Consider the following 55,698-nt stretch of genomic DNA (forward strand, 5'->3'; position numbering starts at 1 on the left):
CACCGCGACCACCGCGATGTCGGCCTCGGACTCCAGGACCTCCTTGAGGACGTCGCGGATCATCACGTCGTCGTCGGAGATCAGCACGCGCAGCTCGGTCACGGTTCCAGCTCCGTCACGTCGGGCAGCAGGGGCAGCCAGAACTCGACGACGGTGCCTTCGCCGGGCCTGCTGTCCACCGAGAGCCAGCCGTGTGCCGCTTCGGCGCGTTCGTGCATCTCGACCAGCCCGAAGTGGCCCGTGCCGGCGTCGCCCCCGGCCGTGCCGATGCCGTCGTCGGTGATCCGCACGAGGGTCCCGTTGTCCACTGTGGACAGCATGACGCCGACCCGGGTGGCGCGCGCGTGCTTGTGGACGTTGCTGAGCGCCTCCTGGCAGATCCGGTACACGGTGATCGCCGCTTCGGGGGACGGCTCGGCGGTGAGCTCGTCCCGCACCTCGTGCGCCAGCCCCCAGCGGCGCGCGACGTCGTCGGTGTAGGCGGAGACGGCCTCCACCAGGCCGTGCCGGTCGAGCTCCGGCGGCCGCAGCCGCGACACCAGGCCACGCAACCGGGCGATCGCGGCGGCGACCGACTCGTCGAGGCCGCCGACCGTGCTCGCGTGCGGTTCCGGCAGCCGCCCGGCCAGCAGCTGCAGGCGCATGCCGACGGCCACCATGGACTGGATCGACTCGTCGTGGACGTCCCAGGCGATCCGGCGCCGCTCCACCTCCTGCGCCTCGACGAGGTGCCCGACCAGCCGGCGGCGTTCGCGCAGCGCCTGCTCGACGTTGCGGCGTTCGGTCATGTCGCGGGTGACCTTCCCGAACCCGTGCAACCGGCCGTGCTCGTCGTACAGCGCGGTGATCACCACGTTCGCCCAGAACCGGGTGCCGTCCTTGCGGACCCGCCACCCCTCGTCCTCCAGCCGCCCTTCGGCGACCGCGACCTCCAGCTCCCAGGCCGGTTTGCCCGCCGCGACGTCGTCGGCCGGGTAGAAGACCGAGAAGTGCTGCCCGATGATGTCCTCCGCCGCGTACCCCTTGATCCGCTCGGCGCCGGCGTTCCAGCTCGAAATCCGCCCCTCGGTGTCCAGCATGAAGATCCCGTAGTCCTGGACGCTCTGGACGAGCAGGCGGAACCGCTCTTCGCTCTCCCTCAGCGCCAGCTCGGCCGCGCGGCGTTCGGTCACGTCGCGGGTGACCTTCCCGAACCCGCGCAACCGCCCCTGCTCGTCGTACAGCGCCGTGATCACCACGTTCGCCCAGAACCGGGTGCCGTCCTTGCGGAGCCGCCAGCCGTCGTCCTCCAGCCGCCCCTGGTCGAGCGCGATCTCCAGCTCGCGGGCGGGCTTTCCCGCGGCCACGTCGTCAGGCGGGTAGAAGACCGAGAAGTGCTGCCCGACGATCTCCTCCGCCGCGTACCCCTTGATCCGCTCCGCCCCGGCGTTCCAGGTCGAAATCCGCCCCTCGGTGTCCAGCATGAAGATCCCGTAGTCCAGCACTCCCTGCACCAGCAGGCGGAACCGGTCGTCGTCCATGCGGCAACTCTGCCGGATCGCCGCCCACCCGGCACGGCCGCGAACCCGTGCTCAGCCCGCGAACTCGGCAGACGATGCGGGCAGGACACACCAGACCACCTTCCCCCGGCCGTGACGGGCGGTCCCGCGCACGGCCGACAGGCGGTCGACGAGGGCGAGGCCCCAACCGCCGTCGGCCCCCGCCGGGCGCCGCACCGGAAGTGCCGGGTTGTCGTCGAAGACCTCGATGCGGACGTCCGCATCGTGCACGCTCAGCCGCAGGACCGGATCACCGCCGCCGTGGCGCAGTGCGTTCGTCGCGAGTTCGGTGACGACCAGCAGCGCGTCGTCGACCGCGGCGCCATCGGTCCAGGCCAGCAGAACGAGCCTGGTGAACCGGCGGGCGGCGGCGAGGCCGCCCGGCGAGCCGGTCAGCACGCACTCCGCGGTGAGCGGGGCAGGGATGTTCACGACACCAGCCTGCTCGACGCGCACCCGGCGGCGCGAGATGCAAAAGCCTCCACCCCGGCTGGTGCAGGTGCATCAGCCGATGAGGCCCTCCCGGCGGGCCACCGCGACGGCTTCGAGCTTCGACCGCGCGCCGAGCTTCTCGAGCACCCGCTGGACGTGGTTGCGCGTGGTGTTGCGGGACACGCCCAGCCGGCGGCCGATCTCGTCGGTGGTCGCGCCCTCGGCGAGCAGGTCGAGGGTTTCGCGTTCCCTGGCGGTCAGCGCCGCGCCGTTGCCGGGACCCCGGCCGGTGAGCCGGTCGAAGACACCCGGCAGCAGCTCCGCGTCGAAGACCACGCCACCGGCGGCCACGTCCCGCACGGCGGATTCCAGGACGCCGAGCTGAGAGGATTTCAACAGCAACCCGGCGCCGCCCGCCTTGGCGACCTGGACGGCGACCGCGGGCGTCGCGTCGCCGGTCAGCACCAGCACCCGCGCGCCACCCGTGCCGAGCTGGGCGATGACGTCGAGGGCGTCGCCGTCGGCGAGCCGCCGGTCCAGCACCACGACGTCCGGGGCGTGCTCGAGCGTGTCGGCGATCGCTTCCGCCCGGGACCGGGCCCGGCCGACCACGGTGATCCCGTCGGCGCGGTCGAGGGCCTGCTGCAGCGCTTCGGCGACCATGTCGTGGTCCTCCACGAGCAGGACACGGACGGATCGGGGCTCATCGGCGCTGCTCACGGTGTTCCCTCACTCCGGCGGTGACTGCCTGTCCATCCTAGGCGCCCACGCGGGACCGCTGCCGGTCACCAGGCCGGGGAACTCGGCCGCAGCAGTCCTTCGGGACCGGAGACGGGCAGCCAGTCGACGAGGTCCTCGTGGTGGCCCGCGGCCCGGAACACCGGCGGCCGGAAGGAGCCGGCGGGCGGTCCGGCGACTCGCAGCAGCTCGACGAACCGGGCGACCGCGCGCGGCGCGGGCAGCACTTCCGGGCCCCCGAGGTAGGCGAGCAGCTTCGCCGCGCCCCCGCCCGCGGGCTCGACGACCGCCGACCAGCCGTGTACCTCGTCCCAGATCAGGGCCAGGTCGTGCCCCGGCAGGTCCGGGAGCGTGCGGTCGAGGGCGACGTACCCCGAGGCGGGCACGTCGAGGTCGAGCGAACACGACTCGAAGCCGACGCCGGCGGCCGCCGCGACCCGGGCGAGGTAGGCACGCAACCCCCGGGCGAAGTGGTATTCGATGTCTCTGCCGAAGCCGATGAGCGTGTCCATGGTTCCACCTCCCGCACCCGCCGCAGGCCCGGAATACCCGATTTGGGCGATGGTCACACTTTCGTGGTCATTCTTCGATCGCCCCACCCACGGCCCGCAGGTGCGCGCGGAAGGTCAAGGACGGATTCGTTTCGCGCGCCGCAAGGAATTCACCGAAACGCACCTGCTGCCGCAACGGTTCGCCGCCCCGGATCCGGTCGGCCTGGCGGCGTTCGGTGTCGCGGATTCCTTCGGCGAGGGTGAACAATTCGCCCGCACGGGCGAGCGGGACGAACAGGACGCCGTCGTCGTCACCCAGCACCAGGTCCGCCGGGCCGATCCGCCAGGTCCCGACGATCGCTTCGGCCAGCCCGCCGTCCACGCGCGGCCCGAGGCCGAGCGGGCCGGTGGGCAGGGAGCCGAGGCTGAACACCGGCAGGCCGATGGCGCGGATGTCGGCGGTGTCGCGGTGCAGGCCCCAGATCACCACCCCGGACAGCCCGGCGGCACGCGCTTCGAGGACCACGAGGTCGCCGACGCAGCTTTCGTCGAGCCGGCCGCCGTTGTCGACCACCAGCACACCGCCGCCGGGAGCGCCCTCGAACGCTTCGAGGAAGACGTCGACGCTGCCGACGTGCCGGGCCGGGACCGCCGGGCCGAACAGCCTGCTGCCCGGCACCACCGCCCGCGTCGGCGCCGGCGCGCACCGCACGGGGAGCCCGGCGCGGATGCACGCGTCGGCGAGGTGGGCCGTGGTCAGCGTCGCGAAGCGCTGTCTGAGTCCTTCGTGCTCCATGCGCCGAACCTAGCCAGCGTCCCGGGTCTGTCCGGTCAGCCACGCCAGGTAGTCCGCGCTGCCGCCGACGATCGGGGTGGCGATCACCTCCGGCAGGTCGTAGCCGTGCAGCTGCCGCAGGCGTTCGGTGAGCGCCGGCACCCGGTCGGCGGTCGTCTTGATCTCCACCCGCCACTCCTGATCGGTCTGCACGGCGCCTTCCCACCGGTAGACGCTGGTGATCGGGCCGACAACCTGGGCGCAGGCACCGAGCCGGGCTTCGACCGCCTGCGCGGCGAGCTCCCGCGCCGCGGTTTCCGAGTCCGTCGTGGACGTCACGATCACGTGTTCTGCCGCCATGCGGCGAGGCTACCGGGACCATCGGCGCAGGCGGTGCAGCGCGCGCTGTTCTACGCGCACCCGCGACCCAGCCGGTATTCCTCACCGCGGCCCGGCAGGCGGGCCACCGCACCCCCTGCCGTGCTGAACCGCCACCAGGACACCCGACTCGACCCCAACGGCACCCAGGCCCCCCGCAACCCCGATCCGAAGCCAGCACACGGACGGCAGCGCCGGGTCAAGGCACGCTTTCCCGCCTTGACGCGGTGCTGCCGTCCGTAGTCACCATCGGGCTTCGGGGTGGCGGGAGAAACGCCGGGTCACCCGCCACCTCCCGGCCTACACCTCCCGGCCTACACCTCGGGGTCGTAGGCCAGGTTCGGCCGCAGCCACTGCTCGACCTCGGCGATCTCGACGCCCTTGCGGCGGGCGTAGTCCTCGACCTGGTCGCGGCCGAGCCGTCCGACGGTGAAGTACTTCGAATCCGGGTGGGCGAAGATCAGCCCGGACACGCTCGCCGCCGGCGTCATCGCGAACGACTCGGTCAGGTCCATGCCCAGTTCGCCGGCTTCCAGCAGCTGGAACAGCTCACGCTTCTGGCTGTGGTCGGGGCTGGCCGGGTAGCCGAGCGCCGGGCGGATGCCGCGGAACCGCTCCGCGTGCAGGTCTTCGAGCTTCGGCTGCGCGTCCGGCTCGAACCAGTCGCGGCGGGCGCGCAGGTGGATGTGCTCGGCGAACGCCTCGGCGAGCCGGTCGGCCAGTGCCTTGACCATGATCGCGCGGTAGTCGTCCTGCTCGGCTTCGTACCGCTTGGCCAGTGCTTCGGCGCCGTGGATGGCCACCGCGAAGCCGCCGAGGTGGTCGCCGACCGGCGCGATGTAGTCGGCCAGGCAGCGGTTCGCGCGGTCCGCGGGCTTGGCCGTCTGCTGCCGCAGCATCGGGAACTTGACGTGCGCGAACTCGTCTTCGAGCAGGATGTCGTCGCCTTCGCTGTGCGCCGGCCAGAACGCGTACGCGCCCTTCGCGGTGAAGCTGCCTTCGGCGATGATCTGGTCGAGCAGGGTGTTCGCGTCGTCGAACAGCTCGCGGGCGACCGGCTGCTCCAGGATGGCCGGGTACTTGCCCTTGAGCTCCCAGGCCAGGAACAGGAACTGCCAGTCGACCATCTCGCGCAGTTCGGCGATGCCCGGCTCGATGACGCGGACGCCGGTGAACGCCGGGGTCGGCAGGCCGTCGAAGGCCACCTTCTCGGGGTTCGCGCGGGCCTGCTCGACGGTGAGCATCGGACGGCGCTGCTTGTTCGCGTGCTGCTCGCGCAGCACCTCCTGGTCGGCCCGGTTCTTCTCCGCCAGCACGATCGAGCGGTCCGGGTCGAGCAGGTCGGACACCACGCCGACCACGCGCGACGCGTCGAGCACGTGCACCGTCGCGTTGTCGTAGACCGGGGCGATCTTGACCGCCGTGTGCTGGCGGGACGTCGTCGCGCCGCCGATGAGCAGCGGCAGCTTCAGGCCGCGCCGCTGCATTTCGGTGGCGACGTTGACCATCTCGTCGAGCGACGGCGTGATCAGCCCGGACAGCCCGATCGCGTCGGCGCCCTCGGTGACCGCGGTGTCGAGGATCTTCGCCGCCGGCACCATCACGCCGAGGTCGATCACCTCGTAGTTGTTGCAGCCCAGCACCACGCCGACGATGTTCTTGCCGATGTCGTGGACGTCGCCCTTGACCGTGGCGAGCACGACCTTGCCCTGGCCGTTCGACACGGCGGCCCGGCCCGCGAGCCGGGCCTCCTCCTTCTCGGCCTCCATGAACGGCTCGAGGTAGGCGACCGACCGCTTCATCACGCGCGCGCTCTTGACCACCTGCGGCAGGAACATCTTGCCCGAGCCGAACAGGTCGCCGACGATCTTCATGCCGTCCATCAGCGGGCCTTCGATGACCTCGAGGGGCCGTGCCATCGTCCGGCGCGCCTCTTCGGTGTCTTCCTCGATGTAGTCGACGATGCCGTGCACCAGCGCGTGGGACAGGCGTTCGCCGACCGTGCCTTCGCGCCACGAGAGGTCCACGACGCGCTTGGTGCCGCTGCCCTTGACGTTCTCGGCGAAGCTCACCAGCCGGTCGGTGGCGTCTTCGCGGCGGTCGAAGAGGACGTCCTCGACCAGTTCGAGGAGGTCCTTCGGGATGTCTTCGTAGACGGCGAGCTGGCCGGCGTTGACGATGCCCATGTCCAGCCCGGCCTGCACGGCGTAGAACAGGAACGCCGAGTGCATCGCCTCGCGCACCACGTCGTTGCCGCGGAAGGAGAAGGACAGGTTCGAGATGCCGCCGCTGGTCCGCGCGCCCGGGCAGCGCTCCTTGATCCGGGGCAGCGCCTCGATGAACGCCTTCGCGTAGCCGTTGTGCTCGGAGATTCCGGTCGCGACGGCGAGCACGTTCGGGTCGAAGATGATGTCCTCGCCCGCGAAGCCCGCCTTCTGCGTCAGCAGGTCGTAGGCGCGGCCGCAGATCTCCACCTTGCGGTCGGCGGTGTCGGCCTGGCCCTGCTCGTCGAACGCCATCACGACGACGCCGGCGCCGTAGTCCCGGATCGTGCGGGCCTGGGCGAGGAAGGGTTCCTCGCCCTCCTTGAGGCTGATCGAGTTGACCACACCCTTGCCCTGCAGGCAGCGCAGGCCGGCTTCGAGCACGGTCCACTTCGAGCTGTCGACCATCACCGGGATCCGGGCGACCTCGGGCTCGGTGGCGATCAGGTTGAGGAAGGTCGTCATCGCCTGCTCGGATTCGAGCAGGTCGGCGTCCATGTTGACGTCGAGCAGGTTGGCCCCGCCGCGGACCTGCTCCAGCGCGACGTCGACGGCGCCCTGGTGGTCGCCCGACTCGATCAGCCGGCGGAACCGCTTCGAGCCGGTGACGTTGGTGCGCTCGCCGATCATCACGAAGCCGGTGTCGGCGCCGATGCCGAACGGCTCGAGCCCGCTGAACCGGGTGTGGCTGCGCGGCGCGGGCACCTCGCGCGGAGTGACACCCTTCGCCGCGGCGGCGATCTTCGCGATGTGGGCCGGGGTGGTGCCGCAACAGCCGCCGACGAGGTTGACCAGGCCGTCCCGGACGAACCCGCCGACCAGGTCGGCCGTCTCTTCGGGCGTTTCGTCGTAGCCGCCGAAGGCGTTCGGCAACCCGGCGTTCGGGTGACTGGCGACGTAGGCGTCGGCGATCCGCGAGAGCTCCTCGACGTGCGGGCGCATCTCTTGGGCGCCGAGCGAGCAGTTCACGCCGACGACCAGCGGTTTCGCGTGCTCGATCGAGCTCCAGAACGCCTCGACGGTCTGCCCCGACAGCGTCCGGCCGCTCAGGTCGACGATCGTCACCGAGATCCACAGCGGCAGGTGCGGGGCGACCTCGCGCGCGGCGGCGATCGCGGCCTTGCAGTTCAGCGTGTCGAAGATCGTCTCGACCAGCAGCAGGTCGACGCCGCCCTCGGCGAGGCCGGCGATCTGCTCGGCGTAGGAGGCCTTGACCTGCTCGAACGTGACCGCCCGGTACGCCGGGTCGTCGACCTTGGGCGACAGGCTGAGGGTGACGTTGAGCGGGCCGATCGACCCGGCGACGAAGCGCCCACCGGCTTCGTCGGCGGCCTGGCGGGCCAGCTGCGCGCCGCGGACGTTCATCTCGTGGACGAGCGACTGCAGCCCGTAGTCGGCCTGGCCGATGCTGGTGGCCGTGAAGGTGTTCGTCGTGGTGATGTCCGCGCCCGCGGCCAGGTACTGGCGGTGCACGTCGAGGATGACGTCCGGGCGGGTGAGGTTCAGCAGGTCGGGGTCGCCGGTGACGTCGTGGGTGTGCTCGCCGAAGCGGTCGCCGCGGTAGTCGGCGGGGGTCAGCCCGGCCCCCTGCAACATGGTTCCCCAGGCGCCGTCGAGCACGGCCACCCGCTGGTCGAGCAGCTCACGCAGGCGCGCTGTTGAATCGAACGGGGTGTTCACCGGCAGCCTCCCTCGATCGGGAGGCGCCCTTGGTTGGTCATTCCCGGCCGAGCGTGGCGGACCCGGTGGTCCGTTGCAGCGCCTCTCGGCCTGTGGTCCACGGTATCGGAACCGGGCCCGTGGACGCCATCCCGCCCCGCCGACGTGTCCACTGAGTGGGACGCTGTCCGTCCACAATGGATCTTCCGGGTCACCCTGCACCTCCGTCGACCGACCAGCCCGCAGCTGCCGGCCTCCGAGTGTGGCAGCCGGGGATCGAGCCCCTCTCAAGACCACCGGAAGCGCCTGGTCAACCACGCAAGGTCACCGCGAAGCCGCTTGAAAACTGAAACACGTTCTAATACGCTCCGCGGGTGGACTACGGAATCGTGCTGTTCACCAGCGACCGGGGGATCACCCCGGCGGCCGCGGCGCGGGCCGCGGAGGCCGCGGGGTTCTCGACCTTCTACGTTCCCGAGCACACCCACATCCCGGTGAAGCGCACCTCACCGCACCCGCGCACCGGGGACGCGTCGCTGCCCGACGACCGCTACAGCCGGACGCTCGACCCGTGGGTCGCGCTGGCGACGGCGGCCGCGGTCACCGAGCGGATCCGGCTCGCCACCGCCGTGGCGCTGCCGGTCGAGAGCGACCCGATCACCCTCGCGAAGACGATCGCCAGCCTCGACCACCTTTCCGGCGGCCGCGTCACCCTCGGCGCCGGCTTCGGCTGGAACGTCGACGAACTGACCGACCACGGCGTGCCCGGGAACCGCCGCCGCACCGCGCTGCGCGAGTACCTCGAGGCGATGAGTGCACTGTGGACACAGGAGGAAGCCGCCTACGCCGGGGAGTTCGTCTCCTTCGGACCGAGCTGGGCGTGGCCGAAGCCGGTGCAGCGGCACATCCCGGTCCTGCTCGGCGCGGGCCCGACCGAGAAGACGTTCCGCTGGATCGCCCGCCACGCGGACGGCTGGCTCACCACGCCGGCCGACACCGACCTGGACGGGCACGTGGCGCTGCTGAAGGAAATCTGGGGCGCCGAGGGCCGCGAAGGGGCGCCGCGGATCTGCGCGCTCGGCGAGCGGCCGGACCCGGAACGCCTTGCGCACCTGGATGCGCTGGGCGTGACCGAGACGATCTTCGGCCTCCCCGACCGCTCGCCCGAAGAGGTCGAGGCGTGGATCGGGCGGCTGGCCGGGAAGCTGACCCTCGTCCCCGCCGGAACGTCCTGAAAAGTCCTTCACGACCCCCGGGGTCAGCTCTTGGCCGCCACGCCCTGGCGCGCCCGCAGGTCGAGTTCGATCTGCTCCAGCGTGCGGCCCTTGGTTTCCGGGACCAGCCACTGGGTGAGCACGAACAGCACCACGTTCACCCCGGCGAACAGGAACATCGAGCCGCCGATGCCGAGGGATCCCGGATCGGAGATGATCGGGAACACCGCGCTCACGATGCCCGTCGCCGCCCAGAGCACCACGCTGCTGATGCCCATGCCGGTGGCCCGGTACTTCAGCGGGAAGACCTCGGCCAGCATCACCCAGACGACCGCGCCCCAGCCGAGTTCGTACCCGACCAGGTAGAGCACCATCATCACCAGCATCAGCAGGCCGCGCGTGCCGGTGTCGTGGACGTTCAGCACGACCAGGCCGGCGGCCACCAGCGTCAGCACCATGACGACGTTGCCGACGAGCAGCAGCGGCTTGCGGCCCCAGCGGTCCACCACGAACACGACCCACGCGGTGAACAGGAACTTCGTCACGCCCAGCAGCACGCCGGACAGCAGCGCGGCCTGGGTGGCGAAGCCGAGGCCGATGAGCATCGTCGGGAAGTAGGCGTTGATGGCGTTGACGCCGCTGAACTGCTGGCCGATCGCGAGCAGCAGGGCCACGACGAGCATCGGCCGCACGAACCCGGAGAACAGGTCGCGGATGCGCGGCTTCTCCTCGGTGCCGAGCCGGATGACCTCGTGGATGGTCGCGATCTCCTCGTCGAGGTTCACGGTGGTGCCGTGCGCCCCGGCCAGCACCCGCCGCGCCTGCTCCTCCTGGCCGTTCTTGACCAGCCACCGCGGTGTCTCCGGCAGGAACACCAGCCCGGCGAGCAGCACCACCGCGGGCACGATCGCGCCGGCGAACATCCAGCGCCACGCGGAAACCGGCCCGAGCCAGTAGCTGACCAGGAACGCGATCAGGATGCCCAGCACGATGAAGATCTGGTTGAGCGCCCCCATCGCGCCCCGCCACTTCGCCGGCGCCAGTTCGGACAGGTACGTCGGGACGGTCGACGACGAAAGGCCGATCCCCAGGCCGATGACCAGGCGTGAAAGCACCAGCAGCGCGAACGTCGGCGAGAAGCTCGCCGCCAGCGTGCCGACGACGACGATGCCCGCCGCGATCATGATCGTGCGGCGACGGCCGAGGGCTTCGTTGGTGCGGCCGGAGAACAGCGCGCCGGCGATGGCACCGACCGACAGGCTGGCGGTGATCACCCCCTTGTCCCAGCCGGTCAGTGCCCACAGTTCCCCGATGAACGGGAGCACCCCGGAAATCACGCCGAGGTCGTAACCGAAGAGGATGCCGCCGAGTGCGCCGAAGAAGTACAGCGTGGTCCGGCTGATGTGCCGAGCCGGGGCCGCCTGTGTCGTTGACCGATCGGTCATTGCCGGGTCGCCTCTTCCTTGGGTCCAGTCCAGCCAGCGGCCACCACACTCACACGCCGGAAAATGGCGGGCAAGGAGACCCCTGATAACGATTCAGGAACCTGATCGACGTTCACGTATGTGACGTGAAGATCCGGCACACCTTGGACACGAGACCGCGCGCCCACCGGTTCGAATCCACTGTAGACAGTGCGCTCCGCCGAAATCGTCGAACGCTTTACAACGCTCCGAACGCTGGTTTACCGTCCCTCTGGAAGCGCTCCCAGAATGTGGAGGCAGAGGTGCACAACGTCGTGCGAAAAACTCATTCCCCGTCCAGGTCCCGTTCGGTGAGACGGCTGCTCGCCACCGCGCTCGCCGTGCTCCTGCCCGCCGCCGTCGCGGTCACCGTCGGCGCGCCGGCCTCCCCGGCCGCACCCGCGGCCACCACCTGGCGCAACGCGGAAATCGCCGGCGGCGGCTTCGTCCCCGGGATCGTGTTCAACCAGACCGAACCCGGGCTGGTCTACGCCCGCACCGACATCGGCGGGGCGTACCGGTGGAACACCGCCACCGGCCGCTGGATCCCGCTGCTGGACTCGGTCGGCTGGACCGACTGGGGTCACAACGGCGTCGCCAGCCTGGCCACCGACCCGGTCGATCCGAACCGCGTCTACGTCGCGGCGGGGATGTACACCAACAGCTGGGACCCGAACAACGGCGCGATCCTCCGGTCGGCCGACCGGGGCGCCACCTGGCAGACGGCCGCGTTGCCGTTCAAGCTCGGCGGGAACATGCCCGGCCGCGGCATGGGCGAGCGGCTCGCGATCGACCCGAACCGCAACAGCGTCCTCTACCTCGGCGCGCCGAGCGGCAACGGGCTCTGGCGCAGCACCGACTCCGGCGTCACCTGGGCGAAGGTGACCAGCTTCCCCAACCCCGGCAACTACGCGCCCGACCCGAGCGACCCGTCGGGCTACTCCAGCGAACTCGAAGGCGTCACCTGGGTGACGTTCGACCCGACGACCGGTACCCGCGGCAGCACCACGCAGACGATCTACGTCGGCGTCGCGGACAAGGAGAACACCGTCTACCGCAGCACCGACGGCGGCACGACGTGGGCCCGCCTGGCCGGCCAGCCCACCGGGTACCTGGCGCACAAGGGCGTCCTCGACCCGGTCGGCGGCTACCTCTACCTGGCGACCAGCGACACCGGCGGTCCCTACGACGGCGCGAAGGGCGACGTCTGGAAGTACGCGACGAAGACCGGCGCCTGGACGCGGATCAGCCCGATCCCCTCGGACAGCAGCGACGACTACTTCGGCTACAGCGGGCTGACGATCGACCGGCAGCACCCGAACACGCTGATGGTCGCGACGCAGGTGTCGTGGTGGCCCGACGTGATCTTCTTCCGCAGCACCGACGGCGGCGCGACCTGGACGCGGATCTGGGACTTCTCGAACTACCCCGAGCGAAGCCTGCGCTACACCCAGGACATCTCGTCGGTGCCGTGGCTGAACTTCGGCCTCCAGCCCGCTCCCCCGGTGCCGTCGCCGAAGCTCGGCTGGATGACCGAGTCGGTGGAGATCGATCCCTTCGACTCGAACCACCTGCTCTACGGCACCGGCGCGACCATCTACGGCACGTCCGACCTCACGAAGTGGGACACCGGCGGGAAGATCACGATCAAACCGGTCGTCGGCGGCCTCGAAGAGACCGCGGTGCTCGACCTGATCAGCCCGCCGTCGGGCGCACCCCTGCTGTCCGGGCTCGGTGACATCGGCGGGTTCCGGCACGACAGCCTCGACGCGGTCCCGGCCACCATGTACACGCAGCCGGCGTTCACCACGACCACCAGCCTCGACTACGCCGAGCTGTCACCGGCGACGATCGTGCGCACCGGCACGCTCGACCGGTCCGCCCGGCCGAACGACAACCGGATCGCCTTCTCCACGGACGGCGGGAAGAACTGGTTCCAGGGCGCCGAGCCGGGCGGGAACGCCGCCGGCGGCACGGTGGCCGCGGCCGCCGACGGCAGCCGGTTCGTCTGGAGCCCGGAAGGCACCGGGGTCAGCTACTCCGCAGGCTTCGGCTCGTCGTGGACGGCGTCCGCCGGCATCCCGGCCGGCGCGGTGGTCGAGGCCGACCGGGTCGACCCGAAGCGGTTCTACGGGTTCGCGGCGGGCAAGTTCCACGTCAGCACGGACGGCGGCGCGACGTTCACCGCGACCGCGGCGATCGGACTGCCCACCGGTTCCGCGCACTTCAAGGCGATGCCGGGCGTGGCCGGGGACATCTGGCTGGCCGGCGGTTCTGGCACGACGTACGGCCTGTGGCACTCGACCGACTCCGGAGCGTCTTTCACGAAGCTGGCGAACGTTGCCGAAGCCGACAACATCGGGTTCGGCAAGGCCGCTCCCGGCCGGACGTATGCGACGTTATACACGATCGCCAAGATCGGCGGGGTGCGCGGGATCTTCCGCTCGGACGACGCGGGGGCTTCGTGGACGCGGATCAACGACGACCGGCACCAGTACGGCAACATCGGGGCGGCGCTGACCGGTGATCCGCGGGTGTACGGCCGGGTGTACGTGGGCACGAACGGCCGCGGCGTGATCGTGGGCGAGTCCGGGGGCAGCGAGCCGCTGCCGACGAGCACCACGCCGACCACGCCCACGACGCCGACCACCACCACCACCACACCGACGACCACCACCACTCCGGTGCCGTCGGGGTCCTGCACCGCGGCCTACACGGTCACCAACCAGTGGCAGGGCGGGTTCCAGGCCTCGGTGAAGGTGGGCAACACCGGCACCGCCGCGGTGACCGGGTGGACGGTGACGTGGACCTACGCCGACGGCCAGCGGGTGACGCAGGCGTGGAACGCGCAGGTCACCCAGAGCGGCGCGGCGGTGACGGCGCTGAACGTGGACTGGAACCGGACCATTTCCGCGGGCGGGAGCGCGGAGTTCGGGTTCACCGGGTCGTCGGGGACGGCGAACCGCAAGCCGGCGGCGATCTCGCTCAACGGGCGGGCCTGCACGACGTCCTGAGCCGGTCTGCTGCAGCCAGTCGTGAGTGGTGAGGCGGGTCAGAGCACCGCCTCACCCCTCACGACCAGCTGCGGGGAGGGGGTTTCAACCCACCCCCAGGCGGTTGAAACCCCCTCCCCGCACCCCCAGTCCGGCGCCCCCGCCCGAACAGTCCGCAGGCTGCTCGGGCGAAGTCCCCGGTGAGGTCCACTCTTCCGGTTGCCGACGGCAGCCGCCATTCCTGCCCGCAGGAGACTTTTTCGCCCGATCACACCCGCGCTGAGCTGCGGAAACACGCTCGCAGGGTGCGTAAAATACCCAGCCGGGCCGGCAAAAGTTACCCGGCGGACAGCGCGGCAGGCCGTCCGCGCTCAGTCGCTCTCCAGCACGACCTTCCCGATGTGGGTCCGCGACTCCAGGTGCTTGAGCGCCTCGGCCACCTCGTCGAAGGCGAACCGGCGGTCGATCACCGGCTTCAGGCCGGTCCGCTCGATCGCCCGGTTCATCGCCTGGAACGTCTCGCGGGAGGCGTTGGTCAGGCCGCGCAGGGTCAGCTGCTTGACCAGCACCAGGATCGGGTCGGCGGCACCTTCGTGGGTGAGCACGCCGGCGACGCTGACGTGCCCGCCGTACCGCGCGGCGATCATCGACTGGCCGATCGTGCCGCCGCCGCCCACGTCGACGACGTGGTCGACGCCGCCGCCGGTCAGGCCGGCCACGGCGGCACCCCACTCCGGGGTGGTCGCGTGGTTGAGCGTCTCGGCGGCCCCGAGCTCCCGCAGCCGTTCGAGCTTCTCGTCCGAGCTCGACGTCGAGACGACGTGGGCGCCGCCGAGCGCGGCGAACTGCAGCGCGAACGTGGACAGGCCGCCGCTGCCGAGGGTGAGCACGGTCTGCCCCGGCGTCAGCCTGCCTTCTTCGACGACCGCCCGCCACGCCGTCACGCCGGCGCTGGGCAGCGTGGCGGCTTCGGCGTAGCCGAGGTGCGCGGGCACCGCGACCAGGGCGTCCTCGGCGAAGACGGCGTACTCCGCGAGCACGCCGTCGAGCGTGCCGGCCAGGTCGTCGGCGGTCTTCTCCGGCGTGCCGGGCCCGGCCAGCCAGTTCGGGAAGTACGTCGCCGCCACCCGGTCACCCGCGGCCCAGGCGCGCACCCCGGCCCCGACCTCGACGACCTCGCCGGCGCCGTCGGACAGCGGGATCACGTCCGGCTTCACCGGCTTCGGGTAGAAGCCCTTGACGATCATCAGGTCGCGGGCGTTGACCGCCCACCCGCGCAACCGGACCAGGACCTGCCCGGGACCGGGTTCGGGAACGTCACGCTCGCCGAGCAGCAGCTCGGCGCCGGGGCGGGGCAGGGAAAAGTACTTCACAGTGGCTCCAAGGGATTCGGGGGCTCCAGAGGGATCGGTGGCTCCTCAACGAGGCCAGTGTGTCGAAACCGCGAGCTCGCCGTCGACGGTCGCCAGGAGTTCCGGGGTCAGTTCGGCGAGCGAAGTGGCGAAGTGGCGCACGCCGGCGGAGGCCATGAAGTCCCGCTGCCGCGCGTGCGCGGGGCTCGCCGGGAACCCGATGAACCCGGCACCGTGCGCGCGGGCGTCCACGGCCACCCGGCTGACGTCGTCGACGAAGACGATCTCGTCGAAGGCGACGCCGAGCACGGTCCGGGCGATGTGGTCGACCCCCGGCCGGTGCTCGTTGATGCTCACGTAGGGCACCTCGGGATCGAGGAGGTCGACGAAGCCGCCGAGGTGGTGGTCGAAGGTGTGCTCGCGGGTCCGGCCGCCGTAGCAGACCAGCCGCACCGGGAGCTTCGCCAGTGCCTCCAGGCAGTCCCGCGCGCCCTCGGCCACCCGGATCGGGTGCTCGGCCAGGTAGTCCTGCCGCGCGGCCCACAGCTGCTTCAGCGTCTCCTCGGCCGGCTGGTCCAGGCCGCAGAGCCGGGTGATCTTTTCGGCGACGACGACGTCGCGCAGCCCGATCACGTCCCGCTCGGCCGCGGCGTCGTAGTTCCCGCCGTGTTCGGTGACGAACCGGGCGATCATCGCCAGGTAGGTGTCGTCGATGAGCACGCCGTCGCAGTCGAGCGCGACCACGCGCAGTTTGCCGAAGCCGCTCACCGCTGCGCGAACACTTCCCGCGCCGCCGCGATGGCGTTGAGCGCGGCCGGGAAGCCGCAGTAGAACGCCAGGTGCAGCACGGTCTCCACGACCTCCTGCTCGGTGCCGCCGACGTTGAGCAGCCCGTGGATGTGCACCTTCAGCTGCGGCAGCGCGGTGCCCAGCGCGACGCACGCCGCGATCGTGACGATCTCGCGGTGGCGCAGGCTCAGGTGCGGCCGGCTGTAGATCTCGCCGAAGGTGAACTCGATGATGTAGGTGGCCAGGTCGGGCGCGATGTCCTGCAGTGCCGCGGCGACCTTCTCCCCCGCCTCGCCGTCGACGGCCTTCATCGCCGCCAGGCCGCGCTCGTAGCGGTCCTCGATGCCCGCCCACGGCACTTCGCCCGCCTCGTCGGCCGGTGACGGCTCCTCGGCCGGCAGGTCGTCGAAGGCCGCCTTGAGTGCCGTCAAGGCGTTGAGCGTGGCCGGGAACCCGGCGAAGGAGCTGACGTGGATCACGGCCTCGGTCAGCTGGCGCCGGGTGCAGCCGACGTTGAGCGCGGCCTTGGCGTGGAACTGCAGCTGCGAACCCGCGTAGCCGAGGGCGGTGAGCGCGGCGACCGTCGCCAGCTGCCGCTCCGGCAGCGGCAGGCCGGGCCGGTGGTAGACGTCGCCGTAGATGAACCCGACGCACTGCTCGCCGAACTCCGCCTCCCCGATGCTGGCGAACAGGTCCAGCACGGCCGGCCGGTCGGCCCCGCCGAGCTGCTGGATGAGTTTCAGGCCCTGGGCGAAGGACGCGGAGCGGTCCTGCTGCTGCAGGTCGGACATCGTGACGTGGTTTCCCTTCCGGAGTGGGTTCCCGAGCTCACCCGAGGTAAGCCTGGGTGGCCTGGTCGGCCTTGCGGCGTTCCAGGGTGTCGATGCGTCCCTGCGCGATCATCGCGTACTCGATGCCGGCGGTGGCCACGGTGCGGCCCAGCTGGCGCACCGCCGTCGTGGCGCGGAACTTGAGGTGGGTTTCCCGGTCGAGATCGGACTCGACGATCAGCGACTCCACGGTGGCCGGCAGCGGGAACAGGAAGTCCTCGAAGGACAGGTCGATCCGCTTCCACACCCCGGCGTGGCTCGCCGGGGTAAGGCCGGGCCGGATCGCGGTCTCGAACTGCGCGATGCAGATCTGCCGCATCGCCTCGATGATCACGATGCCCTGCACGTGCTCGCCGGTGTGGTGGTCGAGGACGAGTTCGTTGTTCCGGTGGATTCGCAGCTCGGCCCGGCAGTGCGCGGGGGCCGGGCTGTGCACGCCCGCGAGCAGGACGTTCTCCGGCCGGTTCTTGTGGACGACCGCGGGCGGGGCGAACGGCAGCCGGAACGCGTCCGGGTCCGCCAGGCACACGGCCCCTTCGCTCTTCTCGCAGGCGGCTTCGAGCAGATCGCCGTCGGTCGCGTCGATGCCCTGGCCGAAGTGGACGATCCACTGGCAGCCCGGCGCCACGAGATCGCCCGAGCCGAGCCGGGCCAGCAGGCCCGACAGCGTGAACACCCGCTCTTCGCGGGCGAACCGCGCGAAGCGGTCGGCGACCACGACGACGTCCCGCCGCGTGTCCCCTTCCCACGCCCACGTCTCGTCGCGCGGGGTTTGCGGGCACGAGACATCGTGCGGTGCCACCTCGGGCACCTCCGTCCGGGTCGGGTCTGGGGTCACGGATGCGTCGACGCGTGGGCGTCCAGGAGGGCTTCGGCGAGGTTGCGGGCCGTCGTGGCCGTGCGCCAGCGCGGCCCGGACAGCTCGGTGGCCAGCAGCTTCAGCGTGGCGCGCACCATGTCCGGCTGCTTGCCCACGCCCGCGTCCAGCAGTGGTTCGACCTGCGCCGCGGCGCCCTCGAGATCGTCGAGCCGCAGGTGCGCGCGGCCCGTGTCGATCCGGATCATCGGATCCATGGCCTCCCAGCGGTTCTCCAGCGACAGCTTTTCGAAGGCCTCGCGGGCGGTGGTGAACTCGCGCAGCGCGGCCGAGGCCTGCCCGACAGACAGTAGCGAGTTGCCCGCCATGTAGTGCCGCCGGTCCTTCGTGATGTTGAAGAAGCTGTCCTCGCCACCGGCCCCGAGGTCCGGGTCTTCGATGGCCGTCCAGCGCGCGATCGCGTCCAGCACCTGCCGTTCGGCCTGCACCGACGACCAGCCGCGCGCCTCGGCGAGGATGAGCGGGGCATCGGTGAGACGCCCGCCCGCGTGGTAGTTGAGCCCGTCGGCGGCGAGCTTCGCGGACTCGATGCCGTTGCCGGCCCAGAACGCCACGCGCGCCTGGGACGTGCGCACCCAGCGCCGGGCGAGGAAGTCGTCGGCGTACTGGGTGTAGAGCCAGGCGGCGGAGTTGAGTTCGCGTGAGCGCCGGTACCGGCCGAGGTCGCCCGCGATCCAGGCCATCATCGCGCTGGACTTCGCCCCGATGAGCAGCAGGTCCTGCGTCTGCTTCGGCCGCTGACGGCCCTTCAGCAGGGACGCGGTCCGGTCCGCGATCACGGCGAGCTGGCCGAGGATCGAGTCGGGTGCGGTGCGGGTGTAGGCGCCGCCCAGGAAGTCGAGGTCCGCCCACAGGTCGTCGAGCTGGACATCGTCCACGTTGGTCTTCGTGAGCAGGATGGCGTCGTCGAGGGCGCCGGCGCCGATCTCCTCGTCCACCCGGGCCTCGACGCGCGCCCCGACGGGGGCAGTGGCGCGGGCAGCGGTGCGGGCCGGCGGCACCGCCGCCTCGGGCACGGCGACGGCCGCGGGCTCGGCCTCGGCGTGGTACTCGGCCAGGTCCTTGGCCGGCAGCTGCTCGAGATCACGCAGGCCCAGCAGGCACTTCCAGCTCGTGCCGTAGACCTGGGCCAGCACCCGCAGCGCCGCGACGGTCGGCCGGACGCCGCGTTCGGGCCACTGTTCGTACTCCCAGATCCGCGTGCCGCGCATCCCCGCGCGGGGATCTCCGGTGACGGCGTTGTACTGGTGCGCCGCGACGTCGAGCGAGAGCTCGGACGCCAGCCGCCACGCCGTGCGCGGCGGGATCCGGCATTCGACGATCAGGTTCCTCGCCACCTGGGCCGGCATCGCCGCCTCAGGGAAGCCCAAGGCGGCGAGCCGCTCCCGCAGCTGGGCGCGGTAGGGCTTGCTCCCTGGTTTGGCCTGTCGACTCATCGTTCATCCAACGATCTCCGGAGGACGGGGCACGCCGACGACACTACCGCAGCGTGACCGGGCGGGCCGAGTTCGTCACCGGACCCCGTCGTGCACTCGCCGAGAAGTTGAATGCGCAACAAGAGTTCCGGCCGAAGGCTGTTCCGGCCGGAACTCTTCCGGTCGGACACCGCCGCCTGAGAGCGCTCCCAATCGCGGCCCGGCCGCGGCTGTTAGTGATCTTGGGACGGATTTCCGGAATCCACCCCAACGGAGGTGTCCCGCCCCGGCTCGCGGTGGCGCAGCGCCACATCGAGATGTCCTGCGCCCCAACGGGTTCGGCCGTTCAGGAGTGTTCAGTGGCCAGGCCGGACGCCTCGGCTGCGGAAAACGGACCACCGGATCGGCCCGCGTCCGGGTCGCTCTTTACAAGCACGACACGCCGGGGTTACCTTTCCCGACGGCTGGAAGCGCTCCCATGCCAGGTCGCCTCGCCAGAACGCGGCCACCAACCAGGGGCGTCGTGGTGCAAGCCACGGCGCCCCTGTCCGCGTCCCCCCGAGGAGTCACCCCCGAGGAGCCCACCCCATGAACAACAGGTTCGCCGGTGCACTGGCCGCGCTCTGCCTCGCCGCGGCGGGCACCACCGCGGTCGTCGTGGCCGGGCCGGCCGCCGCCGCGCCCGCGTGCTCGGTCGACTACCGCGTCAACCAGTGGCAGACCGGCTACACCGCGGACATCACGGTGACCAACGGCGCCACCGCGGCCTCCTCCTGGACGCTCAGCTGGCACTACGCCGGGAACCAGTCCGTCACGTCCGCGTGGAACGCCACCGTCCGCCAGACCGGGACCGCGGTCACCGCGCAAAGCCTGCCCTACAACGGCGCGCTGCCCGCCGGCGGCTCGGTCTCGTTCGGCCTCCAGGGCACCTACACCGGGACGAACGCCGCGCCGGCGGACTTCGCGCTCAACGGCGTTTCGTGCGGCGACTCCGCTCCCCCGACGTCGACCACGCCCACCACGACCACCACCACGCCGACCACGACGACGTCCGGGCCGCCGCCCGCCGGCTGCGCGGACGCCGCGCTCTGCGACGACTTCGAACAGCAGACCGGCAGCACCCCGGGTGGCCGGTGGACCGTCGGCGCGGCCAACTGCCAGGGCACCGGCACGGTCACCGTCGACGGATCGATCGCGCACTCGGGCACCCGTTCGGTCAAGGTCACCGGCCAGGGCGGCTACTGCAACCACGCCTTCCTCGGCACGAGCGTGACCGGTTCCGGCGTGCTGTACGGGCGGTTCTGGGTCCGGCACACCACCGCGCTGCCCACCGGGCACGTCACCTTCCTGGCGATGCGCGACAGCACCGACGGCCGCGACCTGCGGGCCGGTGGGCAGAACCGGGCCCTGCAGTGGAACCGCGAATCCGACGACGCCACCCTGCCCGCCCAGAGCCCGGCCGGCGTCGCCCAGAGCGTCCCGCTGCCGACCGGCACCTGGTCCTGCTTCGAGTTCCGGCTCGACGGCGCGGCCGGCCAGCTCCGGACGTGGCTGGGCGGCACCGAGGTGCCCGGGCTGGTCGTGGACGGCGTCCCGACCCCCGACATCGACCAGCAGTGGCTCGCCCGGACGTGGCGCCCATCGGTGACCGACCTGCGGCTCGGTTGGGAAAGCTACGCCGGCGACGCCGACACGCTCTGGTTCGACGACGTGGCCGTGGGCTCCTCGCGGATCGGCTGCTGAGCTACCGGCCCAGCACCCGCTCGATCTCGGCCAGCTCGTCGTCGGTGAACTCGAGGTTCGCGGTGGCCGCGACCGTGTTCTCCAGCTGGGCGACGCTGCTCGCGCCGATCAGCGCGGAGGTCACGCGGCCGCGGCGCAGCACCCAGGCGATGGCCAGCTGCGCCAGCGTCTGCCCCCGCCCCTTGGCGACGTCGTTCAGCGCGCGGACGGTCGCGAGGGTGTCCTCGGTCAGCCGGTCGCTGGTGAGGAACGGGCTGGCGCCGGCCGCGCGGGAGCCGGCCGGGATGCCGTCCAGGTAGCGGTCGGTCAGCAGGCCCTGGCTCAGCGGCGAGTACGCGATCGAGCCGACGCCGTGCTCGTCCAGGGTGTCCAGCAGGCCGTCTTCGACCCAGCGGTCCAGCATCGAGTACCGCGGCTGGTGGATCAGCAGCGGCGTCCCGAGTTCCGTCAACGCGGCGAGCGCGGCTTCGGTCTGCTCGGGCGAGTAGTTGGAGATGCCCGCGTACAGCGCCTTGCCCGAGCGGACGGCGGTGTCGAGCGCGCCCATCGTCTCCTCGATCGGCGTTTCCGGGTCCGGGCGGTGGGAGTAGAAGATGTCGAAGTGGTCCAGCCCGGTGCGGGCCAGGCTCTGGTCGAGGCTGGCCAGGAGGTGCTTGCGGGAGCCCCACTCGCCGTACGGGCCGTCCCCCATCAGGTAGCCCGCCTTGGACGACACCAGGATCTCGTCGCGGTACGGGCGGAAGTCGGCGGCGAAGTGCCGCCCGAAGTTCGCCTCGGCCGAGCCGGGCGGCGGGCCGTAGTTGTTGGCCAGGTCGAAGTGCGTCACCCCGAGGTCGAACGCCCGGCGCAGCACGGCCCGCTGCACGTCGAGGGGCTTGTCGTCCCCGAAGTTGTGCCACAGGCCGAGCGACACCGCGGGCAGCTTCAGCCCGCTGCGCCCGGCCCGCCGGTACGGCATGTCCGCGTACCGGTCTTCGGCCGCGACGAAAGGCGACATGGTTCTCCTTGTCGAAGGGGGACGTCGGAAGGAACGGCGAGCGCAGTTTATCCGCGCGCGAGCAGGGCGCCTGCGAACGACGCCGCGGGCGGCAGGCCGGGCAGCAGGGTCGCCTGGTAGGCGTGGTAGACGTCCGGTTTGCCCGCCCACACGGTCGCGGCGGGCCGGTTGCCGGGGTCGAGTTCGTGGTGCCACGAACCGAGTTCGCGGTCGACGAAGCAGGCTTCGGCGTGCGCGCACCACTCCTCGAAGCGGGCGAGGTACGCCGGGTCGCCGGTTTCCTGGTGCAGGGTCCACGCCGCGGCCATCGCCTCGGTCACCACCCAGTGCAGCCGGGTGTGCACCACCGGCGTCCCGGCGAAATCGGTCGTGTAGACGAAGCCGGGCCGTCCGTCGACGGCCCAGCCGTACCGGACGGCGGCCTCGAACAACGCGGCCGCGTCGGGTATCAGCCACGGCGGCGCCGCGGTCCCGAGCGCCCGTCCGAGGTGGACGGCCAGCCGCGCCCATTCGAAGAGGTGCCCGATGGTCGCCCCGTACGGGCGGAACGGGTGGGCGGGTTCGCCGCGGTTGAACTCCAGCCGGACCTGCCAGTCCGGGTCGTAGTGCTCCGGGAGCAGCCAGCCGTGCGCGCGGGCCTCGCCGTGGACCAGACGCTCCACAATAGACAGCGCACGCTCCGCCCACACCACGTCGCCGGTGACGTCGGCGGCGGCCAGGAAGGCCTCCACCATGTGCATGTTGGCGTTGGCGCCGCGGTAGTCCTCCAGGCGGGTCCACCCGCGGTCCCAGACGTCGGCGACGAGCCCGGCCCCCGGCTCCCAGAACCGGCGTTCGACGACTTCGAGGGCCTCGGCCAGCAGCGGTTGCGCGCCTTCGGCACCGGCCGCGGCCGCGCTCGCGGCCGCCAGCACGACGAACGCGTGCTCGTAGGCGCGCTTTTCGGGCAGGGCCGTCGAGGCGTACCAGCCGCCGTGCCCGGTGTCCCGCAGCGGACCGGTCAGCGCCGCGACGCCGTGCGCGACCTGTCCGCCCACGTCCGCTCCCCGCAGCGAGGCGAGCGCGAAGACGTGCGTCATCCGGCAGGTGATCCAGGTTTCGACGGGCCGGTCGAGCACCGGCCGGCCGGCGTCGTCGAGCCAGGCGAACCCGCCGCCGGGGTGCGCCGCGCCGCCGGCGAACCCGAGCAGCCGGGCGGGTTCGGCGCGCACCCAGGCGGGAACCGAAGACGGACTGTCCACTCGCTGCCTTTCTCCACGGGGCCTTTCTTCACGGGCCCGCCCGGTCGGACGGCCCCCGCCAACGTAGGCCAAGGCACCTGCCCCGGCCATCGCGGGCTGTTCCGGAAGTGACCGTCGCCGCGTATCCTGACCTTGGAAGCGCTCCCAGTCTTCGACGCACGCAACCCAATGAAGGGACTGACGTGACCAGGAGACGAAGTACCATCCTCGCCGCCGTCACCGTGCTGCTGGCCAGCCTGACCACCGTCCTGCTGAGCACCGGTACGGCCGAGGCGCACGGCGCCATGATGAAACCGGGTAGCCGGACCTTCCTGTGCTGGCAGGACGGGCTCAGTTCGACCGGCGAGATCAAGCCGCAGAACCCGGCCTGCGCGGCCGCGGTGGGCGTCAGCGGTGCCAACTCGCTGTACAACTGGTTCAGCGTGCTGCGCTCCGACGGCGCCGGGCGCACGCGCGGGTTCATTCCCGACGGGAAGCTGTGCTCCGGCGGGAACCCGGGCTTCGCGGGCTACGACGGGGTCGGCGCGTGGCCGCTGACCCACCTCACGGCCGGCGCGCGGTTCGACTTCTCGTACAACGCCTGGGCCGCCCACCCGGGCTGGTTCTACACGTACGTGACCAAGGACGGGTGGAACCCGAACCAGCCGCTCACCTGGGACTCCCTGGAGGACCAGCCGTTCCTCACGGTGGACCACCCGTCGGTGACCGGCTCGGTGGGCACGGTGGAGGGCCAGTACAAGTGGAGCGGTGCGCTGCCGACGAACAAGTCGGGCCGGCACATCATCTACTCGGTGTGGAAGCGCTCGGACAGCGCCGAGACGTTCTACGGCTGCTCGGACGTCACCTTCGACGGCGGGAACGGCGAGGTCACCGGCGTGAAGGACCCGGGCACCAACCCGACCACCACGCCCACGACCCCGACGACCCCGACCACGCCGACGACCCCCACCACGCCGACGACCCCGACCACGCCGAACCACCCGACGGACTCGTGCATGGCGATGGTCGAGATCACCAACACCTGGGGCGGCGGCTACCAGGCCACGGTGACGGTGATGAACCACGGCACCACGCCGTACCGGAGCTGGCAGGTGGGCTGGACGCTGCCCGCGGGCCAGACCATCGGCAGCGTGTGGAACGGCACGCTGAACCAGTCCGGATCGGCGGTGACGGTCCGCAACGCCAACTGGAACGGCAACGTCGCCGCCGACGGTACGACCACCTTCGGCATGGTCGTCAACACGACGGGAGGCGCCGTCCCACCCTCGCCGACGTGCCAGGGTAGCTGAAATGTCCTGAGTGGACAGACCGCGAAGGCCGCTTCGGGGAACGCGCAGTTCCCCGAAGCGGCCTTCACGCATTCGTGGGGCCGGTGCTCCCGCGGGTGATCAGCTTCGGCCGGGAGGTGTGGACGTCGCCGACCCGCTCCCCCGCCAGCACGTCGTGCAGAACGGACGCCGCCAGCGCACCGAGCTCGGCCAGCGGACGCCGGATCGCCGTCAGCGCCGGGCGGACCAGCCGGCACAGCGGCGTGTCGTCCCAGGACACCACCGAGAGGTCCTTCGGCACCGAGAGCCCGAGTTCGCGTGCGGCGGCGAGGGCGGCCACCGCGAGATCGTCGGTGTCGCAGAGCAACGCGGTGGGCCGGGGACGCGTGGCCAGTACCCGCCGCACCGCGTCGGCCGACGGTTCGGGGTGGACGGTGCCCGGGTGCGGGAGGCCGGTCGCCGCCGTGGTGAACGCGCGGCGCCGCGCCGCGGGATCGGCGAACGCCGCCGCGCCCGCGATGCGGACCACGTGCCGGTGTCCCAGCGCGGCGAGGTAGGCCAGCGCCTCGGCGGCGCCGGTGACGTCGTCCACGAGCACCGAGGGAACACCCGCCACCCCGCCCGGCCCGCCGAGCACCACCGCCGGCAGGCCGATCCGGATCAGCTCGGCCGCACAGCCCGGCTCGGTCAGCAGCACGCCGTCGACCTTCCGTTCGGCCCGCCAGCGGCGGTAGACCGCCAGCGCGGCGTCGCGACCGGGGGCGGCCTGCAGCAGCAGTTCACCCTCGAACCCGTCGAGCAGGGCCGGGACGAACACCTCCAGCCGCCGGTCGAGCACCAGGCCGATCGCCCCGGTCCGGCCACCGGACAACGCCCGCGCGGTGCTGCTGGGCGCCCAGCCGAGCTCCCGGGCGATCTCGGTGATCCGCCGCCGGGTGGCCTCCGAGACGCCGGGGCGGCCGTTGAGGGCGTAGGAGACCGCGCCCTTGGAGACGCCGGCCTCCTTCGCGATGTCGGTGATCGTCGGACGCTTCATCGCACCCCTCCTTCACACCACGAGTCCGGGCACCGCCCGGGCACACCACGAGTCCGGGCACCGCCCGGGCACACCACGAGTCCGGGCACCGCCCGGGCACACCACGAGTCCGGGCACCGCCCGGGCACACCACGAGTCCGGGCACCGGCCGGGCCGGAGCCCGCGGACCGTGTCCGCACGGACACCCGCCGTCGCGCACCTTGACACCCGCCGCACCGGGAACCGACACTCGCCCCGGGAGCGCTCCCAGCCAACGGGGGCCGGGAGCGTGCCGCGAGTGGGGAGTGCGCGCGCATGAGGCAGATCCGAAGACCGGCGGCCTTGGCCGCCGCCGCCGTCCTGCTTTGCCTGGTCGGGGGGTGCGGACCGGGCACGCCGGAGCGGATCACGCTCACGGTGGCGACGTTCGGCGAGTTCGGCTACGACGACCTCATCCCCGGCTACCAGTTCACCCACCCCGGGCTCACCATCCGCCAGGTGCGGACCGAGCAGGGCGGACCGTACCACCAGGACCTGCTGACCAAGCTGCAGAACGGCCAGCCGCTCGCCGACGTCCTGGCCGTCGAGGAAGGCCACCTCTCCGACGTGCTCGCCCACGCGGACAAGTTCGCCGACCTGGCCGAGATCGGGCCGCCCGAGGTGAAGCCCGGCCGGTGGCTGGAGTGGAAGTACGAGGCGGGCCGCAGCCAGGACGGCAAGCTGGTCGGCTACGGCACGGACATCGGGCCGCTGGCCATGTGCTACCGCAAGGACCTGCTCGAGGCGGCCGGGCTGCCGACCGACCCGGGCTCGGTGAAGACGATGTTCGCCACCTGGGACAGCTACTTCAAGGCCGGCGAGAAGTACGTCAAGCGCTCGAAGGGCAAGCCGTGGTTCGACTCCTCGGCGCAGATCTTCAACGCCAAGGTCAACCAGCTCCCGGTCGGCTACCTCGACCGCGAAAACCACTCGACGCTGGAGACGAACACCGCGCTCAAGGACGCCTGGGACCAGGTCACCACCGCGGTGAAGCAGGGCCAGTCGGCCGGGCTCACCGCCTTCGAAGACGACGGCAACAACGGCCTGCGCACCGGCGCCTTCGCCACGAAGGTCTGCCCGTCGTGGATGCTCGGGGTCATCGAACAGCAGGCCGGGGTCGGCAACGCGGGCAAGTGGGCGCTCACCGACGCCTTCCCGGACGGCGGCGGCAACTGGGGTGGGTCCTTCCTCACCGTGCCGTCCTCGAGCCCGCACCAGAAGGAGGCCGCCGCGCTCGCCGCCTGGCTGACCGCGCCGGAGCAGCAGCTGCACGCTTTCCGGGTGAGCGGGAACTTCCCCAGCCAGGTCGACGCCTTCACCTCCGCGGACCTGCTCAGCGAGATGAACGGCTACTTCGGCGGGACGATGAGCGGCCAGGTCTTCGTCGCACAGGCCCGCAAGGTCGGCAAACCGCAGTACAAGGGGCCGGGTGACGGCAAGATCCAGGAGCAGGTGATCGCACCCTCGCTCAAGGCGGTCGAGAAGGGCGCCGATCCCGCCGCCGTCTGGCAGCAGGTGCTGATCGGGGTGCGCCGGCTCGTGCCCTGACCGGAAGTCCGCTCGCGTCGGCGGGCGCTGCCGCTCCGGCACTGCGCCGGGGCCAAGCCCGCCGAACGCCGCCGCGGGCTGGGCGCGGCGCCGCACGAGCGCGCCGCGCACGGACGCTCGGTGGTACGGGCGATCACGTCGCCGGAGAACAAGGGTTCGCACGCGTTCCACACCCGGATGGGGTTCGTCACCGAACCAGGGCCGAAGGGGTTCCGGTCCGGACGCGGCCACGACGGGCCGGGTCCGGACCGGCTGAGCTTCCGCAAGGACCCGGCTGACACGCCGGAGGTGCGTGCCGCGGGATCCGGCCCGAGGTCGACTGTGACGTCGGGCCGGATCCCGCTGTCCCGCCCGTACGCCTGAGGCGTCCGGGCGGGACCGCGGCGAGCGGCCTGGCGGGACAGGCCGCTGCCGCCGGGTGGAGGCCGAGCCGGGCGGCGGCTGCGCGGCACCGCCCGGCCCGGGGTCTGTTACTGCACCGGCGGGTAGGCGTTCTGGACCAGCTGCTCGAACTGGGGCCCGAACCACTTGCCGGCCAGCGGCGCGTCCGGCAGGGCGCCGGTCAGGTTGCCGCCGTTGGCCTGCTCGCTACCGCGGAAGGTCGGGTCGCACATCGGGTCCGCGCCCTTGCCTTCGTCGTTCGGGATCGGCTTGCTCGCACCGTCGGACTCACCCGGCGGCTTGATCCAGACGTAGGCGTCGAAGTGCGCCGCGGGAGCCACCGTGGGCCGCACGCCCAGCCCCGCACCGCTCTGGTTGCACCAGTTGCCCCGGTGCAGCCGCCGGTCGACCCGGCCCGAGTTGACGTACGCGTCCACAGTGGCGCCCGAAGCACCGCTCGGCCGGGCCGCGCCGCCCCAGCCGTTGCGGGAGGTGTCGACCAGCATGCCGATGCCGCTGGGCAGACCGGCCGCCACGAACGCGTTGTACATCGCCGTGGCGAAGGGCACCTCGGCGAAGTACGGGTTCCACTGGTAGAACGTCGCCGACCGCAGCTGCTGCCCGCCGACGTTCAGGTTCGGGTCGGGCAGGTTCGGCTCGGTCAGCGGCGTGTAGTTGGCCGTAGAGCTGATGAAGCCGTCAATGCTGTTCACGCCGGCCGTGGTGCCCTGGAGCATCTGCTTGACCGCGTTGACGAACGGGCCGAAGTTGCTGTCCCAGCCCAGCCACGCCGAGTGCGCGATGTCCAGGTAGTTGTAGACGTTGGAGATCGCGTGGAGCTTGTTCAGCGCGTACTGGATGCCCTGGACGTACGCCCCGCTCGACTGCGCCTCGGCGCACTTGGCCGTCGAGAGGTTCGTGATCAGGTTCGGCAGCGAGTCCGGCTCGACGACCGTCACGATCCGCAACGGCGCGTACTTCGCGTCGGAGAGGATCGACGCGATCGGGTCGATGTACTCGCTCTTGTACCGGGCCAGCCCGTTCTCGGAGACCTTCAGCTCACCGTTGGAGGCCAGCGCCGCGCAGTCGCGGTTCGGCAGGTCGTAGACGACGATCTGGATGGTCACCGGCGTGCTGCCGGTCTGCTGCGCCAGCGCCGCGTCGAGGTGGCCGCGCAGGCCGCGGGCGCTCGACGTGCCGTTGATCGCCGCGATCCGGTCGAGCCAGACCGCGGTCGAGGTGCCGGCCACCTTGGCCATCTGGGCGCCGAGCGTGCCGCCCTTGGCCGCGGCCGCCGCGCTCACCTGGGCCGACCAGTCCGGGTTCACGTACCCCTTCGATCCGACGTACGGGTTCTCCACGTGGACGCCGGGCTGCGGCGTCGTGGTGACCGTCGTCGGGGTGGTGGGCGTGGTCGGCGTGGTGGGCGTGGTCGGCGTCGTGGTGACCGTGGTCGGGGTCGTCGGCGTCGTGGTGGTGGGCGTCCCGTCGCAGTGGGCCCCGTTGAGCGAGAACGACGTCGGGATGTCGTTCGTCCCCGAGTACGCCCCGTTGAAGCCGAAACTGGCCGTGGCGTTCGCGCCCAGCGTCCCGCCCCACGACGGGTTCTTCGCGCTCACGTGCTTGCCGCTCTGGCTGAACGTGGCGCTCCAGCCCTGCTGCACCTGCTGGTTGCCGCCGAAGTCCCATTCGACGTTCCAGGACGAAAGGGCGTCGCCCAGGTTGGTCACGGCGACGTTCGCGGTGAAGCCGGTGTCCCACTGGTTGACCGTGTAGGTGACCTTGCAGCCGGTGGCGGCGCCCGCCGGACTGCCCCCGGCCACCAGTAATCCGGCGGTCATCGCCGCCGCCGTCACCGAGGACGCCACGGCGAACCGTGATTTCCTCTTCGCGGACCAGAATTCACTCCTCATCGAGTGCGCTCCTTTGTGTTCTTCGGTGGGTGGGTCAGGTGGTGCAGGCGGTCGCGCCGACGGCGAAGCCGCCCGGCGTGCCGGTCGAGGAGCCGGTGGCCTGGATGCCGATCGACACCGAGGCGCCGCCGGCCAGGTCGGGTGCCCAGGCGGGGGCCTTGGCGCTCGCCTGCTGCCCGGTCTGCGTGACGGTCGCGTTCCAGCCGCCGGTGAGCTGCGTCCCGGACGGCACGGCCCAGCCGAGCGCCCAGTTCTTCAGCGCCGAACTGCCCGTGTTCTTCAACGTCACCGTGGCGACGAAGCCGCCTTGCCAGGTGTCGTCGACGCGGTAGGTCACCGCGCAGCTCGCCGGGGGTGGCGGGTCGGTCGTGCCGCCGCCCGAACCCACCGGCGGGATCAGGTGCGGCTGCAGGATGGCCTGCTTGGTCTGGTTGACCGTGGTCCAGTCGTCGTTGAGGACGCCGCCGGTGTCCCCCGAGTTCGGGTTCCACGACCAGTACGTGAAGCTCATGCCGGACGTCCCGGTGCCCGTGTACTTCATCAGCTCCTGCAGCCAGACCTTGTCGCGCGGGTCGGCGAGGGTGGAGCCGAACTCGCCGAGCAGCACCGGCGCGATGTTCTGCTTGTGCAGGTAACCGAAGAAGTGGTCCCACAGCGCCGGCAGGTTCGCCGGGAAAGCCGGGTCGGAGAACCACTTCTGGGCGAACACCGACGTCGCGTACTCGTGCGCCGAGTACACCAGCTTGTCCGGTTTGGACAAGCGAACCGGGAACTGCTTCGCCCCGGAGAGGTTGCCGCCCCACCAGCCGCACTGCGGATCGCCGGTGCCGCTGACGCAGTCGACGCCTTCCACGACGATCAGCCAGTCCGGGTTCACCGCGAGCACGGCGTTCCCGGCCCGCTCGGCGGCGAGCCGCCAGTCGGTCGCGGTGTCGCCGCAGCCCCAGCACGCGCCCCCGCCGCCCTGGATGGCGTGCGGTTCGTTGTGCAGGTCCGCCCCGATCACCGTGGGATTCCCCTTGTAGTGCTGGGCGAGCATCGTCCAGTCGGAGATCCAGCGGCTTTCGGGGTACGCGCTGGTGTACCAGAGCGGGGACTGCGCACCGGAGTCCGGCCGGTGCCGGTCCAGGAGCACGCGCATGCCCTTGACGCCGGCGTAGGCGACGATCTTGTCGAGCACCTGCAGGCCGGACAGGCCCTGCAGGTCCGGGTTCTGCACCGCGTCGATGCTGACCGGCTTGGACCCGGCGTCGAACAGCTGGTTCGAGTACGGCAGCCGCAGCGTGTTGTACCCGAGCCCGGCCATCTGGTCGAGCATGTCCCGGTAGTTGCGGCTCCACAGGCCGTGCGGCGAGTAGTTGCCGGTCTCGGCGCCGAACCAGTTGATGCCGGTCATCCGGACCGGCGTGCCGGTGGCGTCGAACAGCTGGGAGCCGGCGGCGTGCCAGAACCCGGTGCCGGTGCCGGCCGCCGCGGTGGACTCCGGGGCCGCGGTGGCCGGGGACGCCGTGAGAACGGCGCCCCCGACCAGTGCGGCGACCACCAGCGAGAGCAGTCGCTTCATTCAAGTGCCTCTCAGCCGAACAGGTCCACGTGCGCGGCGAACGCCGTGGCGATCTCCGCCTGTGCCCAGAACCGGTGGTAGGTGAACGTCGGCGCGGCGCCGCCGTCCAGGTAGGCCTGGACCTTCGGCCACTGCGGGTCGCTCTTGTAGAACGACCGGATCGAGGTGAACGTCGAGCTGGAGTTGATCGGGTCGCCGTTCGGCATGGTGCCCGTCCAGCCCGAGGGGATGTACAGCCCCTGGTCGGTGGCGGCGTTGTACTTGTCGTCGAACCGGTCGTAGTCCTTCCGGGTCTCCGGCACCGCGATGCCCTTGCTGTCGACGTTCGCCGAAAGCGCCGTCAGCAGCTGCTCCCCGACCGACTTGGCCTGGGCGTTGCCCGAGCCGGACGCGTAGTAGAGCAGCGTCTTGGCCAGGGAAGCCGCGATCCCGACGTCGTTGTTGTAGTTCTTCACCTCGACGTGCAGGCCCGCGTTCGAACCCGGGCTGGTGGCGTTCCAGGTGTCCGGCTTGCCGGTCCAGGTCAGGTCGGCCGGGATCTGGAAGTTCCCGCCCGCACCGACGGTGGTGGTCGAGATCGCCCACGGCACCCACTTGTCGAGGATCTTCTTCGCCCGGGCGTCCTTCGTCGCCTGGTAGTACTCGGCGATCCGCTCCATGCCCCACGTCTGGAACCCGAACCACTGGTTGCTCGGCGGGTCGTGCCAGACCGGCTGGTGGTCGTAGAACATGCCGTAGAACGTCGGCGTGCCGGCGGGCGGCGTGGCGTACTGGCCTTCCCAGCTGTTGGTCGCGCCGCCGGCGAGACCGCCTTCGGACGACTGCAGCCACTGCAGGAACTCCATCTGCCGGTCGAGGCTGGTGGCCCAGTCCTGCGCGCCGGTGGCCGAGGTGACCTTCAGAGCCGGGTCCGCCGACAGCGCGTACGCCGCGAGCGGGTTCTGGTAGCCCTGGTGGGCCGCGCCGTCCCCGATGCGCCACGCCCAGGCGCTGGACGAGTCCAGGGAACCGCCCCAGGCGTAGTACCACGAGATCAGGTAGTGCTCGCTGTTCTTGCCGGTACCGGCCGGGCAGCTGGTCGGCCCGACGCAGTTGCCGATCTTCTTGAAGTACTTGTCGAACAGCGAGTACCGCAGGTAGTCACCCATCTTCGAGGCCTTCTTCACGACGGCCGCGATGTCGGCGCTCTTGCCCTGCGCCTGGGCCCACTTCTGGGCCTGGTAGGCCACCTGCACGACGCGGGCGTCCGCGTCGGGCGCGTTGGTGTACTTCCACTGCTTCGCGTACGACGAGTCGCCGGTGAACAGGTCGAGGTAGCCGTTCTTGCCGCCGAACTTCATCGTGTCGCAGCTGGGCTGGGTGACCGTCTCCCAGACCGATTCCTGCGAGCCGCGCTGGAAGGTGTTGATGAACGCCGGCGCGGTGTTCGTGCCGTCTCCGCAGCGGCCGAACTTGTAGATGTTGTCGACGTCGAGCAGCCAGTGCATGCCGTAGACGTCCGGGTTGCCGTAGGCCGCGCGCAGCTCCGCCGCGATCGGGTCGGCGCCGACGGGCACGTCGGCCTGCAGCGGCGAGGGGTACGACTTCGGGCTGGGGAACTCGGCCGCGTAGGTCGCCGGGTCGCTCGCGTTGTACCCGCTGTTGGACGGCTGGTCCGCCGCCGGCGGGATCGCGTACGTCTCGATCGACGTGTACGCCTGGTTGAACGGGGCCCAGTCACCGGTCACCCGGCCGTAGGACGCCTCCAGCCAGAGGTAGTAGCTGAACGCCTCCGACGTCGTCTCGTGCCCGTGGTCCGGTGCCTCGACGATCAGCGTCTCGATCGAGTGGTAGGGCACCAGGATGTTCCCGAACTTGCGGAAGTAGCCGTTGTTCGGGTCCTTGATCTTGTTGTACTGCGTCAGGAACGCGAGCTGGTAGTCCGAAGTGGACGACGAGATCTCGTTGACCGCCACCGTGGCCGCGGTGTAGCCGCTGCTGCTCGCGGTGAAGGTCGCGCTGCCCAGCGCTCCCCCGTTGTCGGCGCTGGCGACCGTGACGTTCTGCGGCACGTTCCAGTTCGCCGCGGTGAACGTCAGGCTCAGCGGGCTCGCCGTGAGGTCCGTGCTGCCGGCCGTCCGTGCGACGGCGACGGTGACCGGTGCCGAGGGGGCACCGGCGAGGGAGACGGCGAACGTCGTCGTGGCGCCCTGCTTGACCTGCGCGGTCGCCGGGGCGGCGACGATCGTCGGCCCGGAAAGGACCTTCACGCTGACCGGGCTGGAGGTCGTGCTCGCGCCCTTGTTGTCGTAGGCCTTCGCCGTGATCGAGTAGGTCCCGGCCGGGACGGAGCCCCAGCTGCCTTCGAACGGCGCGGCCGTGTCGGTGGCCAGCAGCGTGTCGCCGGCGTAGAACTCGACCTTGCTCACCGTGCCGTCGCTGTCGGTGGCCGTCGCGGCTAGAGGGACCGTCGCCGGGGCGTAGTAGGTGCCGGTCGAGGACGGCGCGGTCAGGCTGACCGTCGGCGCCTTGTTGGCGCCGGTGCACGCGGTGCCGTTCACCGAGAAGTCGGCCGGTGGCCGGTTGGCCGAGCCCTTCGTGCCGTTGAACCCGAACGACGTGCTCGCCCCGGTGCCGAGGCGGCCGTTGTAGGGCAGGCTCGTCGCGGTGACCGCGGCTCCGGACTGGGCGAACGTGGCGCTCCAGCCCTGCTGGACCTTCTGGCCGTCCAGGAACGTCCAGCCGACCTTCCAGCTGTCGAACGGAGCTCCGTCGTTGCGCAGCGAGACGTTGGCGGTGAACCCGGTGTCCCAGTCATTGGTGGTGTAGGTGACGGAACAGGCGATGTCGGCGCCGAGCGCCGGTGGTGGGGCGACCACCGCGCCCGTGACGGCCAGCACGGCCGAAGCCAGTGCCAGCGCACGGGCGCGCTTTCGGGGAGAGGAACGCATGGCTGCGGAACTCCTTTGTCCGTAGGGAGCCAGCGATCTGGGAGCGCTTCCAGACGCCGACGGTAGCCAGCCGGAAACCTGGATGTAAAGAATCGAGTCAGAAGGACACCGCGGCCACGAACGTCACATCTGCGCGCCCGGCGAACACCAGCTCACTGAACACTCCTGAACAGCCCCATCCAAAGGTCGTCCCGTCACCCGTTCAGCGCAGCCAAACGGTCACGTACGGTGCACGGAAAACGGCGTTTAGCGCCAAAGAGGTGCATCTCGGACCGGAACGTTCCCACCCATCGAGTCATGGACGCCGTGTCGGCTCACAATCACGCGTGTCGACCCGTGAAACACGCGAGCCGACCCTCCAGACACGCGAGCCGACCCTCCGGGCACGCCAGCCGACCCTCCCGGTACGCCGACCGGCCGACCGGGTACGCCGGCTCGGCCGACCGGACCGGGTGGCGGGTCGGGATTCACGTGCTCAGGAGGCCGACACGCGTGATCGGGAGGTCGACACGCGTGATCGGAGGGTCGACACGGGGGTCAGCTCGAGGCGCGGACCGCCAGGGAGACCGGGAGGATGTGCTGACGCGGCTTGAGGTTCTGGTCGTCGAGCAGCTGCATCAGGGTTTCGACCATGGCGTGGACCTGCTCGCGCGGGTCCTGGTGGACCGACGTCAGGGGCGGGTCCATGGCGGGGGCGAGGGTGACGTTGTCGTCGAAGCTGACCACCGCGACGTCGTCCGGGATGCGGCGGCCCGCGCCGCCGAGGGTGCGCAGGGCACCCACCGCCATCATGTCGCTGGCGACGAACACGGCGTCGAGGTCCGGATGCCGGGACAGCAGCGCCGTCATCGCGTTCGCACCGCCCGAAAGGGTGAAATCGGCTTCTTCGACCAGGTCGGCGGGGTCGAGCCCGGCGTCGAGGAGGGTCTTGCGCCAGCCGGCCAGCCGGTCGATCGGGGCGCTCTGGTCCTGGGGGCCGGCAATCGTGGCGATCCGCCGCCGTCCGGACGCCACCAGGTGCTCGACCGCCAGCCGGGCGCCGCCCTCGTTGTCGAAGTCGACGACGTGCACCCCGCGGCGGATGCCGGCCGCCTGGCCGCCGAACACCACCGGGATGCGCAGCAGCCGCAGCGCCTTGGGCAGCGGGTCGGCGCGGTGCGGCGCGAACACCAGCGCGCCGTCGACGTGGCCGCCCTCGAGGAAGCGGACCGTCCGGCTCAGGTCCTCGCGGATGTCACTGAAGATCAGCACCATCTGGCGGCCGACGTCGGCGAGCTCCCGGTAGCCGGCCCGCATGACGGCCGCGCGGTACGGGTCGTCGAGCAGCCGGGACTCCGGCTCCGACAGCACCACCGCGACCGCCCCAGTGCGGCGCGTGACCAGCGACCGCGCCGCCTGGTTGGGGGAATAGCCCAGGTCACGGGCCGCGGCCAGGACCTTCTCCCGCGCCGCCGCGCTGACGTACGCGTCGTCGTTCAACGCCCGTGACGCCGTCGACCGCGACACGCCGGCGAACGCCGCGACGTCCTCCAGCGTCGGCCGTTCTTCATCCCCTGCTCGAGGCCCCACGGCACCGCCCTCGCTCACCCTCTGCAACTCTGACGGACTCAGCTTAACGTTCACGCGCCCGCGCGTCCGGGAGCGCTCCTCGCAGGAAACGCTCCGGTTACAACCCCTTGACACCGGTGAACGCCCCCAGCAGACTCTGCCACACCTGGGAGCGCTCCCAGATCGGCTCCCAGCAGTGAGAGCGCTCATTCCCGTCAACAAGGTGGTTGGACACGTGAGAACGATCCGGAACGGCCTGGTCCTGGCACTGGGCATCACGATGACGGCGCTCGGCGCCTCGGCCTGCAGCGGGGGCGGTGAACAGCAGCCCCCGGCCGCGGCGAACCCGAACGAGAAGGTCGACCTGACCCTGGCGACGTTCACCGAGTTCGGCTACGAGGCCCTCATCCCGGAGTACGAGCGGCTGCACCCCAACATCAAGATCACCCACCGCAAGACCGGCCAGGGCGGCCCCTACCACGAGGACCTCGTCACCAAGCTGGCCGCGGGCTCGGGCCTCGCCGACGTGGCGGCGCTCGAAGAGGGCCACCTGTCGGACTTCATCGACAAGGGCTCGAAGTTCAACGACCTGAGCAAGATCGGGCCGGCCGACGCCTCCGCCGACCGCTGGCTGCCCTGGAAGTACGAAGGCGCCAAGACCAAGGACGGCAAGCTCATCGGCTACGGGACCGACATCGGCCCGCTCGCCATGTGCTACCGCAAGGACATGTTCAAGGCCGCCGGCCTGCCGGACGACCCCGAAGCGGTCAAGCCGCTGTTCGCCACCTGGGACAGCTACTTCGCCGCCGGCGCGGACTTCGTGCAGAAGAGCGGCGGCAAGGCCTGGTTCGACTCGGCCTCGCAGAACTTCAACGCCATGGTCAACCAGCTCCCCGAGGGCTACATCAACACCGACGACAAGCTCGCCGTCGAGAACAACCAGGGCATCAAGGACGCCTGGGCCAAGGTCACCGACGCGGTCACCAAGGGCCAGTCGGCCAAGCTCGTCGCGTTCAGCAACGAGTGGAACACCGGCTTCAAGCAGGGCGCGTTCGCCACGAAGGTGTGCCCCGCCTGGATGCTCGGCGTGATCAAGGAGCAGGCGGGCCCGGAGAACGCCGGCAAGTGGGCGGTCACCGCGGCCTTCCCGGGCGGCGGCGGCAACTGGGGCGGCTCGTACCTGACCGTCCCGACGCAGTCGAAGCACCCGAAGGAGGCCGCCGAGCTCGCGGCCTGGCTGACCGCCCCGGAGCAGCAGATCAAGGCGTTCCAGGCCAAGGGCACCTTCCCCAGCCAGGTCAAGGCGCTGTCGGACCCCGCGCTGCTGAGCAAGACCGACGACTACTTCGGCGGCACGAAGGTCGGCGAGCTGTTCGCCGAGCAGGCCAAGAAGGTCCAGAAGCCGCAGTACAAGGGCCCCGGCGACGGCCAGATCCAGGAGAACGCGTCCAGCCCGGCCCTGCAGGCGGTCGAACAGGGCAAGCCGGCCGCGGAAGCCTGGCAGCAGCTGGTCGACTCCGCGAAGAAGATCACGCGCTGAGCAGATGACCGTCATCGACAAGGTCGCGCCAGAAGGGAGTAAGGCCGGGGAGCGCATGTCTCCCCGGCCCACCTTCCGTCACCGGTTGAGCCGGTGGGACGTCAAGGCCTCACCGTACCTCTACATCGCGCCGTTCTTCATCCTCTTCGGGATCGTCGGGCTGTTCCCGCTGCTCTACACCGCGTATGTCTCGTTGTTCGACTGGGAGGCCGGGGCGGACCACCCCGACTTCATCGGCATCGAAAACTACACCGAGCTCTTCGCCGACACGCAGTTCTGGAACGCGCTGACGAACACGATCAGCATCTTCCTGCTCTCCACCGTCCCGCAGATCATCATCGCGGTGCTGCTGGCGGCACTGCTCGGGGCCCGGCTGCGCGGCGCGACGGGCTGGCGGGTCGGCATCCTGCTGCCGTACGCGGCCAGCCTCGTCGCCATCGGCATCATCTTCGCCAACCTGTTCGGCCCGAGGTACGGGCTGGTCAACGGCGTGCTGCAGACCATCGGGCTGGACCCGGTCGACTGGCAGGCCAGCCGGTTCGGCAGCCACGTCGCGATCGCGATCATGGTGAACTGGCGCTGGACCGGCTACAACGCCCTGATCGTGCTGGCCGCCATGCAGGCCATCCCCAAGGAACTGCACGAGGCGGCCCTGATCGACGGCGCGGGCACCTGGCGCCGCTTCTGGAACGTCACACTGCCACTGCTGAAGCCGACGCTGGTCTTCGTCACCATCACCTCGACGATCGGCGGCCTGCAGATCTTCACCGAGCCGAAGCTGTTCGACGCCATGCCCGGGTCGAACAACGGCGGCTCCACCAACCAGTTCCAGACCGTGACGCTGTACCTCTACCAGACGGCGTTCCAGAACGCCGATCTCGGTTACGCCTCGGCGATCGCCTGGGTGCTGTTCCTGGTCATCGTGCTCATCGCGCTGGTGAACTTCTTCCTCACCGGCCGGATCGCCCGCACCCCGGCGGTGAAGAAGAAATGACAACACTCCAGAGTGACATCCGCAGTGAAATCCCGAAACCGGGACTGCGGCAGAAGGTCGCCACGCTCGGCAAGCCACGCAAGGCGACCTACTTCGTGCTGGCGATCTTCGTGCTCGGTTCGCTGTTCCCGTTCTACTGGTCGTTCCTGGTGGCCAGCCGCGACAACGGGATGCTCACCGAGCGCATCCCGCCGTTCGTGCCCGGCGGCAACTTCTTCGCCAACGCCGCGCGGGTGTTCGACACCGTGCCGTTCTGGAAGGCGCTGGCCAACAGCGTCATCGTGTCCGGCACGGTGACGCTGACGACGGTGCTGTTCTCCTCGCTGGCCGGGTTCGCGTTCGCGAAACTGCGGTTCCGCGGACGCGACAAGCTGTTCGTGTTCATCGTCGTCACGCTCGCGGTGCCCACCCAGCTGGGCATCATCCCGCTGTTCATCGCGATGTCCGAACTGGGCTGGGCGGGGAGCCTGACGGCGGTGATCGTGCCCAACGTGGTCACCGCGTTCGGCGTGTTCTGGATGCGTCAGTACACAGTGGACGCACTGCCGTACGAGCTCATCGAGGCCGCGCGCGTGGACGGCTGCAGCATGATCCGGATCTTCTGGAACGTCTGCATGCCCGCGGTACGCCCGGCCGCGGCGATCCTCGCGATGTTCACGTTCATGATGTCGTGGAACGACTTCCTGTGGCCGCTCGTCGTGCTGGACGCCGGCAACCCCACCGTCCAGGTGGCCCTGGAAAAGCTGCAGAGCGGCTACTACGTCGACTATTCGCTCGTCCTGGCCGGCACGACCCTGGCCACCATCCCCATCCTCATCGTCTTCGTCCTCCTCGGCCGCCAGATCGTGGCCGGGATCATGCAAGGTGCAGTGAAAGGGTGAACATGTCCGTACATCCCGACAGCGTTCGGGCGGAGACCGCGTTGATGTTCCCGCCTGGCTTCGTCTGGGGTGCCGCGACCGCGGCGTTCCAGGTGGAAGGAGCCACGACGGCCGACGGGCGCACCGACTCGGTCTGGGACGTCTTCGCCCGCCGCCCGGGAGCGGTCCGGGGCGGCGACAACGGCGAACCGGCGGCCGACCACTACCGGCGGTACTCCGAAGACGTCGGGCTGATGCGCCGGCTCAACCTCGGTGCCTACCGCTTCTCGCTGGCCTGGCCGCGGGTGCGGCCGGACGGCGGCGAAGCGAACACCGCCGGGCTCGGCTTCTACGACCGGCTGGTCGACTGCCTGCTCGAGTCCGGGATCCAGCCGTGGGCGACGCTGTACCACTGGGACTTGCCGCAGGCGCTGGAGGAGAAGGGCGGCTGGACGAACCGGGACACCGCCTACCGGTTCGCCGAGTACGCCGAGACCGTGCTGGAGCGGCTGGGCGACCGCGTCGCCAGCTGGTCGACGCTCAACGAGCCGTGGTGCGCGGCGATGCTCGGCTACGCGGGCGGCATCCACGCCCCCGGCCGCAACGACCACCCGGCGGCCGTCGCCGCCACGCACCACCTGCTGCTGGGCCACGGCCTGGCGATGGACATCATCCGGCGGCACGCCCCGGGCACCGCGGCCGGCATCACGCTGAACCTGTACCCGGTCGCCCCGCACGACCCGGCGAACGTCGCCGACGTCGCCGCGGCCCGGCGGATCGACGGCCTGCAGAACCGGCTGTTCCTCGACCCGGTGCTGCGCGGCGGCTACCCGGACGACCTGGTCGCCGACCTCGAGCCGTTCGGGCTGGGCTCGGTCCTGCGCGACGACGACGCCGCGGTCATCGCCGCGCACATCGACTGGCTGGGCGTGAACTACTACCGCGACTACCGCGTCGCGGGCGGTCCGGTGCCGGGCAGCGAGCCCGCGGGGCCCGAGTGGGTCGGCGCCGGCGACGTGCACTTCGTCCCGGACCCGGCGGCGCCCCGCACCGACTCCGGCTGGGAGGTCCAGCCGGCCGGGCTGACCGAGTCGCTGCTGCAGGTGCACCGCGGCTACCGGCCGGTGCCCCTGTACATCACGGAGAACGGCGCGGCCTACCCCGACGTCGTCTCCGACGGCGGTGACATCGTCGACACCGACCGCGTCGCGTTCCTCGACTCCCACCTGCGGGCGGCGCACGAGGCCATCGAGGCGGGCGTCGACCTGCGCGGGTACTTCTACTGGTCGCTGCTGGACAACTTCGAGTGGGCCGAGGGGTACGCGAAGCGGTTCGGCCTGGTCCACGTCGACTACGCGACCCAGCAGCGGACGCCGAAGCGGAGTGCCCACTGGTACTCCCGGGTGATCGGCCTGAACGGGCTCGGCTGACGGGCTCTGCCGAGGGGGTTCGTGGCGGGCACCGGCGCGGGTGCCCGCCACGGCAAGCCCGAGGCCGGCGGGATGCGTGCAATCCGGAACCGCCGTTGCCAGACTGGCCGGTATGGGACTGCGCAGCGAAGCTTGGTTCAACAACCCCGCCGACCCCGGCATGACCGCGCTCTACCTCGAGCGGTACCAGAACTGGGGCCTCACCCGGGAGGAGCTGCAGTCCGGCCGTCCGATCATCGGGATCGCCCAGACCGGCTCCGACCTCACCCCCTGCAACCGGCACCACCTGCAGCTGGCCGACCGGACCCGGGAGGGCATCCGCGAGGCAGGCGGGATCGCGATCGAGTTCCCGGTGCACCCGATCCAGGAGACCGGCAAGCGCCCGACCGCGGCCCTCGACCGGAACCTCGCCTACCTCGGCCTGGTCGAGACGCTCTACGGCTACCCGATCGACGGCGTCGTGCTCACCACCGGCTGCGACAAGACGACCCCGGCGTGTCTGATGGCCGCCGCGACCGTCGACCTGCCGTCCATCGTGCTGTCCGGTGGCCCGATGCTCAACGGCTGGTTCAACGGCGAGCGCACCGGGTCCGGCACGATCATCTGGAAGGCACGGGAACTGCTCGCCGCCGGTGAGATCGACGACGCCGGGTTCATGGACCTCGTCGCGTCGTCCGCGCCGTCGCCGGGGCACTGCAACACGATGGGCACGGCGTCCACGATGAACGCGCTCGCCGAAGCCCTCGGGATGAGCCTGCCCGGCTGCGCCGCCATCCCGGCCCCGCACCGCGACCGGGCGCGGATGGCCTACCGGACCGGGCTGCGGATCGTCGAGATGGTCCGCGAAGACCTCAAGCCGTCGGACATCCTGACGCGGGCGGCGTTCGAGAACGCCATCGTCGTGAGCTCCGCGATCGGCGGCTCGACCAACGCGCCCATCCACCTCGGCGCGATCGCCCGGCACATCGGCGTCGACCTGCCCCTCGACGACTGGCAGCGGCTCGGCCACGGCGTCCCGCTGCTGGTCGACCTGCAACCCGCGGGCAAGTACCTCGGCGAGGAGTTCCACCGCGCGGGCGGCGTCCCGGCCGTGGTGCACGAGCTGATGCGGCACGGGCTGATCCACGAGGACGCCCCCACCGTCAACGGCCGCACCCTCGGCGACAACTGCCGCACCGCCGAGGCCGGCGACCGGGACGTCATCCGGACCTTCGACACCGCCCTCACCCCCGACGCCGGGTTCCTCGTCCTGAAGGGCAACCTCTTCGACGCGGCGATCATGAAGTCCAGCGTGATCTCGCCGGAGTTCCGGCGGCGGTACCTGGCCGGCGGTGTCTACGAAGGCACCGCGGTCGTGTTCGACGGCCCGGAGGACTACCACGCCCGCATCGACGACCCCGGCCTCGGTGTCGACGAGCACTCGCTGCTGGTGATGCGCGGCACCGGCCCGCTCGGCTACCCGGGTTCGGCGGAGGTGGTCAACATGCGGCCGCCCGCGGAGCTGATCAAGCGGGGCGTGCACGAACTGCCCTGCCTCGGCGACGGCCGCCAGTCGGGCACCTCCGGCTCGCCGTCGATCCTCAACGCCTCCCCCGAAGCCGCGGCGGGCGGCGGCCTGGCGGTGCTGCGGACCGGGGACCGGGTCCGGATCGATCTCGGCGCCGGCACCGCGGACGTGCTGGTCTCCGACGAGGAACTGGCGCGGCGCCACCGGGAGCTGGCCGAGGCGGGCGGCTACCCGGTGCCGGCCTCGCAGACGCCGTGGCAGGAGATCCAGCGGTCGATGACCGACCAGCTCTGCGACGGCATGGTGCTGCGGCCCGCCGTGGCGTACCAGCGCATCGCCGCGACGAAGGGAATCCCCCGCGACAACCACTGATTCCGGTGCTTCGCCCGCGGGGAAAACGGGTATCCCCAGCGGTAGCCGAGGCGAGGAGGCCCCCCATGCTCCCGGATCGAGAACGCCACGCCCTCCGCGAAATCGAGGCCGAGCTGCGCGCGAGTGATCCCGCGTTCGCCGCCACTTTGAGCGGCGGCAAGCTGCGCCCGCCCCGGCAGTGGAGCCTGCTGCTGGTGCTCAGCGACGTCACCGCGGTGGTGATGCTGCTCGTCGGGCTGTTCGCCCGCGACGCCGCGCTCGTGCTCTGGGGCACGGTGAGCGCGGGCGCATTGGTGGCCTGGCACATCGCCCGCGCCGAGTCGATCCGTGAGTCCACTGAGGACGGTTCGACCCCGGCCACCGGCTCGCACTGACCGCCGCCGCCCCACACAACGCAGTACGGCCTCGCAACGCAGTACGGCCGCCCCCGGAAACTCGCGCCGGGGGCGGCCGTACTGCGCCGGGGGTCACCCGGTCGTACGACACTCAGTCATATGACAGAGCTTCGACCAGCTCGCCGGCGCTCGGGTTCGACAGCGCCCTGGCCACGTCGGCCTGGGCGACGATCCCGACGAGGTCGTGCCCGTCGATCACCGGCAGCCGGCGGACGCGGTGCTCGGACATCGTGCGCAGGATCTCCTGGGCGTCGTCGTCCGCACCGATCGTCACGACCTCACCCTGGGCGAGCTCGCCGACGTGGACCGCGCGGGGGTCCTTGCCCTCGGCCAGGACCTTCACCACGATGTCGCGGTCGGTGATCATGCCCTTGAGCCGGTTGTCCTCACCGCAGATCGGCAACGCGCCGATGCCCTTCTGCGCCATGGTGACCGCGGCGTCGTGCACGGTGTCGGACTCCCGGGCGCAGGTCGCGTCCGACGTCATGATGTCGCGTGCGGTGGTCATCGTGAACTCCTTCCTTCGGGTCGTTGTGTTCGACTACCTGTGTTCCGGCTACCCGGGCGGGACGCGTTTACCCGTGCCCGGGGTGGGGATTTTCGGGCTACATGCCGGATTCCCGCGGTGCCGAGCCGCCGGACACCACCGACCTCGACCGGTTGCGGTCGGCGGCGTCCGGCTGCCAGGGGTGCCCCCTCCACCAGGACGCCACGCAAACCGTCTTCGGCGAAGGCTCCGCCGGGGCGAAGGTCCTCGTCGTCGGCGAGCAGCCGGGCGACCGGGAAGACCTCGCGGGCGAGCCGTTCGTGGGCCCGGCCGGGAAGCTGCTGGACCGCGCCTTCGAAGAGGCCGGCTTCGACCGCCGGTCGTTGTACGTCACCAACGCGGTCAAGCACTTCAAGTTCAAGCGCGACGAACGCGGCAAGCGCCGGATCCACCAGAAGCCGGGCCGCACCGAGGTGGTCGCGTGCCGCCCGTGGCTGCTGGCCGAACTGCGCGCGGTGCGCCCCGAGCTGGTGCTGCTGCTGGGTGCGACGGCCGCGCAGTCGTTGCTGGGCCCGAAGTTCCGGTTGACCGCGCACCGCGGCGAGCCGGTCGAGCCGCCGGCGGAGCTGGCCGAGCTGGTGCCGTCGGCCGTGGCGACGGTCCACCCGTCGGCGGTGCTGCGGGCCCCGGACCGGGACGACGCCTACGCGGGTTTCGTCGCCGATCTGCGGTCCGCGGCCAAGCTGCTCGGCTGAAGCCCCGTGGATCGGCGGGGCTCGGTCACGACGCCTTCAGTGCCTTCTCGAGTTCGGCGCGCGTCATCTTCGACCGGCCCTTCACGCCCTGCTCGCGGGCCAGCTTGTCCAGGTCCGACTTGGACAGTCCGGAAAGCTGGGGCTTCTTCGCGGCGGTCTTCTTCTTCGGCTCCTTGCCGCCGCTCTTGCGGTTCTTCACACTGCTGCGGTTCTTCACACTGCGCGACAGGGCCTCGAACAGGTCCACGACGTCGGCCGAGGGCGCCGGCTCCTCTTCGTGGGCGATCTCCTTGCCGGCTTCCTTCGCCTTGATCAGCTCTTCGACCCGCTTCGAGTACTCGTCGCGGTAGTCCTCGGGCTTCCACGGCGCGGTCATCTCGTCGACCAGCGCGAGCGCCATGTCGAGCTCCTTGGGCCGCGGTTTCGGCAGGTCCGGCAGCTTGCCCATGACGTCCTTGGGCTTCCGCAGGTCGGCGACGAAGTGCAGCGTGTTGAGCACCATGACGTCCTCGCCGGCGCGGACGGCGGCGAGGTATTCCTTGCCGCGCAGCACGAACTTCGCGACGCCGGCCTTCTCGCTGCGGTCCATCGCCTGCAGCAGCAGGCCGTACGCCTTGGCGAAGTCCTCCTTCGCCGGCTTGAGCCAGTACGTCTTGTCGAAGAACCACGGGTCGATCTCGTCGAGTTCGACGAACTGCTCGATGTCGATCCGGCGCGACCGCGCGGGCGCGATCTCGTCCAGTTCGTCCGGCTCGACGAGCACGTGGTCGCCGCCGCCGAGGTCGTAGCCCTTGACGATCTCGTCCTGGGTGACCTCCTCGCCGGTCCGCTCGTTGATGCGCCGGTTGCGGATCCGGTCCGACGTGCCGCGCTCGAACTGGTGGAAGTGGATCGTGTGGTCCGCCACCGCCGGGTACAGCTCCACCGGCACGGTGACCAGCCCCAGGCTCAGCGCGCCGCTCCACACCGGGCGGGCCATGTCGTCCTCCCCCGGCCTCAGGCGACGTCGCTGCTGCGGCGGCTGCCCCGGTGCAGCCCCAGCATGTCCAGCAGCCGCGCGCAGTCCTCGGGGTCCTTGGCCCGCGCCGCCACGGCCAGCGCGGCCTTGTGGCGCGTGCGCTCCAGTTCGGCCGTGTCGCCGCCGTCGGCCAGCAGGTCCGCCACCGGCCGCAGATCGTTGCGCTTGTCTCGCATGGTTCGTTCCCTCCGGCAGTCCGTTCGCGGGCGGGTTACCCAGGATCACCTCGGGCAACACGGCCGTCACCGAAGGAGTCCCGGAGAACCGGCCGCTAGGCCGAACGAGTGAATTCAGCAGGGTCCGGCCCCGATCGCGGGCAAGGTGGTGAGAGCCACGTCACAGCAGGAGGCCGGATGGGCACCCAGCTCCGCATCAGCCGCGAGGGCGGCTCACTGCCGTGCGAGGTCTGCGGGTTCCCGACGATGCACGTGGCCCAGGTCGTCGCCGACGACGGCACGATCCTCGGCCGCACCCTGGTCTGCACGACGTGCCAGCTCGGCAAGCACCGCCCGGACCCGGCGCCGGTCGAGTCGGAGGCACCCCCGGACGAGGTCCCGGCCGGCTAGCGCCATACGTCGAACGGCGGGTCAGGCCGTCGTCGCCACCGCCGCCACGAACTCGGCCGCCACCTCGTGGAGCTTGCGGTTGCCGTCCTGGGAACGCTTCACCAGGCGCCGGAAGGCTTCCTCCGCGGTGATCCGGTGCGCCGCCATCAGGATCCCCTTGGCCTGGTCGATCACCGCGCGGGTCTCCAGGGCGCGGTTGAGCTGGTCGACCAGTTCGCGGGCCGCGAAGTACCGTCGCGCGCTGCGCAGGCCGATCACCACCGTCGCCGTGTACAGCTCGAGGATCTTCGTGCCCAGCTCGCTGAAGCCGTGCTCGCCGAAGCCGAACAGGTTCACCGCGCCGGACATGTCCTCGTCCACCGTCAGCGGCGCGGCGAGGAAGCTCGCCACGCCCAGCTGCTCGGCCGACGTGACGAACTGCGGCCACAGGTCCCCGACCGCGCCGACGCCGACGCGGACCGGCTGGCCCGTCTCGGCGGCGCGCAGGCACGGCCCGTCCCCGATCCGGTACTGCTCGCGGTCGAAGTTGACCGCCCGCTGGTCGGTGCTCGCCACCGTCTCCGGCTCGCCGTCGCGCACCAGGGTGATGCTGGCCATGTCGGCTCCCGGCACCACCTGCACGACGTGGTCGCACACCGCCTGGAGCATCTGGCCGAGATCGAGCTCGCTATCCAGCATCGCGGTCAGCGATTCCATCGCCAGCGTGACTTCGTCCAGCCGCGCGGTCAGCTGCTCATGGCCGCCCGTCATCCTGGTGCCGCCCCTCCCTCATCCGACGGGGCGCTCTCAACCAGGGAGGACCCGGGCGCGCGCCACTAGTGGGCCGCTAGCGCTTTAACGGGTCCAGCGCGAGGTTACTGCATCCCGATCAGCCCGGGCACGAGCGGTCACCGCCGCGGCGCGCCGCACGCCCGTTCGGAGCAACGACGGTTGCGGGCCGTGGGCGCCGGGTTAGTCTCGGTGGCACGGTTCAACCAGCAGCCGCTCCACTCCCCGAGCGCGGCGCTGCGGCCGCGCCGCACCAGGACGGCGGCGAACGGCATGAACCTTCCCCGAGTCAGGCACCCGAACCTCCGGCTGCGCACGGCGTGGCCGGCCCCGCACGTGGTCCTGGTGACCGCCCGCGGCGACCTCGACAGCGCGACGGCGGGCGACCTGGCCGGCCTGCTCACCGATCGCCTGTGGGCGACCCCCGAGCAGCTGGTGGTCGACCTGTCCGAAGTGGACTTCCTCGGCGTCGCGGGGATCCGGGTGCTGCTGCACGCGGCGCTGCAGGCCGAACAGCGCGGTACCGAACTGCTCGTGGTCGCCGGAACCAACCCGATGCTCCGGCGGGCCCTGCGGGTGACCGGGGCGGACCGGCGTCTCGCACTCACCGATCGGCAGCCCGCCCCCGCACCCGCCTGACCACCGGCGGCGTGCTCAGCCGCGCAACGCCGGGAGCAGCTCCTTCTCGGCGAAGTCGAGGAAGCCGTCCTGCTGGTCGCCACCGATCTGGACCAGGGCCACGTCGGTGAAGCCCGCCTTCTCGAACTCCTGCACCGCTTCGGCGATCGGCTCGATGTCCGGGCCGCACGGGATCGAGCCGGCGACATCCTCTTCGCGGACGAACTGCGTCGCCCCGGCGAACCCGGCCGGTCCGGGGAGCTCGGCGTTGACCTTCCAGCCGCCGGCGAACCAGCGGAACTGCTCGTGCGCGCGCTGCACGGCGGCGTCGCGGTCGGTGCCCCAGGACACCGGCAGCTGCCCGATCTTGCGGCTGGGCGCGCCGCCGAGCTTCGTCGCGTCCCACTCCTGGGACAGTTCCACCTTCGGCTCGACGGCGATCATCGCGTCGGCGACCGGGGCGAACCGCCGGACCGACTGCGAGCCGGACACCGCGACACCGATCGGCGTCCGCTTCTCCGGCAGGTCCCACAGCTTCGCCGAATCGACGCGGAAGTGCTTGCCGTCGTAGTCGAAGTAGCCGCCGTCGAACAGGCCGCCGATGATCTGCACGGCCTCGGCGAGCATTTCGTGCCGGACGTTGGCCGGCGGCCAGCCACGGCCGACGACGTGCTCGTTGAGGTTCTCGCCCGCGCCGAGGCCGAGGGTGAACCGGCCGCCGGAGAGCGCCTGCACGGTCGCCGCCTTCTGGGCCACCACCGCCGGGTGGTAGCGCATGGTCGGGCAGGTCACGTAGGTCATCAGCTCGGCGCGCTCGGTCACCTGCGTGACGGCGCCCAGCACGGTCCACGCGTAGGGCGCGTGGCCCTGTTCGTCCAGCCAGGGCGAGTAGTGGTCGCTCATGACCTCGAAGTCGAAGCCGGCCCGTTCCGCCCCGGCGGCGAACCGGACCAGGTCGTCCGGGCCCGCCTGCTCGGTCATCAGGGTGTAGCCGATCCGCATCGGCGCCTCCTCTCGCTCAACTCTCCGCGTACCCCTGGTCCGCGCCGGGTAACCACCCACGACCGGGACGTTTACCCCGTGATCAAGCGGGTACTCGTCGCGCGAGACGAAGGGAGCGGGCATGCCTCAGTCGTGGAGCGGCAAGCGCGAACGCCAGTACGAGCACATCAAGGACTCGGCCGAGGACCGCGGTGCGAGCACGAAGCGGGCCAAGGAGATCGCGGCCCGGACGGTGAACAAGAACCGCGCGCAGTCGGGCGAGTCGCGGCAGGCCGGCAAGACGTCGGTTAAGGACAAGTCGCCGCAGCAGCGCGGCGGCGAGCGGTCCGGCAACCGCAAGGGCCCGGGTGGCCCGAAGAAGGACCAGCTCTACAACGAAGCCAAGAAGAAGAACATCGACGGCCGCTCGAAGATGACCAAGAAGGAACTCGAACGGGCGCTGGGCCGGTGACGAAACCCGAAATCCCTGATCACGAAGTGTCGGCTTTCCCCCAGATGGGTAGTACCTCCCGCATGGAAGAAACTCGAAGCGACAGCTCGTTCGGCGGCAAGCCGACTGTCGACGAGCTGCTCGACGAACTCGTCGAGCTGCGGCTCCCCGCGATGGCGGAGCAGATCCCGCTGGTCCGGATGCTCACGCACGGCGTCGTGTCGCGCGCGGACTTCGGGCTGGACGCCATCGCCGACGCCAAGATGGCCGTCGACGAAGCGTGCGCGCAGCTCGTCCAGCTCGCCGAGCTCGGCGCACAGCTGCAGTGCCGCTTCCGGCTGGCCCCCGACGGCCTGCACGTCATCGTTTCGACCCGGTCGAGCGACCCGCGGCCGCCGAGCGACCGCACGTTCGGCTGGCACGTCCTGACCACCCTGAGCCGGTCGGTGACCGCCCACTGCGACACGCTTCCCGGTGGTGGTGCGGGCATCGTCACGATCGAACTGGTGCTCAACCCGGGAACGAGCGCGTGAGCAACGAGCGGAAACCCCTCCTCCACCGCCCGGACGAATATGCCCACTGCGAACCGCTGTTCGAGGAACTGGGCGGGCTCGACCCCAGTGATCCGCGGCGAGAGGTCGTCCGGAGCAAGCTCGTCACCGAACTGCTCCCGCTGGCCGAGCACATCGCGACCCGGTTCTCCGGCCGCGGCGAGCCCCGGGAGGACCTGGTCCAGGTGGCGCGGATCGGCCTGATCAACGCCGTCGACCGGTTCGACCCCACCCGGGGCCACGACTTCCTGTCCTTCGCGGTGCCGACGATCATGGGTGAGGTCCGACGGCACTTCCGCGACACCGGCTGGTCCGTGCGGGTCCCGCGGCGGCTCAAGGAGCTGCACCTCTCCCTGAGCCAGGGCTCGGCGGTGCTCTCGCAGCGGCTGGGCCGCGCCCCGACGCCGACCGAACTGGCGGAGCACCTGAACCTGGACGTCGACGAGGTCCGTGAAGGTCTCCTCGCGGGCAACGCCTACCAGGCGCTCTCGGTCGACAAGCCGGTGCACGACGACGCCGAGGCGCTGTCGCTGGCGGACACCATGGGGGAACCGGACCACGAGATGGCCATGGTCGAGAACCACGAGGCGCTCCAGCCGCTGCTGCAGGAACTGCCGAAGCGCGAGCGGGCGATCCTGGTGATGCGGTTCTTCGGCGGGCTCACGCAGACCCAGATCGCCGACCGCGTCGGCATCTCCCAGATGCACGTCTCCCGGCTGCTGTCGCAGACCCTGGAGCAGCTGCGCGGGAAGCTCACCGGCGAAGGCTAGAAAGCGGCACTTTCACGTGAAAGTGCCGCCTCCCCCGGTGGCAGCTTTCACGTGAAAGGCTTTCACGTGAAAGCTCAGCCCAGCCAGCCGGGACGGTCGCCCTTCCGCAGCCGCCGCCACTCCCGCGCGAACTGCTGGCGCAGCTCCGCCGCCCGGCCGGCGTCCCGGGCGTGGAGCATCCCGAAGGTGAACGTGTTCTGCCCCTCGCCGTGCCCGGCGATCGCGAGGTGGTGCAGGACGTCCCGGCCGACCACGGTGTCCTGGTGCTCGCCCAGTGTGCTCTGCACCGCCTTGACGTCCTTGCGCCACTTCTGCAGTTTCTTCCCGTACACCGGCTTCACGGTGTCGGCGGCGTAGCGCGCCCGCTTCGCCTTCTTGCGGACGTCGTGCAGGGCCGTCTCCAGCTCGTCGCCCGTCAGGCCACGCGTCGCCGCTTCGGCGCGGCTCAGCTTCTTCGCGGCCTGTCGCAGCGGCTTGCGCAGGGCCGCCTTCGCGGGCTTGCGCGCCTTCGCGGTCAGCGGCGGTTCCTCCAGCAGGGCGTCGAGTGAGCGCAGCAACCGCAGGTAACGCTTGCCGGTCAACGCCTCCAGCGCGCGAGTCCGGCCTTCCTCGGCCTCGCGGGCGAAGTGGCGGGTGAGGAACTGGCGCAACGGCCCGAACACGAGCTCCGAAGGCACGTCGTCCAGCTGCCGGTGCAGCCGCTGTTCGGTGACCTCGGTGTCCCTGGCCGGCGACAACCGGCGGCCCAGCCACTGCAGCTCCGCCGCGAGGGCCGCGGTCTCCTTCTTGTCGACGACGGAGCCGAAGGTGCGAAGCGTGCTCCGCAGCTTCCGGATCGCGACGCGCATCTGGTGCACGGAATCGTCGACGTCCAGCCGCACCCCGACGTCCGCACGGCGCAGCCGGCCGTGGTGCTCGTGCAACACCGCCAGCACGACATCGCCGGCGGACGGCTTCTTGCCCGGCCGGGGCGGCGCCGGGACGCGGTCGCCGATGAGGCGGCGCAGTTTCGACGGCCACGGCGACGCCGAGGCGCCGGCTTCGGTCAGCGCGCGGTCGAACTCGTCGAGCAGGCCGGGCTCGGTCGCGGGGTCCAGTTCGAGTTCCAGTTCACGCCACTCGTCGAGGTGCGCGCTCGCGCCGCCGACGTCGCCGGTGACGTGGTCGTCGGTGAGGATCGCGACGGTACGGCCGTCCGCACCGGCGAGCCGGTGGGCGAACCGGTCGGTGCGCAGGTGCGCGATCGGCACCAGCTTCTCCCCCAGCGTGTACGCCCGCAGCAGGCGCCGGAACCTGCCGGGCACCTTGTGCGGGTCGCCGCCCAGCGGCAGCTGCAGTTCCTGTCGCTCGTCGGCCGACACCGGCAGCTTCAGGTGCCAGCCCGCGTCGGGGCCGCCGACGCGCCGCCGCAGCGTGATGCCGCCGCGGGCCAGCCGGTACGTCCCGGTGTCGTAGTAGGACGCGTCGAGGACGTGCTCCACCGGATCGTCCTGGGTTTCGACGCCGCCGACGCCGACCAGGCGGGGCACGCCGCTGCCCGCGACGATCTCGTACTTGCGTTCGCGCTCGGTCACCGTCGACGGCGCAGCCATCGTTCGTCCTCCTTGGGGCCGGGTTCGACCTTGGAGTACCCGCGCGGCCCGCGGCCGACACGGGTTCGGCGCCGGAGCAGCGGGTATCCCGTTCTGCGAACCCGAGCCCGGACCAGGAGCGTGCATGAACGGCAACCAGCCCGCAACCGACCTGACGACTGTCCTCGACGGCGATCACCGCGAGCTCGACCGGCTCTGCACCGAGCTCGAGCTCGGCCAGGGCAGTCCGGAGAACCGCAAGGACCTCGCCGATCACCTGATCGCGGAGCTGGTCCGGCACTCCGTCGCCGAAGAGCCCTACCTCGACGACGACGGCGACCTCGCCGAAGCGGACCGCCTGATGCGGGAGCTCGAGGGCGCGGGACCGCAGGAGACACGGTTCGAGCGCCTGCTGGGCGGGCTGATCCGCGCCGTCCGGCGACACGTCCGCGAGGAGGGACCCGCGGCCGTGCGCGAAATCCGGCGCACCTGCTCGCCCGGCCGGCAGGCCGAACTCGGCCGGGAGGTCCTCGACATCCGGGAGAACGCGCCGACGCTCCCGCACCCGGACCTCGCCGACCGGATGCCGCAGGCCGACCAGCTGTGGCCGGGGCCGGGGTTCGTCGACCGGGCCCGTGCCGCCCTGCGCGCCCCGGCATCGGGTTGAATGAGCAGTCGGCACCCCGATCCGGAAGACCCGGAAGACCTGAAGACAGTGAGGACCCATGAGCGTCGGCGAAGAGGAGTGGGCCCGGGAACGGGCCGGGTTCGGGCAGGACGGTGAACCGGTGCCGGGTCTCCTGGCGGAGCAGTTCGCCGACCTCACGCGAACCCTGCTCGACGCGACGCCCACCGTCGGCGGCGTGCTCAAGCTCGTCGTCGGCGCCGCGACCGCGCTCGTCCCGGACGCCGACCTGGTCAGCGTCACCCTGCGCGACGCCGACGGCAGCTTCCACACCCCGGTCGGCACGGACCCGGTCGCCGAGCGGCTCGACCAGGTGCAGTACGACCACGGCGAAGGCCCCTGCGTGGAATCGGCCCGGCCGGACGGCCCGGCCGTCGGCTGGTCGCCGGACCTCGGCCGGGACCCGCGCTGGCCGGCGTTCGGCCCGGCCGCCGCCCGCCACGGCTACCACTCGGTGCTGGCCACCGCGCTGCTCCCGGACGCGCGCCCGCCCCGGCTGTCCGGCGCGCTCAACATCTATTCCCGCGCGCCGGGGGCGTTCGACGCGCGGGCGATCGACCTGGCACTGCTGCTGGGGGCGCACGCGTCGCTGGCGCTGGCCCACACCCAGGCCGTGGCCTCGGCCGAGCTGGAGGCGGCGCACCTGCGCCGGGCGGTCGAGGGCCGCGACGTCATCGGCCAGGCGAAGGGCATCCTGATGCAGCGGCGTGGCATCAGCGCCGACGAGGCCTTCGACGTGCTGCGCCGGGCCTCCCAGGACCTCAATGTCAAGCTCGCCGATCTGGCGAAGGCCCTCGCCGACCGGCACACCGAAGTGGATCTGCCGGCCTCCGAAGCCTGAACACGCCGGAAGCGCAGCTTTCACGTGAAAGCTGCGCTTCCGGGGGTGCCGGCCTTACTGCGCGGAGTACGGCGACCGGTTCTCCAGCGACGGGCTGGCCGCCGGGTACCGGCCGTCCTGGCCCGGCACCGGGGTCACCGTCGTGCCGTGCTGCTCCTCCACCCGCGGCCGGGGGCCGCGCTGGACGACCGCCTCGACCTCCTGCTCACCGCGGATGCGGGCCAGGACGCCGAGGGTGATCGCGTGGGCCAGTGCGAGGATCAGCAGCAGCACGCCGATCCGCCCGACCACGCCGGGCAGGTCGCTGCCGCCCATGTCGATGGTCGAGATGAGCGCCAGCACCCCCAGCGTCGCGAGGTGGAACAGCACCGTGACCAGGCGGGTCATCGAAGCGCCCGCCGCCGGGTCGCCGTAGGAGTTCTCCAGGTACCGGCGGCCGCTGCGGTAGATGATCTGCCCGTCTATCAGGACCAGCGCAACGCCGATCGCGAGGAACGACAGGTACGCGTTCGTGGTCATGCCGGACGCTCCTTCCTGGGGGACCTTGCCGGAGGAATACCCGGCAGGTCGCGCAGGGAAACGCCGCGGTCACCCGGCGAAGGCGTCCGGGTCCGGCCCGGTGCGGCGGCCTTCGTCGAGCCCGCCGATGGCGGTCAGGTCCTCGTCGTCGAGCTCGAAGCCGAAGACGTCGATGTTCTGGCGCATCCGGCCGGGCGAGGCCGACTTCGGGATCACGATGTTCCCGAGCTGGACGTGCCAGCGCAGCACGACCTGCGCCGGCGTCCGCCCGTGCTTCTCCGCCAGGCCGGTGAGCACCGGGTCGCCGAGGACGCCGGCCTGCGCCAGCGGGCTCCACGCCTCGGTGGCGATGCCGTGCGCCCGGTGGTACTCGCGCAGCTGCGCCTGCTGCAGCGCGGGGTGCAGCTCGATCTGGTTGACCGCGGGCACCAGGGACGTCTCCCCGGCGAGCCGGTCGAGGTGGGCGGGCTGGAAGTTCGACACGCCGATGGCGCGGGCCTTGCCCGCTCGCAGGATGTCTTCGAAGCCCTGCCACGTCCGGACGTAGTTGTCCTTGGCGGGCAACGGCCAGTGGATCAGGTAGAGGTCGACGTAGTCGAAGCCGAGCCGGCGCAGGCTGCCTTCCAGTGCGGTGATCGCGTTGTCGTGCCCGTGCGCGTCGTTTGCCAGCTTCGTCGTGACGAACACGTCTTCGCGGGCAACACCGGATTCCGCGATCCCGGCGGCGACCCCGGTTTCGTTGCGGTACAGCTGCGCGGCGTCGATGTGGCGGTACCCCGTTTCCAGGGCCGTCCGCACGGCCTGCGCCGTTTCCTCGGGCGGGATCTGGAAAACGCCGAATCCGAGCTGCGGGATCCGCACGCCGTTGTTCAGTTCCAGGGCGGGCACGCCGGCAGTGGTGGTCGTCATGCGTACCGCCTACCCGGCGGTCCCGGGACGTGAAACGCGGCGGGACGGGTGATCCCGCCCCGCCGCGGCAACTCACCCCGGACGGGTGACCCGCGAAGGGTTACCGTCCCGGGCGGTCCACGTCACCGCGCCAGCCGCCGGTCTCCCGGCCGCGCTGCTCGATGTACTCCTTGAACCGCTTGAGATCGCCCTTCACGCGGCGGTCGAGCACGCCGAGCTTGTCGGCGACGTTCTCGGCGAAGCCCTCCGGGTCGATGTCCATCTGCGCGGTCACCCGGGTGTGCGAGTCGTCCAGCCGGTGGAAGGTGATGACGCCGGCGTGGTCCGGCCCGGAGTCCGACGTCCAGGCGACCCGCTCGTCGGGGTGCTGTTCGGTGATCGTCGCGTCGAATTCGCGCGTGACGCCACCGAACCGCGTCACCCAGTGGGTGTGGGTGGCGTCCACCTGGCGGATTTCTTCGACGCCTTCCATGAACTTCGGGAATTCCTCGAACTGCGTCCACTGGTTGTACGCGGTCGAAACGGGGACTTCCACGTCCACGATTTCGGTGATCGTGCTCATGCACTCCTCCTCGTCGGTGGTCGGTGCCACCCGGCTACCCGGTGCACCGGGGGTCAAACCCGGCGCGGTTGACCCCGCGCGGGGCCGGGTACACGGCGACCAGGCAAAGGAGGTGTTCGGTGATCGAAGAGGCAAACAAGACGCCGGCGGCCGACCGTTCGGTCGGCGAGCTGGTGACGGACCTGACCGACGAGGTCAAGCGGCTCGTCCGGGACGAGATGCGGCTCGCGGTCTTCGAACTGCAGCGCAAGGGCAAGAAGATGGGCCTCGGGGCCGGGTTGTTCGGCGCGGCCGGGCTGTTCGCGTTCCTCGGGGCCGGCACACTGGTCGCGGCGGCCGTGCTGGCGCTCGCACTGGCCGTCCCCGGCTGGCTGGCGGCGGTGATCGTCGCGGTCGCGCTGTTCGCCGTCGCCGGGATCGCGGCGCTGGTCGGCAAGAAGGAAGTGACGCAAGGGGTGCCGCCGGTGCCCGAAGAAGCGATCAGCGGCGTCCGCGAAGACGTGGACACCGTGAAGCAGGGAGTGCGGGCATGAGCGGGGACTTCCCGAAGAACGCCGAGGAGGCGCGGCTCGACCGGGACGCCACCCGGGAAGAGCTCACCGAGACGCTGGAGGCGCTCGGGCAGAAGCTCGACGTCAAGACCAGGGTCAAGGAGAACGTCGACGAGAAGCTCGACCAGGCGACCGCGAAGGTCGCCGACGTGACGAACGAGCCGACCGCCGCCAAGTTCCGCCAGAGCGCCGACGCCGTCCGCGCCAACCCGCTGCCGGTCTTCGCCGGCGTGCTGGGCCTGCTCATCCTGATCCGCCTGATCCTGCGCCGGAGGAATTCGTGAACAAAACGCTGTACAAGCCGCTGAGCTGGGTGGTCGGTGCCCTGGGTGGCATCCTCGCCGGCCAGGTCTTCAAGCAGGTCTGGAGCCGCGTGGCCGGTGAGGACGACGCCCCCGACGCCACCGACCGCGACTACACCTGGCGGCAGGTGGTCATCGCGGCGGCGGTGCAGGGGGCGATCTTCGGCGCCGTCAAGGCCGCCACCGAACGGGCCGGCGCCGTCGGTTACCGCAAGGCGACCGGCGACTGGCCCGGCGACGACTGATCAACCACAGCATTGACAGACCACCGTATTGATCAACCACAGTATTGATCAACCA

Annotated in this window: 53 protein-coding genes and 1 riboswitch (1 of these 54 only partly in view); of the genes, 23 read left to right on the forward strand and 30 right to left on the reverse strand. The window is 71.0% G+C overall.

The annotated features are described in order from the left end of the window. The 8 genes from ACLJQE_RS29675 to metH all read right to left on the reverse strand — a co-directional run. A protein-coding gene (locus ACLJQE_RS29675; RefSeq protein WP_410642755.1) for a response regulator transcription factor crosses the window boundary here: on the reverse strand, positions 1 to 102 show its beginning. 279 nt of this gene lie to the left of the window's left edge; the window shows 102 of its 381 coding nt (coding positions 1-102); its start codon is at positions 100 to 102; its stop codon lies off the left edge, out of view. Further along, on the reverse strand, positions 99 to 1,520 hold the full coding sequence (locus ACLJQE_RS29680) for a PAS domain S-box protein (RefSeq protein ID WP_410642756.1): 1,422 nt from the start codon (positions 1,518 to 1,520) through the stop codon (positions 99 to 101). The genes ACLJQE_RS29675 and ACLJQE_RS29680 overlap by 4 nt, the downstream gene beginning before the upstream one ends. 51 nt (positions 1,521 to 1,571) lie before the next feature. Beyond that, positions 1,572 to 1,970, reverse strand: coding sequence for an ATP-binding protein (locus tag ACLJQE_RS29685; protein WP_410642757.1), 399 nt, complete (start codon positions 1,968 to 1,970; stop codon positions 1,572 to 1,574). Positions 1,971 to 2,042: 72 nt separating this feature from the next. Beyond that, entirely contained in the window at positions 2,043 to 2,690 is a 648-nt protein-coding gene (locus ACLJQE_RS29690) for a response regulator transcription factor (RefSeq protein WP_410642758.1), read from the reverse strand. Positions 2,691 to 2,755: 65 nt separating this feature from the next. Then, complete coding sequence (locus ACLJQE_RS29695; RefSeq protein WP_410642759.1) at positions 2,756 to 3,220, reverse strand: DUF6292 family protein; 465 nt, start codon at positions 3,218 to 3,220, stop codon at positions 2,756 to 2,758. A gap of 67 nt (positions 3,221 to 3,287) precedes the next feature. Further along, on the reverse strand, positions 3,288 to 3,995 hold the full coding sequence (locus ACLJQE_RS29700) for an RraA family protein (protein ID WP_410642760.1): 708 nt from the start codon (positions 3,993 to 3,995) through the stop codon (positions 3,288 to 3,290). 9 nt (positions 3,996 to 4,004) lie between these two features. Continuing rightward, positions 4,005 to 4,334 carry a divalent-cation tolerance protein CutA gene (cutA, locus tag ACLJQE_RS29705; protein ID WP_410642761.1) on the reverse strand — a complete coding sequence of 110 codons (330 nt, stop codon included), beginning with the start codon at positions 4,332 to 4,334 and terminating at the stop codon, positions 4,005 to 4,007. 332 nt (positions 4,335 to 4,666) lie between these two features. Beyond that, positions 4,667 to 8,296: a methionine synthase gene (metH, locus tag ACLJQE_RS29710; protein WP_410642762.1), complete on the reverse strand. Its 3,630-nt coding sequence runs from the start codon at positions 8,294 to 8,296 to the stop codon at positions 4,667 to 4,669. Between the two features lie 14 nt (positions 8,297 to 8,310). Beyond that, positions 8,311 to 8,389: riboswitch (S-adenosyl-L-homocysteine riboswitch) on the reverse strand. Positions 8,390 to 8,649: 260 nt separating this feature from the next. Here metH and ACLJQE_RS29715 point away from each other — a divergent pair. After that, complete coding sequence (locus tag ACLJQE_RS29715) at positions 8,650 to 9,510, forward strand: LLM class F420-dependent oxidoreductase (RefSeq protein ID WP_410642763.1); 861 nt, start codon at positions 8,650 to 8,652, stop codon at positions 9,508 to 9,510. Between the two features lie 23 nt (positions 9,511 to 9,533). Here ACLJQE_RS29715 and ACLJQE_RS29720 read toward each other — a convergent pair whose 3' ends face one another. Then, positions 9,534 to 10,934, reverse strand: coding sequence for a sugar porter family MFS transporter (locus tag ACLJQE_RS29720; protein WP_410642765.1), 1,401 nt, complete (start codon positions 10,932 to 10,934; stop codon positions 9,534 to 9,536). 329 nt (positions 10,935 to 11,263) lie between these two features. Here ACLJQE_RS29720 and ACLJQE_RS29725 point away from each other — a divergent pair, with 329 nt between their 5' ends. Continuing rightward, positions 11,264 to 13,966 carry a cellulose binding domain-containing protein gene (locus tag ACLJQE_RS29725; RefSeq protein WP_410642766.1) on the forward strand — a complete coding sequence of 901 codons (2,703 nt, stop codon included), beginning with the start codon at positions 11,264 to 11,266 and terminating at the stop codon, positions 13,964 to 13,966. A gap of 350 nt (positions 13,967 to 14,316) precedes the next feature. Here ACLJQE_RS29725 and ACLJQE_RS29730 read toward each other — a convergent pair whose 3' ends face one another. The 5 genes from ACLJQE_RS29730 to ACLJQE_RS29750 are packed head-to-tail and all read right to left on the reverse strand — an operon-like array spanning position 14,317 to position 19,229. Further along, positions 14,317 to 15,318, reverse strand: coding sequence for a zinc-dependent alcohol dehydrogenase family protein (locus ACLJQE_RS29730; RefSeq protein ID WP_410642767.1), 1,002 nt, complete (start codon positions 15,316 to 15,318; stop codon positions 14,317 to 14,319). 45 nt (positions 15,319 to 15,363) lie between these two features. Continuing rightward, the gene (locus ACLJQE_RS29735; RefSeq protein ID WP_410642769.1) at positions 15,364 to 16,065 is read right to left on the reverse strand and encodes an HAD family hydrolase; all 702 of its coding nucleotides are present in this window, start codon (positions 16,063 to 16,065) and stop codon (positions 15,364 to 15,366) included. Next, entirely contained in the window at positions 16,062 to 16,877 is an 816-nt protein-coding gene (locus ACLJQE_RS29740) for a carboxymuconolactone decarboxylase family protein (protein ID WP_410642770.1), read from the reverse strand. Before ACLJQE_RS29740 ends, ACLJQE_RS29735 begins: the two co-directional genes overlap by 4 nt. Positions 16,878 to 16,914: 37 nt before the next feature. Further along, on the reverse strand, positions 16,915 to 17,718 hold the full coding sequence (locus ACLJQE_RS29745; protein ID WP_410642771.1) for an AfsA-related hotdog domain-containing protein: 804 nt from the start codon (positions 17,716 to 17,718) through the stop codon (positions 16,915 to 16,917). Positions 17,719 to 17,750: 32 nt separating this feature from the next. Beyond that, a complete protein-coding gene (locus tag ACLJQE_RS29750) occupies positions 17,751 to 19,229 on the reverse strand; it encodes a hypothetical protein (RefSeq protein WP_410642772.1) in 1,479 nt (492 codons plus the stop codon). Positions 19,230 to 19,796: 567 nt separating this feature from the next. Here ACLJQE_RS29750 and ACLJQE_RS29755 point away from each other — a divergent pair. Continuing rightward, the gene (locus ACLJQE_RS29755; protein ID WP_410642773.1) at positions 19,797 to 20,951 is read left to right on the forward strand and encodes a cellulose-binding domain-containing protein; all 1,155 of its coding nucleotides are present in this window, start codon (positions 19,797 to 19,799) and stop codon (positions 20,949 to 20,951) included. A 1-nt stretch (position 20,952) separates the two neighbouring features. Here the strand turns inward: ACLJQE_RS29755 and ACLJQE_RS29760 are convergent, their stop codons facing one another. Then, entirely contained in the window at positions 20,953 to 21,948 is a 996-nt protein-coding gene (locus tag ACLJQE_RS29760; protein WP_410642774.1) for an aldo/keto reductase, read from the reverse strand. Positions 21,949 to 21,995: 47 nt separating this feature from the next. Further along, entirely contained in the window at positions 21,996 to 23,189 is a 1,194-nt protein-coding gene (locus ACLJQE_RS29765) for an AGE family epimerase/isomerase (RefSeq protein ID WP_410642775.1), read from the reverse strand. 182 nt (positions 23,190 to 23,371) lie between these two features. On the opposite strand from ACLJQE_RS29765, the gene ACLJQE_RS29770 reads away from it, so the two are divergent. Then, positions 23,372 to 24,478, forward strand: coding sequence for a lytic polysaccharide monooxygenase (locus ACLJQE_RS29770; RefSeq protein WP_410642776.1), 1,107 nt, complete (start codon positions 23,372 to 23,374; stop codon positions 24,476 to 24,478). Positions 24,479 to 24,542: 64 nt separating this feature from the next. On the opposite strand, the gene ACLJQE_RS29775 is transcribed toward ACLJQE_RS29770, so the two are convergent. Continuing rightward, complete coding sequence (locus ACLJQE_RS29775) at positions 24,543 to 25,493, reverse strand: LacI family DNA-binding transcriptional regulator (protein ID WP_410642777.1); 951 nt, start codon at positions 25,491 to 25,493, stop codon at positions 24,543 to 24,545. A gap of 294 nt (positions 25,494 to 25,787) precedes the next feature. On the opposite strand from ACLJQE_RS29775, the gene ACLJQE_RS29780 reads away from it, so the two are divergent. Continuing rightward, complete coding sequence (locus ACLJQE_RS29780; RefSeq protein ID WP_410642778.1) at positions 25,788 to 27,059, forward strand: ABC transporter substrate-binding protein; 1,272 nt, start codon at positions 25,788 to 25,790, stop codon at positions 27,057 to 27,059. A 120-nt stretch (positions 27,060 to 27,179) separates the two neighbouring features. Further along, a complete protein-coding gene (locus ACLJQE_RS29785) occupies positions 27,180 to 27,422 on the forward strand; it encodes a hypothetical protein (RefSeq protein ID WP_410642779.1) in 243 nt (80 codons plus the stop codon). 107 nt (positions 27,423 to 27,529) lie between these two features. Here the strand turns inward: ACLJQE_RS29785 and ACLJQE_RS29790 are convergent, their stop codons facing one another. From ACLJQE_RS29790 to ACLJQE_RS29805, 4 genes are all read right to left on the reverse strand, one after another. Next, complete coding sequence (locus ACLJQE_RS29790; RefSeq protein WP_410642780.1) at positions 27,530 to 29,353, reverse strand: glycoside hydrolase family 6 protein; 1,824 nt, start codon at positions 29,351 to 29,353, stop codon at positions 27,530 to 27,532. 34 nt (positions 29,354 to 29,387) lie between these two features. After that, positions 29,388 to 30,917, reverse strand: a complete 1,530-nt coding sequence (locus ACLJQE_RS29795; protein ID WP_410642781.1) for a cellulase family glycosylhydrolase — start codon at positions 30,915 to 30,917, stop codon at positions 29,388 to 29,390. Positions 30,918 to 30,928: 11 nt separating this feature from the next. After that, positions 30,929 to 33,847, reverse strand: a complete 2,919-nt coding sequence (locus ACLJQE_RS29800) for a glycoside hydrolase family 48 protein (protein WP_410642782.1) — start codon at positions 33,845 to 33,847, stop codon at positions 30,929 to 30,931. 537 nt (positions 33,848 to 34,384) lie between these two features. Beyond that, a complete protein-coding gene (locus ACLJQE_RS29805; RefSeq protein ID WP_410642836.1) occupies positions 34,385 to 35,380 on the reverse strand; it encodes a LacI family DNA-binding transcriptional regulator in 996 nt (331 codons plus the stop codon). Between the two features lie 250 nt (positions 35,381 to 35,630). On the opposite strand from ACLJQE_RS29805, the gene ACLJQE_RS29810 reads away from it, so the two are divergent. From ACLJQE_RS29810 to ACLJQE_RS29835, 6 genes are all read left to right on the forward strand, one after another. Continuing rightward, entirely contained in the window at positions 35,631 to 36,935 is a 1,305-nt protein-coding gene (locus ACLJQE_RS29810) for an ABC transporter substrate-binding protein (protein ID WP_410642784.1), read from the forward strand. A 4-nt stretch (positions 36,936 to 36,939) separates the two neighbouring features. Next, on the forward strand, positions 36,940 to 37,929 hold the full coding sequence (locus ACLJQE_RS29815) for a carbohydrate ABC transporter permease (RefSeq protein ID WP_410642785.1): 990 nt from the start codon (positions 36,940 to 36,942) through the stop codon (positions 37,927 to 37,929). Next, positions 37,926 to 38,810 carry a carbohydrate ABC transporter permease gene (locus tag ACLJQE_RS29820; RefSeq protein ID WP_410642787.1) on the forward strand — a complete coding sequence of 295 codons (885 nt, stop codon included), beginning with the start codon at positions 37,926 to 37,928 and terminating at the stop codon, positions 38,808 to 38,810. Before ACLJQE_RS29815 ends, ACLJQE_RS29820 begins: the two co-directional genes overlap by 4 nt. After that, positions 38,807 to 40,219: a GH1 family beta-glucosidase gene (locus ACLJQE_RS29825; protein WP_410642788.1), complete on the forward strand. Its 1,413-nt coding sequence runs from the start codon at positions 38,807 to 38,809 to the stop codon at positions 40,217 to 40,219. Before ACLJQE_RS29820 ends, ACLJQE_RS29825 begins: the two co-directional genes overlap by 4 nt. Positions 40,220 to 40,331: 112 nt before the next feature. After that, the gene (locus ACLJQE_RS29830) at positions 40,332 to 42,098 is read left to right on the forward strand and encodes an IlvD/Edd family dehydratase (RefSeq protein WP_410642789.1); all 1,767 of its coding nucleotides are present in this window, start codon (positions 40,332 to 40,334) and stop codon (positions 42,096 to 42,098) included. A gap of 65 nt (positions 42,099 to 42,163) precedes the next feature. Beyond that, the gene (locus tag ACLJQE_RS29835; protein ID WP_410642790.1) at positions 42,164 to 42,472 is read left to right on the forward strand and encodes a DUF3040 domain-containing protein; all 309 of its coding nucleotides are present in this window, start codon (positions 42,164 to 42,166) and stop codon (positions 42,470 to 42,472) included. Between the two features lie 112 nt (positions 42,473 to 42,584). Here the strand turns inward: ACLJQE_RS29835 and ACLJQE_RS29840 are convergent, their stop codons facing one another. After that, complete coding sequence (locus ACLJQE_RS29840; protein ID WP_410642791.1) at positions 42,585 to 43,001, reverse strand: CBS domain-containing protein; 417 nt, start codon at positions 42,999 to 43,001, stop codon at positions 42,585 to 42,587. A gap of 101 nt (positions 43,002 to 43,102) precedes the next feature. Here ACLJQE_RS29840 and ACLJQE_RS29845 point away from each other — a divergent pair, with 101 nt between their 5' ends. Further along, positions 43,103 to 43,735 (forward strand): UdgX family uracil-DNA binding protein, encoded by a 633-nt coding sequence (locus tag ACLJQE_RS29845; RefSeq protein WP_410642793.1) that lies wholly within the window; start codon positions 43,103 to 43,105, stop codon positions 43,733 to 43,735. A 25-nt stretch (positions 43,736 to 43,760) separates the two neighbouring features. Here the strand turns inward: ACLJQE_RS29845 and ACLJQE_RS29850 are convergent, their stop codons facing one another. Both ACLJQE_RS29850 and ACLJQE_RS29855 read right to left on the reverse strand, forming a co-directional pair. Beyond that, entirely contained in the window at positions 43,761 to 44,714 is a 954-nt protein-coding gene (locus ACLJQE_RS29850) for a Ku protein (RefSeq protein WP_410642794.1), read from the reverse strand. Positions 44,715 to 44,731: 17 nt separating this feature from the next. After that, complete coding sequence (locus ACLJQE_RS29855) at positions 44,732 to 44,929, reverse strand: hypothetical protein (protein ID WP_410642795.1); 198 nt, start codon at positions 44,927 to 44,929, stop codon at positions 44,732 to 44,734. A gap of 177 nt (positions 44,930 to 45,106) precedes the next feature. Between ACLJQE_RS29855 and ACLJQE_RS29860 the strand changes: the two genes are divergently transcribed. Beyond that, positions 45,107 to 45,319 (forward strand): hypothetical protein, encoded by a 213-nt coding sequence (locus ACLJQE_RS29860; protein ID WP_410642796.1) that lies wholly within the window; start codon positions 45,107 to 45,109, stop codon positions 45,317 to 45,319. Positions 45,320 to 45,340: 21 nt separating this feature from the next. On the opposite strand, the gene ACLJQE_RS29865 is transcribed toward ACLJQE_RS29860, so the two are convergent. Beyond that, the gene (locus tag ACLJQE_RS29865; RefSeq protein WP_410642797.1) at positions 45,341 to 46,069 is read right to left on the reverse strand and encodes an ANTAR domain-containing response regulator; all 729 of its coding nucleotides are present in this window, start codon (positions 46,067 to 46,069) and stop codon (positions 45,341 to 45,343) included. Between the two features lie 210 nt (positions 46,070 to 46,279). Here ACLJQE_RS29865 and ACLJQE_RS29870 point away from each other — a divergent pair, with 210 nt between their 5' ends. Further along, on the forward strand, positions 46,280 to 46,726 hold the full coding sequence (locus tag ACLJQE_RS29870; RefSeq protein ID WP_410642798.1) for an STAS domain-containing protein: 447 nt from the start codon (positions 46,280 to 46,282) through the stop codon (positions 46,724 to 46,726). Positions 46,727 to 46,741: 15 nt separating this feature from the next. Here ACLJQE_RS29870 and ACLJQE_RS29875 read toward each other — a convergent pair whose 3' ends face one another. Continuing rightward, positions 46,742 to 47,707, reverse strand: coding sequence for a TIGR03557 family F420-dependent LLM class oxidoreductase (locus ACLJQE_RS29875; protein ID WP_410642799.1), 966 nt, complete (start codon positions 47,705 to 47,707; stop codon positions 46,742 to 46,744). Positions 47,708 to 47,828: 121 nt separating this feature from the next. Here ACLJQE_RS29875 and ACLJQE_RS29880 point away from each other — a divergent pair, with 121 nt between their 5' ends. The 3 genes from ACLJQE_RS29880 to ACLJQE_RS29890 all read left to right on the forward strand — a co-directional run bounded on the left by ACLJQE_RS29880 (position 47,829) and on the right by ACLJQE_RS29890 (position 49,458). Further along, positions 47,829 to 48,158: a plasmid stabilization protein gene (locus ACLJQE_RS29880; protein ID WP_410642800.1), complete on the forward strand. Its 330-nt coding sequence runs from the start codon at positions 47,829 to 47,831 to the stop codon at positions 48,156 to 48,158. Positions 48,159 to 48,220: 62 nt separating this feature from the next. Beyond that, positions 48,221 to 48,670 (forward strand): ATP-binding protein, encoded by a 450-nt coding sequence (locus ACLJQE_RS29885; RefSeq protein ID WP_410642801.1) that lies wholly within the window; start codon positions 48,221 to 48,223, stop codon positions 48,668 to 48,670. After that, positions 48,667 to 49,458 (forward strand): SigB/SigF/SigG family RNA polymerase sigma factor, encoded by a 792-nt coding sequence (locus ACLJQE_RS29890; protein WP_410642802.1) that lies wholly within the window; start codon positions 48,667 to 48,669, stop codon positions 49,456 to 49,458. The genes ACLJQE_RS29885 and ACLJQE_RS29890 overlap by 4 nt, the downstream gene beginning before the upstream one ends. A gap of 74 nt (positions 49,459 to 49,532) precedes the next feature. On the opposite strand, the gene ACLJQE_RS29895 is transcribed toward ACLJQE_RS29890, so the two are convergent. Further along, the gene (locus ACLJQE_RS29895; protein WP_410642804.1) at positions 49,533 to 51,050 is read right to left on the reverse strand and encodes a CHAD domain-containing protein; all 1,518 of its coding nucleotides are present in this window, start codon (positions 51,048 to 51,050) and stop codon (positions 49,533 to 49,535) included. A 124-nt stretch (positions 51,051 to 51,174) separates the two neighbouring features. On the opposite strand from ACLJQE_RS29895, the gene ACLJQE_RS29900 reads away from it, so the two are divergent. Next, positions 51,175 to 51,696: a hemerythrin domain-containing protein gene (locus tag ACLJQE_RS29900; protein ID WP_410642805.1), complete on the forward strand. Its 522-nt coding sequence runs from the start codon at positions 51,175 to 51,177 to the stop codon at positions 51,694 to 51,696. Positions 51,697 to 51,754: 58 nt separating this feature from the next. After that, positions 51,755 to 52,555, forward strand: coding sequence for an ANTAR domain-containing protein (locus ACLJQE_RS29905; protein WP_410642806.1), 801 nt, complete (start codon positions 51,755 to 51,757; stop codon positions 52,553 to 52,555). A gap of 54 nt (positions 52,556 to 52,609) precedes the next feature. Here the strand turns inward: ACLJQE_RS29905 and ACLJQE_RS29910 are convergent, their stop codons facing one another. The 3 genes from ACLJQE_RS29910 to ACLJQE_RS29920 form a co-directional block, all read right to left on the reverse strand. After that, on the reverse strand, positions 52,610 to 53,074 hold the full coding sequence (locus tag ACLJQE_RS29910; protein ID WP_410642807.1) for a hypothetical protein: 465 nt from the start codon (positions 53,072 to 53,074) through the stop codon (positions 52,610 to 52,612). A gap of 69 nt (positions 53,075 to 53,143) precedes the next feature. Further along, positions 53,144 to 53,983 (reverse strand): aldo/keto reductase, encoded by an 840-nt coding sequence (locus ACLJQE_RS29915; protein ID WP_410642808.1) that lies wholly within the window; start codon positions 53,981 to 53,983, stop codon positions 53,144 to 53,146. Between the two features lie 100 nt (positions 53,984 to 54,083). Next, the gene (locus ACLJQE_RS29920; RefSeq protein ID WP_410642810.1) at positions 54,084 to 54,545 is read right to left on the reverse strand and encodes an SRPBCC family protein; all 462 of its coding nucleotides are present in this window, start codon (positions 54,543 to 54,545) and stop codon (positions 54,084 to 54,086) included. A 119-nt stretch (positions 54,546 to 54,664) separates the two neighbouring features. On the opposite strand from ACLJQE_RS29920, the gene ACLJQE_RS29925 reads away from it, so the two are divergent. From ACLJQE_RS29925 to ACLJQE_RS29935, 3 genes are read left to right on the forward strand one after another with little or no spacing between them, the layout of a single operon-like run. Next, positions 54,665 to 55,078, forward strand: a complete 414-nt coding sequence (locus ACLJQE_RS29925) for a phage holin family protein (protein WP_410642811.1) — start codon at positions 54,665 to 54,667, stop codon at positions 55,076 to 55,078. Further along, positions 55,075 to 55,380, forward strand: a complete 306-nt coding sequence (locus ACLJQE_RS29930; protein WP_410642812.1) for a DUF3618 domain-containing protein — start codon at positions 55,075 to 55,077, stop codon at positions 55,378 to 55,380. The genes ACLJQE_RS29925 and ACLJQE_RS29930 overlap by 4 nt, the downstream gene beginning before the upstream one ends. Next, positions 55,377 to 55,643 carry a DUF4235 domain-containing protein gene (locus ACLJQE_RS29935; RefSeq protein ID WP_191314466.1) on the forward strand — a complete coding sequence of 89 codons (267 nt, stop codon included), beginning with the start codon at positions 55,377 to 55,379 and terminating at the stop codon, positions 55,641 to 55,643. Before ACLJQE_RS29930 ends, ACLJQE_RS29935 begins: the two co-directional genes overlap by 4 nt. Positions 55,644 to 55,698 lie beyond the last annotated feature (55 nt).

This window comes from Amycolatopsis sp. lyj-346 (assembly GCF_046548975.1).
Taxonomy (GTDB): domain Bacteria; phylum Actinomycetota; class Actinomycetes; order Mycobacteriales; family Pseudonocardiaceae; genus Amycolatopsis.

Bases quoted from the DNA above. Each gene is read 5' to 3' on its own strand.
- ACLJQE_RS29800 (WP_410642782.1), bottom strand. From the start codon at position 33,847: ATGCGTTCCTCTCCCCGAAAGCGCGCCCGTGCGCTGGCACTGGCTTCG.
- ACLJQE_RS29905 (WP_410642806.1), top strand. From the start codon at position 51,755: ATGAGCGTCGGCGAAGAGGAGTGGGCCCGGGAACGGGCCGGGTTCGGG.
- ACLJQE_RS29680 (WP_410642756.1), bottom strand. From the start codon at position 1,520: ATGGACGACGACCGGTTCCGCCTGCTGGTGCAGGGAGTGCTGGACTAC.
- ACLJQE_RS29695 (WP_410642759.1), bottom strand. From the start codon at position 3,220: ATGGACACGCTCATCGGCTTCGGCAGAGACATCGAATACCACTTCGCC.
- ACLJQE_RS29880 (WP_410642800.1), top strand. From the start codon at position 47,829: ATGCCTCAGTCGTGGAGCGGCAAGCGCGAACGCCAGTACGAGCACATC.
- ACLJQE_RS29875 (WP_410642799.1), bottom strand. From the start codon at position 47,707: ATGCGGATCGGCTACACCCTGATGACCGAGCAGGCGGGCCCGGACGAC.
- ACLJQE_RS29755 (WP_410642773.1), top strand. From the start codon at position 19,797: ATGAACAACAGGTTCGCCGGTGCACTGGCCGCGCTCTGCCTCGCCGCG.
- ACLJQE_RS29720 (WP_410642765.1), bottom strand. From the start codon at position 10,934: ATGACCGATCGGTCAACGACACAGGCGGCCCCGGCTCGGCACATCAGC.
- ACLJQE_RS29815 (WP_410642785.1), top strand. From the start codon at position 36,940: ATGACCGTCATCGACAAGGTCGCGCCAGAAGGGAGTAAGGCCGGGGAG.
- ACLJQE_RS29775 (WP_410642777.1), bottom strand. From the start codon at position 25,493: ATGAAGCGTCCGACGATCACCGACATCGCGAAGGAGGCCGGCGTCTCC.
- ACLJQE_RS29860 (WP_410642796.1), top strand. From the start codon at position 45,107: ATGGGCACCCAGCTCCGCATCAGCCGCGAGGGCGGCTCACTGCCGTGC.
- ACLJQE_RS29760 (WP_410642774.1), bottom strand. From the start codon at position 21,948: ATGTCGCCTTTCGTCGCGGCCGAAGACCGGTACGCGGACATGCCGTAC.
- ACLJQE_RS29790 (WP_410642780.1), bottom strand. From the start codon at position 29,353: ATGAGGAGTGAATTCTGGTCCGCGAAGAGGAAATCACGGTTCGCCGTG.
- ACLJQE_RS29915 (WP_410642808.1), bottom strand. From the start codon at position 53,983: ATGACGACCACCACTGCCGGCGTGCCCGCCCTGGAACTGAACAACGGC.
- ACLJQE_RS29865 (WP_410642797.1), bottom strand. From the start codon at position 46,069: ATGACGGGCGGCCATGAGCAGCTGACCGCGCGGCTGGACGAAGTCACG.
- ACLJQE_RS29700 (WP_410642760.1), bottom strand. From the start codon at position 3,995: ATGGAGCACGAAGGACTCAGACAGCGCTTCGCGACGCTGACCACGGCC.
- ACLJQE_RS29855 (WP_410642795.1), bottom strand. From the start codon at position 44,929: ATGCGAGACAAGCGCAACGATCTGCGGCCGGTGGCGGACCTGCTGGCC.
- ACLJQE_RS29910 (WP_410642807.1), bottom strand. From the start codon at position 53,074: ATGACCACGAACGCGTACCTGTCGTTCCTCGCGATCGGCGTTGCGCTG.
- ACLJQE_RS29820 (WP_410642787.1), top strand. From the start codon at position 37,926: ATGACAACACTCCAGAGTGACATCCGCAGTGAAATCCCGAAACCGGGA.
- ACLJQE_RS29750 (WP_410642772.1), bottom strand. From the start codon at position 19,229: ATGAGTCGACAGGCCAAACCAGGGAGCAAGCCCTACCGCGCCCAGCTG.
- ACLJQE_RS29930 (WP_410642812.1), top strand. From the start codon at position 55,075: ATGAGCGGGGACTTCCCGAAGAACGCCGAGGAGGCGCGGCTCGACCGG.
- ACLJQE_RS29835 (WP_410642790.1), top strand. From the start codon at position 42,164: ATGCTCCCGGATCGAGAACGCCACGCCCTCCGCGAAATCGAGGCCGAG.
- ACLJQE_RS29830 (WP_410642789.1), top strand. From the start codon at position 40,332: ATGGGACTGCGCAGCGAAGCTTGGTTCAACAACCCCGCCGACCCCGGC.
- cutA (WP_410642761.1), bottom strand. From the start codon at position 4,334: ATGGCGGCAGAACACGTGATCGTGACGTCCACGACGGACTCGGAAACC.
- ACLJQE_RS29840 (WP_410642791.1), bottom strand. From the start codon at position 43,001: ATGACCACCGCACGCGACATCATGACGTCGGACGCGACCTGCGCCCGG.
- ACLJQE_RS29795 (WP_410642781.1), bottom strand. From the start codon at position 30,917: ATGAAGCGACTGCTCTCGCTGGTGGTCGCCGCACTGGTCGGGGGCGCC.
- ACLJQE_RS29780 (WP_410642778.1), top strand. From the start codon at position 25,788: ATGAGGCAGATCCGAAGACCGGCGGCCTTGGCCGCCGCCGCCGTCCTG.
- ACLJQE_RS29740 (WP_410642770.1), bottom strand. From the start codon at position 16,877: ATGTCCGACCTGCAGCAGCAGGACCGCTCCGCGTCCTTCGCCCAGGGC.
- ACLJQE_RS29845 (WP_410642793.1), top strand. From the start codon at position 43,103: ATGCCGGATTCCCGCGGTGCCGAGCCGCCGGACACCACCGACCTCGAC.
- ACLJQE_RS29920 (WP_410642810.1), bottom strand. From the start codon at position 54,545: ATGAGCACGATCACCGAAATCGTGGACGTGGAAGTCCCCGTTTCGACC.
- ACLJQE_RS29885 (WP_410642801.1), top strand. From the start codon at position 48,221: ATGGAAGAAACTCGAAGCGACAGCTCGTTCGGCGGCAAGCCGACTGTC.
- ACLJQE_RS29900 (WP_410642805.1), top strand. From the start codon at position 51,175: ATGAACGGCAACCAGCCCGCAACCGACCTGACGACTGTCCTCGACGGC.
- ACLJQE_RS29850 (WP_410642794.1), bottom strand. From the start codon at position 44,714: ATGGCCCGCCCGGTGTGGAGCGGCGCGCTGAGCCTGGGGCTGGTCACC.
- ACLJQE_RS29895 (WP_410642804.1), bottom strand. From the start codon at position 51,050: ATGGCTGCGCCGTCGACGGTGACCGAGCGCGAACGCAAGTACGAGATC.